The sequence below is a fragment of the Microbacterium sp. CCNWLW41 genome (assembly GCF_037083505.1).
Window position 1 is genome coordinate 1,691,337 of record NZ_JBAOJP010000001.1, and the last position, 46,519, is coordinate 1,737,855.

At 68.8% G+C, this 46,519-nt stretch carries 46 protein-coding genes, 1 tRNA gene, 1 other RNA gene and 2 pseudogenes; 28 read left to right on the top strand and 22 right to left on the bottom strand.

Annotated features, from left to right (window positions below; translation table 11 throughout):
* The first annotated feature begins 200 nt into the window (after window positions 1–200).
* On the top strand, window positions 201–701 hold the full coding sequence (locus V6R91_RS07575; RefSeq protein WP_336394959.1) for a bifunctional nuclease family protein: 501 nt from the start codon (window positions 201–203) through the stop codon (window positions 699–701).
* Window positions 702–723: 22 nt separating this feature from the next.
* On the opposite strand, the gene V6R91_RS07580 is transcribed toward V6R91_RS07575, so the two are convergent.
* Window positions 724–1,437 (bottom strand): MBL fold metallo-hydrolase, encoded by a 714-nt coding sequence (locus V6R91_RS07580; RefSeq protein ID WP_336394960.1) that lies wholly within the window; start codon window positions 1,435–1,437, stop codon window positions 724–726.
* Window positions 1,438–1,524: 87 nt separating this feature from the next.
* Between V6R91_RS07580 and V6R91_RS07585 the strand changes: the two are divergent.
* Window positions 1,525–1,827 (top strand): annotated as a pseudogene (locus V6R91_RS07585) (DUF7882 family protein); the annotation flags it as partial.
* Window positions 1,828–2,028: 201 nt separating this feature from the next.
* On the opposite strand, the gene V6R91_RS07590 reads toward V6R91_RS07585, so the two are convergent.
* Window positions 2,029–2,388, bottom strand: a complete 360-nt coding sequence (locus V6R91_RS07590) for a PRC-barrel domain-containing protein (protein WP_336394961.1) — start codon at window positions 2,386–2,388, stop codon at window positions 2,029–2,031.
* Window positions 2,389–2,610: 222 nt separating this feature from the next.
* Here V6R91_RS07590 and V6R91_RS07595 point away from each other — a divergent pair, with 222 nt between their 5' ends.
* Window positions 2,611–3,858 carry an MFS transporter gene (locus V6R91_RS07595; protein ID WP_336394962.1) on the top strand — a complete coding sequence of 416 codons (1,248 nt, stop codon included), beginning with the start codon at window positions 2,611–2,613 and terminating at the stop codon, window positions 3,856–3,858.
* Between the two features lie 54 nt (window positions 3,859–3,912).
* Here the strand turns inward: V6R91_RS07595 and arsA are convergent, their stop codons facing one another.
* From arsA to V6R91_RS07615, 4 genes are all read right to left on the bottom strand, one after another.
* The gene (arsA, locus tag V6R91_RS07600) at window positions 3,913–5,829 is read right to left on the bottom strand and encodes an arsenical pump-driving ATPase (RefSeq protein WP_336394963.1); all 1,917 of its coding nucleotides are present in this window, start codon (window positions 5,827–5,829) and stop codon (window positions 3,913–3,915) included.
* Between the two features lie 125 nt (window positions 5,830–5,954).
* Window positions 5,955–7,109: an MFS transporter gene (locus tag V6R91_RS07605; RefSeq protein WP_336394964.1), complete on the bottom strand. Its 1,155-nt coding sequence runs from the start codon at window positions 7,107–7,109 to the stop codon at window positions 5,955–5,957.
* Window positions 7,109–7,798 (bottom strand): aquaporin, encoded by a 690-nt coding sequence (locus tag V6R91_RS07610; protein ID WP_336394965.1) that lies wholly within the window; start codon window positions 7,796–7,798, stop codon window positions 7,109–7,111. The genes V6R91_RS07605 and V6R91_RS07610 overlap by 1 nt, the downstream gene beginning before the upstream one ends.
* A complete protein-coding gene (locus tag V6R91_RS07615; protein ID WP_336394966.1) occupies window positions 7,795–8,145 on the bottom strand; it encodes a metalloregulator ArsR/SmtB family transcription factor in 351 nt (116 codons plus the stop codon). The genes V6R91_RS07610 and V6R91_RS07615 overlap by 4 nt, the downstream gene beginning before the upstream one ends.
* On the opposite strand from V6R91_RS07615, the gene V6R91_RS07620 reads away from it, so the two are divergent.
* The 7 genes from V6R91_RS07620 (at window position 8,144) to V6R91_RS07650 (ending at window position 13,106) form a co-directional block, all read left to right on the top strand.
* The gene (locus V6R91_RS07620) at window positions 8,144–9,550 is read left to right on the top strand and encodes an FAD-dependent oxidoreductase (RefSeq protein WP_336394967.1); all 1,407 of its coding nucleotides are present in this window, start codon (window positions 8,144–8,146) and stop codon (window positions 9,548–9,550) included. The two genes, V6R91_RS07615 and V6R91_RS07620, sit on opposite strands and share 2 nt — an antisense overlap.
* A complete protein-coding gene (locus V6R91_RS07625; RefSeq protein WP_336394968.1) occupies window positions 9,547–10,068 on the top strand; it encodes a GNAT family N-acetyltransferase in 522 nt (173 codons plus the stop codon). Before V6R91_RS07620 ends, V6R91_RS07625 begins: the two co-directional genes overlap by 4 nt.
* A gap of 56 nt (window positions 10,069–10,124) precedes the next feature.
* Window positions 10,125–11,024 (top strand): metalloregulator ArsR/SmtB family transcription factor, encoded by a 900-nt coding sequence (locus V6R91_RS07630; RefSeq protein WP_336394969.1) that lies wholly within the window; start codon window positions 10,125–10,127, stop codon window positions 11,022–11,024.
* Between the two features lie 46 nt (window positions 11,025–11,070).
* Window positions 11,071–11,487: an arsenate reductase ArsC gene (locus V6R91_RS07635; protein WP_336394970.1), complete on the top strand. Its 417-nt coding sequence runs from the start codon at window positions 11,071–11,073 to the stop codon at window positions 11,485–11,487.
* Between the two features lie 21 nt (window positions 11,488–11,508).
* Window positions 11,509–11,694 carry a hypothetical protein gene (locus V6R91_RS07640; protein WP_336394971.1) on the top strand — a complete coding sequence of 62 codons (186 nt, stop codon included), beginning with the start codon at window positions 11,509–11,511 and terminating at the stop codon, window positions 11,692–11,694.
* A gap of 366 nt (window positions 11,695–12,060) precedes the next feature.
* The gene (locus V6R91_RS07645) at window positions 12,061–12,636 is read left to right on the top strand and encodes a helix-turn-helix domain-containing protein (protein WP_336394972.1); all 576 of its coding nucleotides are present in this window, start codon (window positions 12,061–12,063) and stop codon (window positions 12,634–12,636) included.
* Between the two features lie 191 nt (window positions 12,637–12,827).
* On the top strand, window positions 12,828–13,106 hold the full coding sequence (locus V6R91_RS07650; RefSeq protein ID WP_336394973.1) for a hypothetical protein: 279 nt from the start codon (window positions 12,828–12,830) through the stop codon (window positions 13,104–13,106).
* Window positions 13,107–13,345: 239 nt separating this feature from the next.
* Here V6R91_RS07650 and V6R91_RS07655 read toward each other — a convergent pair whose 3' ends face one another.
* Entirely contained in the window at window positions 13,346–13,996 is a 651-nt protein-coding gene (locus V6R91_RS07655) for a hypothetical protein (RefSeq protein WP_336394974.1), read from the bottom strand.
* 96 nt (window positions 13,997–14,092) lie between these two features.
* Entirely contained in the window at window positions 14,093–14,359 is a 267-nt protein-coding gene (locus V6R91_RS07660; protein ID WP_336394975.1) for a hypothetical protein, read from the bottom strand.
* 730 nt (window positions 14,360–15,089) lie between these two features.
* On the opposite strand from V6R91_RS07660, the gene V6R91_RS07665 reads away from it, so the two are divergent.
* The 4 genes from V6R91_RS07665 to V6R91_RS07680 all read left to right on the top strand — a co-directional run bounded on the left by V6R91_RS07665 (window position 15,090) and on the right by V6R91_RS07680 (window position 19,367).
* A complete protein-coding gene (locus V6R91_RS07665; protein WP_336394976.1) occupies window positions 15,090–16,394 on the top strand; it encodes a sensor histidine kinase in 1,305 nt (434 codons plus the stop codon).
* A gap of 10 nt (window positions 16,395–16,404) precedes the next feature.
* Window positions 16,405–17,088: a response regulator transcription factor gene (locus V6R91_RS07670; protein ID WP_336394977.1), complete on the top strand. Its 684-nt coding sequence runs from the start codon at window positions 16,405–16,407 to the stop codon at window positions 17,086–17,088.
* A 233-nt stretch (window positions 17,089–17,321) separates the two neighbouring features.
* Window positions 17,322–17,858 carry a hypothetical protein gene (locus tag V6R91_RS07675; RefSeq protein ID WP_336394978.1) on the top strand — a complete coding sequence of 179 codons (537 nt, stop codon included), beginning with the start codon at window positions 17,322–17,324 and terminating at the stop codon, window positions 17,856–17,858.
* Between the two features lie 903 nt (window positions 17,859–18,761).
* Entirely contained in the window at window positions 18,762–19,367 is a 606-nt protein-coding gene (locus V6R91_RS07680; protein WP_336394979.1) for a hypothetical protein, read from the top strand.
* 27 nt (window positions 19,368–19,394) lie between these two features.
* Here V6R91_RS07680 and V6R91_RS07685 read toward each other — a convergent pair whose 3' ends face one another.
* The 3 genes and pseudogenes from V6R91_RS07685 to V6R91_RS07695 all read right to left on the bottom strand — a co-directional run bounded on the left by V6R91_RS07685 (window position 19,395) and on the right by V6R91_RS07695 (window position 21,717).
* Window positions 19,395–19,871 carry an AAA family ATPase gene (locus V6R91_RS07685; RefSeq protein WP_336394980.1) on the bottom strand — a complete coding sequence of 159 codons (477 nt, stop codon included), beginning with the start codon at window positions 19,869–19,871 and terminating at the stop codon, window positions 19,395–19,397.
* Between the two features lie 187 nt (window positions 19,872–20,058).
* Window positions 20,059–21,234: pseudogene (locus V6R91_RS07690) on the bottom strand (IS3 family transposase).
* 114 nt (window positions 21,235–21,348) lie between these two features.
* Entirely contained in the window at window positions 21,349–21,717 is a 369-nt protein-coding gene (locus V6R91_RS07695; RefSeq protein ID WP_336394981.1) for a hypothetical protein, read from the bottom strand.
* Window positions 21,718–22,003: 286 nt separating this feature from the next.
* Between V6R91_RS07695 and V6R91_RS07700 the strand changes: the two genes are divergently transcribed.
* Window positions 22,004–22,528, top strand: a complete 525-nt coding sequence (locus V6R91_RS07700; protein WP_336394982.1) for a hypothetical protein — start codon at window positions 22,004–22,006, stop codon at window positions 22,526–22,528.
* A 151-nt stretch (window positions 22,529–22,679) separates the two neighbouring features.
* Here V6R91_RS07700 and V6R91_RS07705 read toward each other — a convergent pair whose 3' ends face one another.
* Window positions 22,680–23,099 (bottom strand): hypothetical protein, encoded by a 420-nt coding sequence (locus V6R91_RS07705; protein ID WP_336394983.1) that lies wholly within the window; start codon window positions 23,097–23,099, stop codon window positions 22,680–22,682.
* Window positions 23,100–23,556: 457 nt separating this feature from the next.
* Entirely contained in the window at window positions 23,557–24,078 is a 522-nt protein-coding gene (locus tag V6R91_RS07710; RefSeq protein WP_336394984.1) for a hypothetical protein, read from the bottom strand.
* A gap of 211 nt (window positions 24,079–24,289) precedes the next feature.
* Here V6R91_RS07710 and V6R91_RS07715 point away from each other — a divergent pair, with 211 nt between their 5' ends.
* Window positions 24,290–24,790, top strand: coding sequence for a 2'-5' RNA ligase family protein (locus V6R91_RS07715; protein WP_336394985.1), 501 nt, complete (start codon window positions 24,290–24,292; stop codon window positions 24,788–24,790).
* Window positions 24,791–24,807: 17 nt separating this feature from the next.
* Here the strand turns inward: V6R91_RS07715 and V6R91_RS07720 are convergent, their stop codons facing one another.
* Window positions 24,808–25,098: a hypothetical protein gene (locus V6R91_RS07720; RefSeq protein ID WP_336394986.1), complete on the bottom strand. Its 291-nt coding sequence runs from the start codon at window positions 25,096–25,098 to the stop codon at window positions 24,808–24,810.
* Between the two features lie 151 nt (window positions 25,099–25,249).
* Complete coding sequence (locus tag V6R91_RS07725; protein ID WP_336394987.1) at window positions 25,250–25,696, bottom strand: HTH domain-containing protein; 447 nt, start codon at window positions 25,694–25,696, stop codon at window positions 25,250–25,252.
* Window positions 25,697–26,103: 407 nt separating this feature from the next.
* Between V6R91_RS07725 and V6R91_RS07730 the strand changes: the two genes are divergently transcribed.
* Window positions 26,104–26,529, top strand: a complete 426-nt coding sequence (locus V6R91_RS07730; protein ID WP_336394988.1) for a hypothetical protein — start codon at window positions 26,104–26,106, stop codon at window positions 26,527–26,529.
* 102 nt (window positions 26,530–26,631) lie between these two features.
* Complete coding sequence (locus V6R91_RS07735; RefSeq protein WP_336394989.1) at window positions 26,632–27,066, top strand: hypothetical protein; 435 nt, start codon at window positions 26,632–26,634, stop codon at window positions 27,064–27,066.
* 135 nt (window positions 27,067–27,201) lie between these two features.
* On the opposite strand, the gene V6R91_RS07740 is transcribed toward V6R91_RS07735, so the two are convergent.
* Both V6R91_RS07740 and V6R91_RS07745 read right to left on the bottom strand, forming a co-directional pair.
* Window positions 27,202–27,918 (bottom strand): hypothetical protein, encoded by a 717-nt coding sequence (locus V6R91_RS07740; protein WP_336394990.1) that lies wholly within the window; start codon window positions 27,916–27,918, stop codon window positions 27,202–27,204.
* A 22-nt stretch (window positions 27,919–27,940) separates the two neighbouring features.
* The gene (locus V6R91_RS07745; protein ID WP_109212167.1) at window positions 27,941–28,120 is read right to left on the bottom strand and encodes a helix-turn-helix domain-containing protein; all 180 of its coding nucleotides are present in this window, start codon (window positions 28,118–28,120) and stop codon (window positions 27,941–27,943) included.
* 129 nt (window positions 28,121–28,249) lie between these two features.
* On the opposite strand from V6R91_RS07745, the gene V6R91_RS07750 reads away from it, so the two are divergent.
* The gene (locus tag V6R91_RS07750) at window positions 28,250–28,831 is read left to right on the top strand and encodes a hypothetical protein (protein ID WP_336394991.1); all 582 of its coding nucleotides are present in this window, start codon (window positions 28,250–28,252) and stop codon (window positions 28,829–28,831) included.
* Window positions 28,832–28,842: 11 nt separating this feature from the next.
* Window positions 28,843–30,066 carry a tyrosine-type recombinase/integrase gene (locus V6R91_RS07755; RefSeq protein ID WP_336394992.1) on the top strand — a complete coding sequence of 408 codons (1,224 nt, stop codon included), beginning with the start codon at window positions 28,843–28,845 and terminating at the stop codon, window positions 30,064–30,066.
* A gap of 459 nt (window positions 30,067–30,525) precedes the next feature.
* Here the strand turns inward: V6R91_RS07755 and V6R91_RS07760 are convergent.
* From V6R91_RS07760 to V6R91_RS07775, 4 genes are all read right to left on the bottom strand, one after another.
* Window positions 30,526–30,613 (bottom strand) — tRNA-Ser (locus V6R91_RS07760).
* Window positions 30,614–30,654: 41 nt separating this feature from the next.
* Window positions 30,655–32,931, bottom strand: a complete 2,277-nt coding sequence (locus tag V6R91_RS07765) for a transglutaminase TgpA family protein (RefSeq protein WP_336394993.1) — start codon at window positions 32,929–32,931, stop codon at window positions 30,655–30,657.
* Entirely contained in the window at window positions 32,918–34,177 is a 1,260-nt protein-coding gene (locus V6R91_RS07770; RefSeq protein ID WP_336394994.1) for a DUF58 domain-containing protein, read from the bottom strand. The genes V6R91_RS07765 and V6R91_RS07770 overlap by 14 nt, the downstream gene beginning before the upstream one ends.
* Before the next feature lie 8 nt (window positions 34,178–34,185).
* Window positions 34,186–35,205 (bottom strand): AAA family ATPase, encoded by a 1,020-nt coding sequence (locus V6R91_RS07775; protein WP_336394995.1) that lies wholly within the window; start codon window positions 35,203–35,205, stop codon window positions 34,186–34,188.
* Window positions 35,206–35,413: 208 nt separating this feature from the next.
* Between V6R91_RS07775 and V6R91_RS07780 the strand changes: the two genes are divergently transcribed.
* The 3 genes from V6R91_RS07780 to ffs all read left to right on the top strand — a co-directional run bounded on the left by V6R91_RS07780 (window position 35,414) and on the right by ffs (window position 37,645).
* Entirely contained in the window at window positions 35,414–35,869 is a 456-nt protein-coding gene (locus V6R91_RS07780) for a hypothetical protein (protein WP_336394996.1), read from the top strand.
* On the top strand, window positions 35,866–37,500 hold the full coding sequence (locus V6R91_RS07785; RefSeq protein ID WP_336394997.1) for a DUF5671 domain-containing protein: 1,635 nt from the start codon (window positions 35,866–35,868) through the stop codon (window positions 37,498–37,500). Before V6R91_RS07780 ends, V6R91_RS07785 begins: the two co-directional genes overlap by 4 nt.
* A gap of 48 nt (window positions 37,501–37,548) precedes the next feature.
* Window positions 37,549–37,645: signal recognition particle sRNA small type (ffs, locus tag V6R91_RS07790), an RNA gene on the top strand.
* Here ffs and V6R91_RS07795 read toward each other — a convergent pair.
* Window positions 37,640–38,323 (bottom strand): NUDIX domain-containing protein, encoded by a 684-nt coding sequence (locus tag V6R91_RS07795; protein WP_336394998.1) that lies wholly within the window; start codon window positions 38,321–38,323, stop codon window positions 37,640–37,642. The genes ffs and V6R91_RS07795 overlap by 6 nt on opposite strands.
* A gap of 96 nt (window positions 38,324–38,419) precedes the next feature.
* Here V6R91_RS07795 and pta point away from each other — a divergent pair, with 96 nt between their 5' ends.
* From pta to V6R91_RS07820, 5 genes are all read left to right on the top strand, one after another.
* A complete protein-coding gene (gene pta, locus V6R91_RS07800) occupies window positions 38,420–40,570 on the top strand; it encodes a phosphate acetyltransferase (RefSeq protein ID WP_336394999.1) in 2,151 nt (716 codons plus the stop codon).
* Window positions 40,571–40,574: 4 nt separating this feature from the next.
* Window positions 40,575–41,801 (top strand): acetate/propionate family kinase, encoded by a 1,227-nt coding sequence (locus V6R91_RS07805; protein WP_336395000.1) that lies wholly within the window; start codon window positions 40,575–40,577, stop codon window positions 41,799–41,801.
* A gap of 104 nt (window positions 41,802–41,905) precedes the next feature.
* The gene (locus tag V6R91_RS07810; protein ID WP_336395001.1) at window positions 41,906–42,637 is read left to right on the top strand and encodes an HAD family hydrolase; all 732 of its coding nucleotides are present in this window, start codon (window positions 41,906–41,908) and stop codon (window positions 42,635–42,637) included.
* On the top strand, window positions 42,634–45,159 hold the full coding sequence (locus V6R91_RS07815; RefSeq protein WP_336395002.1) for a glycoside hydrolase family 65 protein: 2,526 nt from the start codon (window positions 42,634–42,636) through the stop codon (window positions 45,157–45,159). Before V6R91_RS07810 ends, V6R91_RS07815 begins: the two co-directional genes overlap by 4 nt.
* A 106-nt stretch (window positions 45,160–45,265) precedes the next feature.
* Window positions 45,266–46,519, top strand: a 1,254-nt coding sequence (locus V6R91_RS07820; protein WP_336395003.1) for a DNA polymerase III subunit gamma and tau, incomplete at its 3' end; no start/stop codon positions are given.

Below are 46,519 nucleotides of genomic sequence, written 5' to 3' on the forward strand. Positions count from 1 at the left end.
CGCGCCCGCCCCCCCCCCCCCCGCGCCCGCCCCCCCCCCCCCCCCCCCCGGGGGGGGGCCCCGGCCCCCCCCCCCCCCCCCCCCCCCCCCCCGACCCGTGAGGCGACGAGGAGCCGACCCCCTGTCCTGGGTGTGCGCGCCGTGCTTACGATGGCATCGGATGCCTCGTGAGGGCGTCTGCGGAGACGGTGCGGAGAGGGGTGACGATCGTGGTCCAGGTTCGCGTGGCGGGTGTGGCTCTGGATGCCTCGGGCCAGCACGTTCTCCTTCTCAAGCCGGTCGACCAGCTTCCCGGCGACGGGCTGGTGCTGCCGATCTGGATCGGACAGCTCGAGGCCACCTCCATCCTGGTCGCGGTCGAGAACGCCGACGTGCCGCGCCCCCTCGCGCACGATCTCATGCGACTGATGCTCGAGGCGCTGGACGCATCGACCTCGCGCGTCGAGGTGACGCGCATCGACGACGGGACCTTCTACGCCGCGATCACGCTTTCGACGCCCCTCGGCGATCGGGTGGTCGACGCGCGACCCTCCGATGCGATCGCGCTGGCATCGCGCACCGGGGCCCCGATGTGGGTGGCCGACGAGGTCATGGCGGACGCCGGTGTGCCCGACGTCCTCACCGAGACGGACGCGACCGAACGGCTCGACGAGTTCAAACGCTTCCTCGACGACGTCGAGCCGGAGGATTTCGAGGCCTGACCGGTCCGTCGCCGGCGCGGCGTCAGGCTGCGCCCGCCCGGACCGCAGCGGCCACGTCGGCCGGAGAACCCCGCCAGGGCGCGCCGTGGCCGGGGAGCACCCAGGAGGCCTGCACGCCCGCGAGCCGATCGAGCGACGCGAGGGCGGCGGCCGGGTCGTCGGTGAAGGGCGCGGGCTGCATTCCTTCCCTGCCGGTGAGGACGTGGCGCGTCGTGAGGGCGTCGCCCACGAAGACGGCATCCGCCGATGGAACATGCACAGCGATGCTTCCCGGCGAGTGGCCCGGCAGGCCGATGACGACCGGCGCACCCGGCAGCTCGAGGACGTCGCCGTCGTGCACCTCGACGACCTCCGACACGTAGGTCGTCGGGACGGCGCGCTTGCGCAGGGCGTAGGCGAAGAAGCCCAGCGTCGGCACGAGTCGCATCGGCCCTGCCGCGACCTTCGGCTTGGCGCCGGTGCGGGCCCGCTCTGCGTCGGCCGCGTGGACGAACACCGGCACACCGTGATCGCGGCGGAGGCGCTCCGCGAACCCGATGTGGTCGGCGTCGCCGTGGGTCAGCACGACGCCCTTCACGTCGGCGGGGGAGAGGCCGAGCGATGTGAGCTCGTCGACCAGATCCTTCCAGTGGCCGGGCAGGCCGGCGTCCACGACGGTTACCCCGTCATCCGTGACGACGAGGTAGGCGGCGACGATGTCGTTGCCGATGCGGTGCAGGTGCGGGCCGAGCTTCATGAGGACCTTCGATCGCGTCAGGGGGCTGCTCGGCCAGGATGGGCGCACCGAGACGCCCGCGGATCCGGCAGGTCTATGCTTCGAGCCATGGGGACGATGTTCTACGGCGGCTCGGCGACGCCGATCCACATCGAGGACCGCGCGCTGGCGCACCTGAAGGTCGTGATCGCCACCAAGCTGCGTCGCGGCGAGAGCTTCACGCTGTCGTGGAGGCATCCCGATGACCAGCCGGGCGGACGCAGCACCATCTGGCTGCATCCCTCCATCCCGCTGCGCTTCGTCTTCGAGGACCCCGAGCAGCCCGAGCTGAGTCGCAGGTGGATCGAGGATCTCGCGTCGTCGGCGAACAGCTCCGGCGGGATCACCCTGGTGGAGGAGAACATCGACACGGGGCCGGTCCCCACCAGCCCCGGTGAGGGTGCCGATGTGACGCTCGGCGAGGTGCGGGTCGAGAGCCTGGACGTCGACCGGATCCGCGTCGCCGGAACGGACATCACGCCGAACGACACGCGAAGCTAGCGTCTCGCCGAGCCTCCCGCGAACCGGGCCGACGAAGGGCGCCCGGCCGTCGGCCGGGCGCCCTCATGATCATCAGCGGTAGAAGCCGCCGTAGTAGGTGTCGAGGCGACCGCGGTAGTCGTCATCCGTGCCGGCGGTGCTCTGGTCCCATTCCGGAGAGTTCTTGATCTGGTCCTTGGTGAGGTCGACGTAGACCTTCTCGTCGGCGTCGTCGACACGCTGGACCGTGCCTGCGGGGAGGATCACCTTCCGTCCGAAGATCCACGGGCCGGTGTCCACGACGAGGCGGCTGCTGCCGACGTCGTCGCTCGCCTCGTCGATCTTCCCGATGTCGCCGTCGGTGGCGTGCACGTGATATCCCACGAGGCTGCGCGAACCGGCGTCGCGGTTGACGGATTCTCGGTACTCCCATGCGTCCCAAGCTGAGGACATGATCGCTCCTTCGTCTCATGCGAGGGGTGATGCGGAGGCGATCCGGGTGATCGCTCCGGTTTCCACGTTAGGAAGCCGCTTCTCGTCAGGGGACCCCCTGGAAATTTCGCCCGAAGAGGCGTATTGCGGGGGTGGGCAGGCGGCGCCGACGGACGGCGCGGGCCCTCGAGAGGAGATCATGCAGGCCGAGCACGCCGTCGACGAGGCGCCGCGGCATCACGCATGATCGGCGTGCTGCGCAACAGGACGTATCGGACGCTGTTCGGGGCGCAGGTCGTCGCGCTGCTGGGGACGGGTCTGCTCACGGTCGCGCTCGGCCTTCTCGCGTTCGACCTCGCCGGCGCGGCGGCGGGCTCCGTGCTGGGCACCGCGCTCACCATCAAGATGGTCGCCTACGTCGGTGTCGCACCGCTGGTGGCGGCGCTGGTCGACCGGCTGCCGAAGAAGGCGGTGCTGATCGGCGCGGATGCGATCCGGCTGGTGATCGCGCTGATGCTGCCGTTCGTCTCAGAGGTCTGGCAGATCTACGCGCTGGTGTTCGTGCTGCAGTCGGCCTCGGCGACGTTCACCCCGGCGTTCCAGTCGCTGATCCCGAACGTGCTGCCCGACCCGAATGACTACACCCGCGCACTCGCATTGTCCCGGCTCGCGTACGACCTCGAAGCGCTGCTGAGCCCGGTGATCGCGGCGGCCCTGCTGACGGTCATCGGCTACAACGACCTGTTCGTGGGGACGGCGGCCGGGTTCGCCGGCTCCGCGCTGCTCGTGCTGATCTCGGCGATCCCGCCGCAGCCGGCCGAGGAGTCGACGTCGACGTTCTGGCAGCGGCTGCCGATGGGCGCGAAGGTGTTCGTCGCGACAGCGAGCCTTCGGTTCGTGCTGTTCGCGAATCTGGTCGTGGCCGCGGGCACGGCGCTCGTGCTGGTGAACTCGGTCGTGTACGCCAAGAGCGTGTTCGGGCTCGGAGACTCCGCGCTGGCGGTGACACTGGGTGCGTACGGTGTCGGCTCGCTGCTCGTCGCGCTGAACATCCCCTGGCTCGTGGACCGGTTCGGGGTGACGAGCGTCATGGTCGCAGGCCTCGGCACGGTGGTCGTCGGACTCGCTGTCGCAGTCGGGGTGACGGTCGCCGCCGTCGCGGGCGGAGCGGGATGGTGGATGCTGCTGCTCACGTGGATCGTGCTCGGGGCGGGCATCTCGCTGAGCAACACGCCGTCGTCACGGCTGCTCGCCGACGCGTCGACGCCCGCGAACCGGAACCTCGTCTACACGGCACAGTTCGCCTTCTCGCACGCGTGCTTCCTGATCACCTATCCACTGGCCGGTTGGGTCGGCGCGGTCAGCCTGCCCGGCGCGGTCGGAGTGCTCCTCGCCGTCGCGGTGGTGGGGGCGATCGGCGGCCTGGCCATCCGGAGGCGGGCCATCCGCCATCGGCGGTATTGGGAACCAGAGACCATCCACGTGCGATGACGGAGGCGCCGGAAGTCTGCGCCCTCCGGTGGACGTCGCCGGAGACGCCGGTCTTCAGGACCGCGAGGCGTGTATCTGCTCGCCGGCCGGGTCGCTGAGCGCCGTCAGCCGCGATGGTCCGATCGGCTCCTCGCTCTGCATCGGGATGATGGCCACCCGGGACGAGAGCTCCTTCACGCGGTGGATGTGTTCGAGTTCATTCCGTGCGCGCCGCCGCAGGAAGGGCGACGTCGGGTTCGCGGCCGCGATCGAGCTGTTGACGACCCACGCCCATGGCTCGATGCCTGCTCGGCGGAGGTCGCCGGCGAGTTCCTCGGCCTCGAGGACGGGAGTGGTCTCGGCGAGCGTGACGAGCACAACCTTTGTGAGGCCGGGGTCCTGCAATCGCATGAGAGGCGTCACGATATCGAGTCCGTCGCCCATCTGCCGGGTGATCTCCCGGTGGTAGGAGCCGGTGGCGTCCAGGAGGAGCAGGGTGTGGCCGGTCGGGGCCGTGTCGATGATCACGAAGGTGCGACGCGATTCCGAGATCGCGCGCGAGAACTCATGGAAGACGGCGACTTCGTCGTTGCACGGTGACATCAGATCCTCGGCGAGAGCGGCCCGCGCCTGCTCGTCGAGGTTCTTGCCCTTCGAAGCCATGACCCGGGTGCGGTAGGCCTGGATCGCCGCGTCCGGATCGATGCGCGATACCGTCAGGCGGTCGACCGCGGCGCCGTCCAATGTGTGCATGAGGTGGGCGGCGGGGTCAGTGGTGGTGAGCAGCACGTCGTGGCCGCGCCGGGCAAGGCCGTTCGCGATGGCGGCCGCAATCGTGGTCTTGCCGACGCCCCCCTTGCCCATGCACAGCACGAGGCCGTGACCGTCTGCCTCGATCGCGTCGATGAGCGCCGAGAGCGGTGCGTCCTGGGCCACGGGGTCGCTCTCGCCGACGTCGGTGGATGGGGCGCTGGTCGCGTCGTTCAGCAGCGCCCGGACGGCCTCGATCCCGACCACGTTGTCCGGCCTCAGCTCGATGAAGTCTCGCGGCAGCGCTGCCACACCGGCCGGCATCGCAGCGAGGGCTGACGCCTCCCGGCGCCGCACGGCGCGTGAGAGCGGCTCGTCATCGGCGTGGTCGGGCAGGATCCCGTTGACGACCACGTGTCCGTCCGGGATGCCGATGGCGTGAAGCTCATCGAAGGTGCGCTCGAGTTCCGCCAGGGCCGAACGCTCGGCGCGAGTCACGAGCACGAGCCTGGTGAGGGTCGGGTCGGTGAGGGCGCTCACCGCCTTCGAATACGTCGACTTGTGCCGCGCCAACCCGGAGAGCGGACCTAGGCAGGATGCGTCACCGCCGCGGGTGAGGAACTCGCTCCAGGAGCCCGGCAGTTGCAGCAGGCGGATGGTGTGACCGGTCGGCGCGGTGTCGAAGATGACGTGATCGTAGGCCGCGTACCGCGTGTCATCGGTCAGCAGCTCGGCGAACTCGTCGAAAGAGGCGATCTCAGTCGTGCACGATCCCGACAGGCTCTCGCGGACACCGTCCAGTTCGACGTCCGCAAGGGAGCCGCGCAAGGGCCCGATGATGCGCTCACGGTAGGCGTCCGCGGCGGATTCCGGATCGATTTCCAGCGCTGACAGGCCTGGCGCCGCCGGGATCGGCGTGATGGTGTTACCTACTGCCAGACCGAAGACCTGGCCGATGTTCGATGCGGGGTCGGTGCTGACGAGCAGCACGTCCTTGCCGGCGTCTGCGAGATGGACCGCGCTCGCGCACGCGACCGAGGTCTTGCCCACGCCGCCCTTTCCGGTGAAGAAGAGGAATCGGGGAAGGTGCTCGAGGAATCTCATGTCGCTTCTCATCTCGGGTGAAAGATCACTCCCCCTGACGGAATCAGGACGCCGCGCCGGCTCAGCTCCTCCATGCCCGCTCCGTACCTTCCTGTTCCGGGCCGTGAGCCGAACATAAGCGCCGGCGACGGAACGCACGAGGACCTTCGTCCCCCCTCACAAAGTCGGGGCGCGTCCCGCGGTACCTTCCGCCCGCATCGGTGAGGCCGAGAAGTCGGGCACGACGCTCTTCATCTGAGGCCATGTGCAGGGGATGCGATCCGCTAGCGGCGAATCGTCAGCACGCCGCCCAGCAGGCACACCACCGCCATCGCGAGCGCCATCCACCTGTACGAACCGAGGGACTCGGCCAGCAGCACCGCCGCTCCAGGGGCCAGCGCAGCGACCGCCGTGACCGGTGCCGCGAGCGCGCCGTTGAGTGTGCCGTAGGACTCCGGTCCCCACCGATCCGCGACGGCGGACGCCTGAATGAGTGTGAGCGCGCCGCGGATGGCGCCGGCGACGACCCCGGTGGCGATGATGAGCCCCGGGCCCGAAGCGATCCCGTATGCGGTCAGGGCGGCCGCCCCGAGGGCACCGACCGATGCGGGCGCGATCCACGGCGCGGCGGTGCGGGGGATCGCCAGGTACACGAGTCGGCCGAGCACTTGGCCGGCGCCGATGACTCCCAGCACCCAGGCGGCGGTCTGAAGATCCAGGCCCTTCTCGACCGAGGCGGGGACCGCCGACAGGGTCACCGCATGGAGTGAGAACGACATGAGCGCGAACGAGCCCGCGACGATCCAGAACCGCGGAGTGCGCAGCACTCGTGCCGCGCCGCCGTTGCCGGCAGCTCGCGCATCGAGGTGGTGCCAGCCGCGCTCCACGGTGAGCGCGTACGTGGGAAGCGGCACGAGGATCAGGATCCCGGCGAGGATGACGAACGTCGCCCGCCAGTCGGACTCCACGACGAGCCAGCCGGTGAGTGGAGCGAAGATCGTGGATGCGAGCCCTCCGGCGAGCGTCACCAGGGTGAGGGGCCCGCGTCGAGCGGATCGGTAGCGATGGGTGATCACCGTGAAGGCGGCTTGGTAGAGCACGGCGGATTGAGCAGCGCCGCAGACGATCCACGCCGCGGCGAAGACCTGGATCGTGGGTGCCGCCGCTGCTGCGATCAGTGCCACGGCTCCCATGAGTGCGCCGATCACCATGGTTCGTCTCGGATGACGATCCAGCCAGTGGCCGACCGGGATCGCGCACACGGCGGATGTCAGCAGTCCCAGCGTGATGGCGACGAAGACGGCCTCTTCGTTCCAGCCGGTATCGGCGGCGATCGCGGGTGCGGCCACCAGGACGGCGTAGTAGAGCACGCCCCATGCGACGATCTGTGCGAAAGCGAGCGCCGTCAGCCGGGCGCCGCCGCGCGGAGGTCCTTCCATCAGCCTCGCGAGACAGCGGGCTCAGGCGCCGCTACGGGGAAGAGCACCCGCACCGCCCCGAATCCCAGCGTCGCGCCGACGAGCTGTGCGGCGATGAACGGCAGCGCCGACGCCGGGGCGATTCCTGCGAAGGTGTCGGTGAACATGCGCCCGATCGTGATCGCCGGGTTGGCGAAGCTCGTCGACGACGTGAAGAAGTAGGCCGCACCGATGTAGGCACCGACCGCCGGGGCCGCGAGATGCGAGCGGCCGGTTCGCACGAGCGCGAAGATCAGGAGCACGAGTCCGGCGGTCGCCACCACCTCGGACAGCAGCAGGGGTGATGCCGAGCGGTCGGTCGTGCTCCAGGCGATCGCCGGGGCTGCGAACATGAGGTTGGCGAGCACCGCGCCGGCGATGCATCCGAGCACCTGCACGGGCAGGTAGACCGCGGCGATGGTCCAGCTCCGTCGGTGCAGCGCGATGTCGACGAGCGTGACCACGGGGTTGAAGTGCGATCCGGACACTGTCGCGAAGACGAGGATGAGGACGGCGAGCCCCAGAGCGGTGGCGAAGGCGTTCTCGAAGAGCTGGAGGCCGACGTCGGCGGGGGAGAGGCGCTGGGCGGCGATCCCCGAGCCGATGACGACAGCGGCGAGCCCCGCGCTGCCGAGGAACTCACCGGCAGCGGCGCGAACGGTGTGCGTCACGAGGCGACGAGGAGCTGCGAGACGCGGTCGAGCGCGCCAGGCACGAGCTTGAAGTACGCCCACGTGCCGCGCTTGCTGCGCGTGAGGAATCCGGCGGTGGTGAGGATCTTCAGGTGGTGCGACACCGTGGGCTGGCTGAGGCCGACCGGCTCGATCAGATCGCAGACGCAGGCCTCGGCGTCCTCGGATGCGGCGACGATCGACAGCAGGCGCAGGCGAGTCGGGTCGGCAAGGGCCTTCATGGTGGCGGCGAGCTGATCGGCCTCTTCGGCGGTCAGCGGCTCGCGGACGAGGGGGGCGCAGCACACGCCGGCGGTGATGTCGGTGACGTCGAGCATCGTGGTCATGCATCGAGAGTATTCGATATTGACAGATGTCGATAGATGGGTTCAGAATCAGGGCATCGAAGTTCGTCGATATCTTGTGGAGGATGCTGTGACCCTGCTCGAACTGACACCCCGCGTTGCTGAAGCCGGCCGGCTCTCGACGCTGCCGGTTGCGATCATCGGTGCCGGCCCTATCGGGCTTGCCGCCGCTGCCAATCTGCTGGAGCGCGGTATCGACTTCGTCGTCTTCGAAGCGGGCGATGAGATTGCGGCGAGCGTGCGCTCGTGGGGGCACACCCGCCTCTTCTCCCCGTGGAAGCACCTGGTGGACCCCGCCTCCCGTCGTCTCCTCGAGGAGTCGGGATGGGTGCTGCCCGACCCCGAGCGGGCGCCGACCGGGGCCGAGCTCGTCGAGCGATATGTGGCGCCGCTCGCCGCCCTCGAGGAACTCGCTCCGCGCATCCGGACCGGCGTCGAGGTGATCGGCGTGACGCGCGAGGGGATGGATCGCACCCGCACGGCACGTCGCAGCGCCACCCCGTTCGCCGTGCGCATCCGGACTGCGGGGGGCGGGATCGAGGACGTCCCCGCCCGCGCTGTCATCGACGCGTCGGGAACGTACCGCTCACCGAACTCACTCTCCTCCAGCGGGCTCGAGCTGCTGGGGATGACCGACATCGCCGACCGGGTGACGGCCGCGCTTCCCGATGTCCTCGGCAGGGATCGCGCGCAATTCGCGGGCCGCCGCGTGACGGTCGTGGGCGCCGGCCACTCCGCGGCGAACACACTTCTCGCCCTGGTGCAGCTCGCCCGGGAGGAGGCCGGCACCACGGTGACCTGGCTGATCCGCAACGCCAAGGCCGTGCGGGTCTCGTCCTCGCCCGATGACGAGCTGACCGATCGTGCGAACCTGGGCAGTCGCGTCGACCGAGCCGTCGAACGCGGCGACGTCGCCGTCGTCGACGGCTTCGAGATCATCCGCGCGCGCCGCGCGGGCGAGGCCGTGGAGCTGGTCGGCCTCCGCGGGGGTGAGGTGATGACCCACGAGACCGACATCGTGGTGAACGCCACCGGGTTCCGCCCTGATCTGCAGATGCTGCGCGAGATCCGTCTCGAACTGGACGAGATCGTGGAGGCGCCCAAGCGCCTCGCCCCGCTCATCGACCCGAACGTCCACTCGTGCGGCACGGTCGAGCCTCACGGCTTCCGCGAGCTCACCCACCCCGAGCAGGGGTTCTTCATCGTCGGCATGAAGTCCTACGGGCGCGCGCCGACCTTCCTCCTCGCGACCGGCTACGAGCAGGTGCGCTCGGTGACGGCGTGGCTCGCCGGTGACACGGCATCCGCCTCGCACGTCGAGCTCGTCCTTCCCGCCACCGGCGTGTGCTCGACCGACGCCGGGAAGGGCGGCGGATGCTGCTCATGACGGCTGTACGCGAGATGACGCCCGACGACTGGCCGGCGGTCGAGCGGATCTACGCACAGGGCATCGAGGACGGCGAGGCGACCTTCGAGGCCGCGACGCCGGACTGGTCGGCCTTCGACGCGGGGAGGCTGCCCGGCATGCGCTTCGTGGCCGTCGACTCGGCCGATGTCGTTGTGGGCTGGGTCGCTGGATCTGCCGTGTCCTTGAGACCGGCCTACCGTGGCGTGGTCGAGCACTCCGTCTACATCGACCGTGGCGCCCGCGGGCAGGGGATCGGGCGCGTACTGCTGGACGCGTTCATCCAGGCTGCAGAGCGGTCCGGGATCTGGACGATCCAGTCGAGCATCTTCCCCGAGAATGCCGCGAGCCTTCGGCTGCATGAGGCGGCCGGGTTCCGGGTCGTCGGACGGCGCGAGCGCATCGCGCGATCGACCGTCGGCCCGCACGCCGGTGCCTGGCGCGACACCGTCCTCATCGAGCGCCGCAGCGCCACCGTGGAGCCGGCTGACAGTGCATGAGATCGGGGGGAGCTGGCACGGGCCATCACTCGTCGTCGAGAGATAGACTTCGATCTATGAATCAGGCGGCGGATCTGACGGCGTTGGGTGACCCCACGCGCGCGCGGATCCTCCGGCTGATCCGCGGGGCGGAGGACGGGCGCGAGCTGGTCGGCCGCCTGGCTGCGACCCTCGACCTGCGGCAGCCCACGGTCAGCCATCACATGAAGGCCCTGCATGACGAGGGGATCGTCCTTCGCCAGCCCGAGGGGCGCCGGGTCTGGTACTCCATCGCACCCGACCATGCTGCGCGAGTCGATGCTCTGCTGGGCGGGACGGACTCGCCCTCCCCGGAGCCGGACCTCGAGCGCATCACGAGGGATCTCGCCGTCCGATTCGCCGGCGTGTTCAGTCCCGAGAGCGTGCGCGCCTATGTCGAGGAGAGCCACCTCCTCCTCGCGAGCCGCTCCCGCTCGCCGATGCTCGCCAGTCGCACGGCGACGTTCGCCGCGGCGCGCCTGGAGGCGCTGCAGCGCGCCGATGCCGCTCCGTCCGGTGTCCCGAATGTGCTCTTCGTCTGCGTCCAGAACGCTGGGCGCTCGCAGATGGCCGCGGGGATCCTGCGGCAACTGGCGGGCGGGAAGGTGAGCGTGCGGACGGCGGGCTCCGAGCCGGCAAGCGATGTGCGCCACAGCATCCTCGCGACTCTGGATGAGATCGGGGTCTCGATCGGGGGTGAGTTCCCGAAGCCGCTCACCGACGACGTGGTGCGAGCGGCCGATGTCGTCGTCACGATGGGCTGCGGCGACGCCTGTCCGATCTATCCCGGCCGCCGCTACCTCGACTGGGATCTGGAGGATCCCGTCGGAAAGTCGCCCGAGGAGATCCGCGCGATTCGCGATGACATCGAAGCGCACGTCCGCCGACTTCTCGGAGAACTGTTGGCCGACAGTTCACCTGGTGAGGTTCCCGATTAGATAGATCACGGTCTATGCTTTCTGTGAAGAGAAAGCGAGGCCGCACATGGCTGACAAGCCCACCGTCCTGTTCGTCTGCGTGCACAACGCGGGTCGCTCCCAGATGGCCGCCGGCTACCTCCGTGCACTCGGCGGGGACGACGTCGAGGTGCTCTCGGCGGGTTCGGCGCCGAAGGACACCATCAACCCGGTCGCCGTCGCAGCGATGGCGGAGGAGGGTATCGACATCGCCGGGAACACGCCGAAGGTGCTGACGGTCGATGCGGTCCGCGAATCCGACGTGGTCATCACCATGGGCTGCGGTGACGCGTGCCCGATCTTCCCCGGCAAGCGCTACGAGGACTGGGAGCTGGACGACCCCGCCGGCCAGGGCATCGACGCGGTGCGTCCGATCAGAGACGAGATCCGCGCTCGCGTGGAGTCGCTGATCTCCGAGATCCTCCCGGCGCGCGGGGCGGCATGATCACCCCTGACCGATGACGTCGTGCGGGCAGCGGACGCGGTCGTCACCATGGGCTGCGGCGACGCCTGCCCGCTGTATCCCGGCAAGCGGTACCTGGACTGGCAGCTCGATGACCCTGCGGGCCTCGACATCGATGGTGTGCGGCGCATCCGGGACGACATCCGCGACCGCGTGGAGCACCTCCTCTCGGAGCTGAGCCACGACTGACGGAAAAGTCCTGAGCCGCGGCTCGTTCGTAAACGATGTCGCGACTCAGGACAGGTGCGGAGGATGGGGGATTCGAACTCTCATGCTGTTGAATACAAGTCGGCCATTTTGCCGCGGAATTACGCGGTTTTCGGGATACTCGGCTGAGGTTCGCCGACGTTCTCCGGCATCGATCTGCGCGGCGTGTCGCCGGTTACTGTGCCTTAACTGTGCCGCGAGGTCCGATCGGGTGGGCCAAGCGTGCAGATCAGGCTCAGTCAGCGCTGGCGGCCGACGGGCTGTGCGGTCGAATTCTGGGCGCTGGCGGACGGGCCTTGGCTCTGTTGAGTAGAATATGTTCACAACGACATAATCCGGGAGGTGCTCATGACCGCTGCTTCGACTCTCGTGCGCGCTGCCCGAAAGAGCCGCAGGCTCACCCAACAGCAACTCGCCGAGCGCACCCACCTCGATCAGAGCAGCGTTTCTCGCTCTGAGGGTGGCCGCGATGCGGAGTTCAGCACCATCCAGCGCTTGCTCGCCGGTGCAGGGCACCGCTTGTATTCGGCACCCACCCAGCGCGACGACGCTGCGACCGTCGCCGTCGAGATCCGCGAGCAACTCAGCGTCGACAATAAGGACCGAGCTTTGCGCGCGCTCCTTCAGCTCGACGACAACCTGGTCGCCGAACGAGGGCTCGTCCGCGGCGTGCTCGGGCTGGCTGAGCCGGAGTCCACGAAGGATCCGGTGTGGGATGCGGCGATCGCCGGCCTCGTGGCATGGCGATTGCGCGAGGAGGGTCTTCCCGCGCCCGATTGGGTGAACGCGCCGAGTCGGCACCTCCGCACCCCTCGCACACTCGACGTCGATCCGGCAGACCCGATCCCACCAGAGTCAGAGGTGCCGGAGGAGTTCGCGGAACGAGGTGTGCGCGTGTGGCGTGACACCTTCGCGAGCGTCTGATCGTGGCGACCTCGCTGAACCGCGACGACATCATCGGCGGCCTTCGCGAGCTCCTTGCGTAGTTGCGTGAGGCGGGCCAGGTCGCCGGCATCCGACTGGTCGGTGGGGCCGCATTGGCACTCCGCTACTTTGACCGAGGCACGACGCAAGACCTAGATTCGCTGCACATCCAGCCAGGTAGCGATGACGCCGTGGCCGCGGCAGCGGCGCGTGTGGCGTCCCGCCGTGGCTGGGATCCGGAATGGCTGAACTTCAGAGTCGAGCAAGCCGATGCGTTGCCGACGTTCGGGCGCCAGGTCGAGTGGGAGACGATCTACAACCAGGCCGGCATCGTGATCGAGATCGCCTCCAAAGAGGCGTTGCTCGCCATGAAGCTGCGCGCGAACCGACCCGGCCGTGACACCAACGACATCCGCCAATTGCTGCGTCTATGCGAGATCACCACGCTCGAAGGGGCCGAGGAGCTTTAGAGGACTACTACCCGGGTGACGGGCTCAGTGACCGAGCTCACGGGATGCTCCAGCGCATTTTCGAGGGAGTCTGCCGCAGCAGGTCTCGTCTCCGGGGCCGGTGGTCCTTAAGCGGTGGGTCGCCCTCCGCGCCTGGCGCTATGGCACGAGGCGGGCGGCCGCCGGCCCGCCGCGGCTTCGGTGGGCGCGCTTACGGGCGCATCGGGAATACCTGGTGAGTTTGGAATTCGTGCCGCACCTCAACCGCCAGGGCAATCGCAGGATCCGCCACTGTGGCACTGACATGGCAGTGGCGTGAAGTCTGCATCCGTTACGGTCCGGCGAACGGTCAGATCACCAAGCGGAATCGGCGCTCCGTGTTGCTTTAAGAGCTGCAACTCGAGTCCCTGGCCGTTGGCGTTCGTGCAGTCCGACTCTTCTACGTGTAGCGCGGCTTCTGCTGCCGGGAATTGCAGGTCGAAGCAGACCGCCCCGCTTCTCTGCGAATAGAACCACCCGGCACCGGCCTCAACGCTGGCTGAGGTGGCCAGTGTGAGGGTGACTCCTTCGGCTGTTGTCTCGGAGTCCACAAGGGTGTAGGTGCCGGCGCCGATGTCTATCGAGGGGTCGTCGAAATAGGGTCTGGCGTCGGAGATGGACCAGATTTGCGGAATCGTCGCCTCCGCATCAGCGAGGAGCGGCTCGCGGAACTCCCACAAGTCTTCTTGGGCTCCTTCCACCATGTGCGCGAGCGCGTCGTACAACTCGTCGTCGCGACGGGGTGCCTGAGAGTCGTCTGCAGCGTCAGCAGTCGACTTTGGGGAGGCCACGATCGGTACCACCGCTAGAGCTACCAGCCCTGCGATGACCAGCGCGGACGCGCCGTAGGCGACCAGGGGCAGACGTTTCATTGCCGGTAGCCTCACATGCTTCGAGCATTCTAGGAGGGAGCATTCGTTTCCATCAGTCTTGAACCCCCGTGGTGCGCGTTTCGGCCAGCACTGGGCTCACATCTCCGCGGAGGACGGTGATTGCCGACCCCGCCGGAGATTGAACGCGGCGACCATCAGACCGAGACCGATCAGCGCGATGACCCCGCCGCCGAACAGCCAGGCGATCGGGACCAGCAGCGTGTCGAAGAACTCGACGCCGCCGACCGGCAGGAGCAACCAGGAGAGCGCACCTGCGGCGAAGAGCGTTGCGGCAGCGTTGGCGGCGATGACAGCACCGACGGATGCCAGCGCAAGGCCGCCTATCATCAGCGTGAGCTTCATTGCCATCTCATCTCCGTGCTTCACATTGGCTCGCGGGGCGGGGGCCGATTTCTCCGCACAGCCCGTGACCGCTGCAACCAATGAGGGCAAGCGTTCGCCGATCGTGACGGTCTGATTGGGGAATGTCAGTATCGCGCAGGTCGCCGCCCGGTGGTCGTTCTTACCCCGTCGGTTCGGACATGGGATCCGGTAAGTACGCCGAGATTTCGATCGAGAAGGTTGCCGGGAGCTCGATGCCGGCAGGGTCGATGGACGGGGTGCTCATTCGGTGCTCCATTCCTCATCCTGTTGCTCACCAGCCGAGTGCGCAGCCGGCACGAGCGGGACCTCGTCGTAGGCCCCGACCGAGGCCCCGCTCCAGCTGCCGCCTACCTCGAGTCAAGAATCCCGAACTCTTGTACCCGGGCGAAGACGCCGCGTCAGCCGCCGCAACTCTCTCACCGCGCCCGCCCCGCTCCACCAAGCCGGTGCTGGTGCCCCGAAGTGGCTTGCGAGATCCTCGCGGCTGATTCAGCCAGGCATTGCAACACCTTCGGTGAGCGCCAGGCGCCAGATCCTGCGGATTCAGGACAGGCCGCTAGCCGTATCAGGCGACTCGACGACGTGGACGTCGGTTCGCAAGCAGCCCGAAAACAGTCCACGAACTTCACCCGAAAGGACGAATGGCGACGCCCTGGGCGGGGTGCTACCGGCGAGCTCGGTCTGCCAGGCAACAAGTAGGGTCGTGGGCGTGATCGCTCCTGCACCCGCCACCGCGTCCCCCGACGTGAACTCACCGGCCGGACCTCTCGCACCGGGTGCGGCGGCGGACCGGATCCTGGCCACGCGACGGTCCGCGTTGATACTCGCGCTCACCGTCTTCGTGACGACGACGATCCAGGTTCTTGTGCAGCCTATCGCGGCGCTCATCCAGGGCGGGGTGGAGTGGACGCTTATCTTCTCTCCGGCGGTGCTGCTGTCGCTGCTCGTGCTCGGGTGCGCTGTCCAGGCGGCCTCGTTCCTGTGGAGTGACCGATCGCCCGAGGCCACGCTCCTGATGGTCACGGTTGTCTACATCGGTCTCATGGTGGGGTTGGCGGTGCCGACGTGGCTGATCGGGATGTACCTCGTGATCGCGTTGGCGTTGTTCCTGCTCGCCACACGGAGGCCGCTCGTCGTCTCGATCGTGTGGCTGGTGGGTGTGGTGGTGGTCACTGTCGGTTCGATGTTCCTCTGGATCTTGACGACGGGGCTGGCGCCGACCATTGCGGTCGGCTTCGTGACGGCCGAAGCGGTGCGGATCGCGGCCCCCGCGTTCGCCGGGACCGCGCTCGGTGCGTGGTGGGGTGTGCAGACACGCCGTGTCGCCGTCGCGCGCGCAGAGGCGGAGTCCGCCAAGCGGGAGCACGACAAGCGGGTCGAGGAGGCGGAGCAGCGGGAGCGTGCCCGGATCGCGCAGGAGTTGCATGATGTCGCCGGCCAGCACCTCGCCGGATTGATCACGCTGGCCGACGCGGCGTTGGCGATCGCTCCCGACCGACCCGGCGACGCGTTGCACCTCGTCGAGGAGGTCCGCAATGAGGGCCGCTTCGCTGCCGCGAGCCTCGCGGGAGCACTCACCGACCTGCGAGCCGTCGGGACGGAGCCGCGGGAGATGACCCGCGACCTGCGGCAGGCGGGCGAGCTCTTTGAGTACTGGCGGAGACGCGGGATGAACATCCGGCTCGCGGCGACGGGCCCCGTCGAGGATCTTCCCACCGTCGTCTCCGCGACCGCGTACCGGTGCACCCAGGAAGCGATCACCAACGCGGCCAAGCATGCGCCGGGCACCGAGGTCGATGTCGAGATCACGGTAGGGTCCGACCGTGTCGGGGTGCTGATCGTCAACGGCTCCGCACCCTCGCGGACTCAGCCCGTCTCGGGTCTCGGGCTGGGCTGGGGGCTCAGCGGGATCCGCGAACGCATCGATCTGCTGCGCGGCACACTCGTGTTCGGAGCGACACCCGAGGGCGGTTGGATGGTGCGGTTCGGCATCCCCGTCGCCACCGCCGGCTGAGAGTGCACTCATGACCGACGGCTACACCTCGATCCGCGTGCTGATCGCCGACGACAACCGTTCTGTGCGTAAAGGGCTGCGCCTGCAGCTCGAGGCCGCGCGCGGCATCCAGGTCCTCGGCGAGGTCTCCAATGGAGCAGACGCTGTCACGGTCGCGCGCCGCGAACGCGCAGACGTGGTGCTCATGGATCTTCAGATGCCGGGGATGAGCGGGGTCGAGGCCACGCGCGAACTCACGCGGTCGACCACCGAGCCGCCTGTCGCGGTCATCGTGATGACCAGCTACGCGATGGACGCCTACGTGACGGATGCGCTGGACGCCGGCGCGATCGGCTACCTCCTCAAGAGCCACGACTCCGACCAGCTGCTCACGGCGATTCATGCCGCGATGCGCGGGGAGGCACTCATCTCGCATCGCGTGACCACGCCAGTGGTCCGCGAATTCGCACGCCGCGGCGCAGCCGACCCCGAGATGGTCGCCCGCCTCTCGGCCGCCGAGCGACGCGTGGTCGCCGTGCTCTCCAGCGGCACCACCAGCAACGAGCACATCGCCGAACGCATCGGCGTGTCCGTACACACCGTGCGCTCGCAGATGCAGTCCGCATTGAAGAAGCTCGACATGGACGACCGCACCCAACTCGCCCTATGGGGCGCCCGCAATCACCTGGACCGAGACGCCGACTCACTCAATTGAGTGAACTTTCACGAGATAGGAAGCGTCGGCGCGGCTGCCCCGCTCACCGAAGGACGGCCACAGGTGCGGGCTCGGCGAGCACTGGGCCACACCAGGGCGCCGCACACGTGCGATCCGACTACCGGCGAGGCAGGCGCATGCCTCGCTGCGGTCGGGCCCGTGCCGGCCGTTACGGTGGCCCTATGCGCTATCGCCCAGCCCTGGCAGTCGGTTCATTGTTCCTCGCCTTCGCCATGACCAGCTGTGCCACTCCCGGGCCCGGCTCGGGGCTCGCCACGCCGGTGGCGATCAGCGAGCCCACCGAGACGCCAGAGCCCACCGCCCCTTCCGACAGCGAGGTCGCTGCGGCACGCGAGCAAGCCCAAGCCTGGCTCGAGGCGGCCAACCTCCCGCCGGGAGCCGTCCGCTCCGACGAGCCCATCGCGGGCTTTAACTCCTACACCGGGTGGCCGTGCGGCCCCGTCGAGGAGCTCGAAGCGTTCTGGACCATCCCCGGCGCGACCGTCGCCGACACGGCCAACTGGCTGAGGGAGCACCCGACCGCGGACCTCATCACAACGGCCTTCGCGCCCGTGACAGACGACCCGGCTATCGATTCCGCGATCGTCGGCTACATCCCTGCACCCGACTCGCAGGAAGGAATCGTCTACACCGTCGCCCGGAAGGGGGATGGCGTTGCCGTGAGAGCCGAGATCGCTGCGCAGACCGAGTCCGCCGCCTGCCCGCCCCTGCCTGACGGCGCGATGTACGGAGCACCCGGGCAGGGCTAACGTGCCCAGGCCGGCGTTGATGCCGCTTCCGCGTCATCCGTGGTCGCACCATCGGCCCGACAGCTTCTGACCAAGGGTCGCGTGCACCGGGCTTCATTCAGTGTTTGCGCGCGGATCCGCGCATCGTCGGAGCGACTACTTTTGCGGTGATCGAGCGGCGCGGCCCCGCTTCATGAGCGCTTGTCTGCTGAGTTGCGTTCGCGCGCTCAGCGAAGTCCAGCTTTGGCCGCTTCCACGTAACCAACCAACCAACTCATCGCGTTCCCTCAGGAGACGAGTCTCCTCTCGATGCAGCTTCTCGAGCTCCTTCGACAGGGCACCAAGGCGGTCGAGGCCCGAACGCGGGCTGCCCCACTTTCGAGCTAGTCGCCTTTCCGAAGCCGCGCGTTCGTGGGCTTCCATCCGCGCGCGCTCGGCCTCGTCATGCGCCTCGATCTCCCGCTCTTGAGCGACTTGGCGCTTGGCGTTTCGGCGTCCGCGGGTCATGTAACCAGGTTGTCATTCGAGCCCAGTTTTTTCAAGGGATCCCAGCGTGCCACTAGTTAGTGCCTGCGTGCATTGCCCTTTTCACTCGTCGTTTGTTCGCTGGTCCTCGTTCGTTGTTCGTTGGGTAGTCGTGGAGGTCGTTGATTCGCGAGCTGTTGTGCGTTCGTTCTCGTGAGGCGGCGTCCTCCCGGGCGAATCGGTAGTGCGCCCCGGGACGAATCAACTGTTCGTTCAGCCCACGGTTATCGGTCAAGTCATCCGGCGGGTTATCTGCAACATCGGCAGGACGGCTCGCACCGACCGGCGTCGAAGGTTTGACTCGCGACGCCACCCGGTTACGCCTTCAACCGCGCACATCGGATGTTGATGTTCCGGTAGCTTGCGATCTGTGAATGCGCTTATTCGGAATGCGGGACAATGCTGGATCAGCTAATCGCACGTGTTGGGTCCGATCGCCCTATCGAGGCGGTCGAGTTCGAAGGTGTCGATGCATTGCTCCGCACTGGGGGCGGGATCTCCATCGGCAACGGGCTGCTGCGGATCCACAGCGCGCACTCCGCACGGGTGGCGAACGAGTTCGTGAGTGAGGCGTTCCCCGATTTCGATGGTCGGGTGCGGTGCGTCGCGTTTGACTGGTTAGGCCGCCAGTTCTCTCTCGACCTTCAATCAGCTGCAGACCCGCGGCCGGCGACGATTCTGCTTTTCGAGCCTGGGACGGGCGAAGCACTGGAGGTCCCGGTGGGGCTCAGCGATTTCTTCCACCACGAGCTCGTCGACTACTCGGACGCTGCCCTGGCCGAGTCGTTCTTCACCGAGTGGCTAGCATCCGGTGGTCACGCGCCAGCCTTCACCGAAAGCGTCGGATACCGGCAACCGCTGTTCTTGGGCGGCGCTGACGACATCTCCAACCTCGAGCTGACCGACACGGCCGTCTACTGGAACGTCGTCGGACAGCTCAGGATGCGTGCAATCGGACTACCACCCGGAACCCGCATCGACTCCGTGACGATCGACGACGACTAGCTTCGCGATCGTACGGTCAAGGACCGCTCATTGCAACGCGGCGGCACCGAGGACCGTGAGAGGACCTTCGTCGGCTGTCGGGGGCTGGAAGTGGTCGAAGTACTCGGCCGCTACGTCGTTGGGAAGCGCGTAATCGTCGGCGTGCTCGTGGCCGCGCGCAGACATTCGCTCCAGCGCGACCGCTCGTGGCGTCGCGAGATAGATCGTCTCCGGCACAACTCCGAGCGGGCGCAAAAGGTCCCGATACGCGAGGCGGGCGCGCTTCGACCAGAACGAAAAGTCGAGCACCACATCCGCGCCAGCCACGACAAGCGTGATGAGGCGAGCGCGGAGTTCCTGCTCGATGTCTTCGTGCACGTCCGTTGGTAGGGGCATCGTCTGGATCCCGCGTCGCCAGGCTTCCTGGTCGAACGAAAGGCGAACCATACCCTCGGATTCGAGCCGCCTCGCGACGGTCGACTTTCCGGATCCCGCTGGCCCGCACATCAGAACGACTCTGCTCATCGCTCCGACGATAGCCCGCGATCAGTGGTGTTCCCTGCCGTGCCTCCGCACGAAAGCGGACCGTTTAGGGGCCGGAGCGGTAGCTGGTCTCCCAGTAGTGGAACGTGATGGTGGCGTCGGGTAGCGCTCGTTGAACCTCGCCGTACAAGCGTTCGGGCGTGAGGAACGAATCGGTGACAGTTTCGGTTTAGGCCGCGAGTGTGAGCGGCTCGGTTAGCTTGGCCTCGAACTCGATCGGCGTCAAGCCGCCGAGAGCGTCCTGAGCTCGCTGTCGGTGATACTTCCGCTCGATCCAGACCACGATGGCCAGGCGCAGCTCCTGCCGTGTCGTCCACCGCTGCTGGTTGAGCACGTTCGTCTGCAGCAGCGACCAGAAGCTTTCCATGGCGGCGTTGTCCCCGGCGGCGCCGACGCGGCCCATCGATCCGACCATGTCGTGACGGCGCAGCTCACGGGCCATCGCCCGGCTCCGAAACTGGCTGCCCCTGTCGGCGTGCAGGATGCAGCCGGCGACCTCACCGCGGCGGGCGACAGCGTTGCGCACGGCGTCGACGGCGAGCTTGGCGGTCATCCGGTCCGAGATGGAGTATCCGACGATCCGGTTCGAGAACACGTCCTTGATTGCGCAGCAGTAGACCTTGCCTTCGCTCGTGCGATGCTCCGTGATGTCCGTGAGCCAGAGTCGGTTCGGGGCGTCCGCACGGAACACGCGTTGAACGTGATCGTCGAACACTGGCGGGCCGACCTTCTTCCCCTTCCCACGCCGTCTGCGCTGCGCGGACGAGAGGATCCCGGCCTGCGAGCACAGCTTCCATGCCGTCCGCCGGCTCATCCGCCATCCCGCGCGGCGCGCCTCGTCGGCCAAGTCGGTACCCGAACGTGGGGTCATCGCCGTGGGCGTCGTGGAGCGCGTTGATCCGATACGCGCGAACAACGTCCGCGTCGCGGACCGGGGCGTTGCGCCATCGGTAGTAGGGCTGGCGGGCGAGCTTGAGGACCCGGCACGACACCGTCACGGGGATCCCCGCATCGGCGAGCTCAGTTACGAGCGGGTACGTCATTTTGGGGAGCCACCGAGTCTCAGGTTCGCCTGCGACAGATACGCCGCCGCGCGGCGGAGGACCTCGTTCTCCTGCTCGAGCAGGCGGATCCGCTTCTTCAACTCCCGAGCTTCGGCCGCATCCGCCGCGGTCTGACCCGGACGGTTGCCTTCCTCAACGTCGGCTTGGCGGAGCCAGTTCTGCAGGGTCGCTTCGCTGATACCGAAGTCGGTGGCGATCTGTTTGATGGTGACGCCGCTCTCACGGCTACGAGCGACCGCGACAACGTCTTCGCGGAACTCTCTGGGATAGGGGCCAGGCATGATGACATCCTCCCCGCCAGCGCCTCCCGACACTAACGATCAGTTGTCACCAGTTCGTTCCTCACGCCCGATCTCGGAAGGCAACTGGATGGAGCCGCGCAGCCGAGACCGAGGCTAGGCGCGGTTCCACGGCGGCGACGGGTGCTCGCTCGGTGGTTCCGGCCAACCGATGGTCGTGACGCACAGCACGAGGACGACGGCGACACTGATCCCAGCCAGGACCGTCGACGTCGTGCGGGCGCTTCGGGAGTCCGCGAGCGAACCGCCTCGCAGCACGAACACCGACCACACTAGGACAGCGACCCAGACCGCAAGCGAGATCACGGCGAAGCCGATGCCGATCTCACTCTCGCCCTCTTCCCAGTAGTACTTCTGGGTGAAACCTCCGGACCACCCCACACCGGCCAGTGCGAACCAAGCGGCACCGACGATTCCGATGATCGTCGCAATCAACCACAGCAGGACACCGCTGACAGCACGCATGACAACGAGACTACGGCGCAGCGAGACGGGGTTGGGAGCCCGTCAGGTCTCGGGCGTTCGCGGCGGAAGTCGCCCAATGACAGCGTCGACCCGCACGCACAGGGACCGTCTTACGCACGAGTGTGGCGAGCGACGCCCAACACCGGACGCCCCGATCGCCGCTCCGCCCGCTGTGGGCCGCCGTGTGGCGAGCAAGGCAAAGCGACCACTGTGTGCTTAGCGACGATAATGTGAACGCGTGGCGAGATTCGGGAGCTGGATCGGGCTGATGTCGGTGAGTGCTGACATGGCAGAGGTCACGGCCCAAGCCAAGCTTCCAGACGATCTCGCTTTCGATGAGTACGCGCAAATCATCGGGGACCTTCAGCTCGCACTCTCCTTTGCTGCATATCTCGATGCAGCAGATCACACTTGGGATGACAGGACTCTTGCGGATTCCGTTGTGACACGTGTCCAATACGGAAGCGACTTCGTCGTGGTCATGGGCATCGCAGCTACAGCTCTCGGAGGCCTCTACACCGTTTCGAAGATCCTGAAGAACCTCGCCGACGCTGCCCATGTAAATGAGCAGAGGTTAGGACTGCGTGAAGAACGTCGCCGAAAGAACCGCGAAGAAAAGCCTACGGACATCGATGACGCGTACTCAGCGCTCAACTCTGGCCTTCGTGGAAGCGGCAAGAATCTCGACGGCATGACATTCGGTCAGATGACTAAGCTGCTCCACGCGATTCGCCGTCTATCCGACTACCGGGTAACCGTCACCATCGTCACACTCACGCAGGGCAACCCTGACGCGGACGCCGGTCCCTGACCGCCGTCGGGCGAGGCGTAGACGACGCGGTCCGGCGACGAGGACGCGGCGCGGCCATGTGCATGGCTAGGCCAGCACTGCGCAACAGGGGACCGTTTGCGGGCAGCTCGCGCAGCAGTGTCGCAGGTCGAGCAGTGCTGCGGTGGCTGCGTTAGAGCGCGTCTACCTCGTAGACGTTCTCGGTGAGCTGAGTCGCACCGTCCTCGTCCAATGGCATGCCGTCCGGCGCGACCTTGTATGACTTCCCGCCGGGGCCCGCTGCACCCAGTACGCCCCCTTCGCCTCCGCAGGAGACTGACCAATCGTCCTCGGCAGCCATCGCTCCCAGACAGATCAAGTCGGAGTTTTCCACTCCGCGAATCAGCCATAAGGTGACCCCGTCGTACTCGCCCAGGAGCCTGGCGGTCTCCGGCTCTATCTGGTCGTTGCCCTCGGCGATCACCGCTGGCAGTGCGTCGGATGACTCCGGTTCACGATCTAGATCCGAGTACGAAGAACCGCCCGATGCACAACCTGCGAGCACGATCGTTGCGCCGGTGAGTATCAGGAATGCGATTGGATTGCGATACACCTGGCCACCTTTGGGGTTCTACGTATCCGACGAGTAGCTCCTGTCTACAGGTAATTTGCACATCTTCAGAGGCAAGCGTGCCGGGCGGGGAGCGGCCGCCCTGGCGTTTGCCGGTGCGGTGGAGGACCGTCTCTCGTTCCCCGATTGATGGCCGCACAGTCGTGAGTCAGGGGTGCATCCGTTTCTCAATAGCTACGCCGGCATGAGGGACAACCAAGGCTTAGGTCATCCGAGCGCGGCTGCCGCAGCCCGGCGGAAGGATCGCAACGCGGAACCCCAATACGAGCGTGGCGCGAGACCACAAGCGTGCAACGCCGCCCGATGGTCGATTGCCAGCACGGTTGCGGCCCCAACCGCTACGCACCACCACACGGCAAACACCAGTGCGCGCCCAGCGGGTGGGGTCGCGGCGAACCCGAGTCTCGGCTGGTCGATCTGGAACGCGAGGTGGTGCTCCTCATCCAACGCGATCCGCGTACCAACCGCTCGGATCACATCGTCGGGGCCTGAACGGTACGACGAAGTACGGCATAGCGACGGCTTCTGCGGCCAGGAACAGCGCCAGCTCCGTGCGTAGACCGAGTATGCGCCGCAAACGCGTAAACACCCGGTCCGACCAGTGACCAGGCAGCGTGGATGCACCCAGGTGCTGCAGCCCGCGCGCGAACAGCTCGGAATGCTGCTGTTCCTCAACGACGAGCAACCGAAGCGCTTCTTGCTGAGCGGGACTGCAGCGCGCCGCTTTGCGCAACAGGTGTTCGCCGTCTCCTCCCTCTCCGAGCTCGAATCGCTGGAACGAGTGAGTGATCGCATTTCGAACGCCTTTAGGGAGGGCGGCTGGAGAGTCCCAGTCGACGCCCGCCTCGGTCGCCTCGTGGCGCGCACGATTGTTTGCGAAATGAATGATCCAGCGCGCGAACTGATCGTCCGCGGCCACGGCCGCACGGCCGGCCCGCATCTCCCTCTGAAGGGGCGTCACAGCCCGCACCTTCGCCAGGGTGCAATGGAACGCGTCAAGCCGCACGTTAACAGCGGCGGTTCGATTGCTCTCACCTGCCCAATGTGCCAGAAGACCGGACCCCGCGCCCTCCCCACCGCCTTCGTTCAGCGCCCGCACACGGACCGGCGCCAGCACGCTGGCGGACCGGCAAACGCACGACATTCCGAGGCCGGTCGGGAACACTGGGTACGTGGAGAAGATTGCAGCGCAGCAACTCTTCGTCGTGGTCGCACTTTTTCGCCCAGTCGACGTCGGAGCGAGCTTTGACCGTCGCGAGTGGCCAGCGCACGTCACGCTGGCATCAAACTTCGCAGTCGCGGATTACGGCGACAGACTCGCCCGCGCGGTGAGTGAAGCGTGCGCTGACTACGAACCGCTGTCGGTTCGCTTCGCAGCTCCTGCGATGTTCGGTCGCGATCAGACCGTCCCTGTTCAGCTCGTGGATTCCGCCGATATTCACGAGATGCATGAGCGCCTCGCCGATCTCCTGGAAGTCCTGCCCGGTTTTGCGGCGGCCGACCCCGACTACTGGCGTGCGGGCTACCGGCCGCACATGACGCACGTGCCGACCGTCACCGTCCGCGACGGCGACATCAAGCAGATCGCGCACGTCGCTGTCGCCGCGCTGACCGAGAACACCGCAACCGTCATCTCAGCTCTCGCCCTCTCCCACGAGCCTCACGGCGTGTGAGCCCGCGCGCGGACCGCTCAAGGAGCGGCGCGGTAACTGATCTCCCAATAGTGGAACGTGATGGTGGCGTCGGGTAGCGCGCGTTGAACCTCGCCGTACAAGCGCTCTCCTTCAGCCCGATGTCCGTCAGCGGTGGCCTGGTCCGGCCAGCCCTGCTGCCAATCGAAGAGCTGCTCGAACCGGTCCGCCCAATCCCTAACCTCGCGCTCAAGCTGTGGCGGAAGCGCGGGGTCCCCGTCCGCGCACAGCCCATCGGCAGCCCAGAACGGCCAGCGAGCACCGTAGTCGTTGGCGAATCGGTAATGCATCTGGTGATTCTCCCCGGTGGAGCCGTTTGACGCGCGGACAACGACCCACAATTGAACGCGTTCCGGCCGGCACGCCACGCGCCTCAAGCGCCCACTGCCCTCGCGCCGACCCTCCTCTTCAGTCCTTCGCCGATCTCCTACGCATCGGCATTCAGTGGGGACGCGCTTGATTGACCGCGTTGACGATATAAGAGGTCCGGAGCGCGAGGCGGTACCTGGCGTCGAGCGGCACCGCCGATGGGTCAAGTAGTGCGCGTTGGACGTGTTCAACATCGACGTCGACGAGCTGCGCGATGTTCTCCGGTGTGAGATGGCATTCGATAGTGAGCGACTCGAGGATGCCCTGGAGTCTTTCGTTGTCGTCGATCGACAGCCCTTCAGAGAGGTGCGCCGATAGAAGTGAGACCCGACGGCTCTCCTCGCTAGTCAGAAGCGGAGGCCACGCGCCGGGTTGTGAGTTCGAAACGTCTCCGCGAAGGAAGCGAGCCATCGACTCGGCGGAGATCCGGGTGATCGCCTGCAGCGCATCCTCAGAGAGTCCGCCGGCGGCGATGACTGCCTGCAGGTCTTTGCTGGGAATTTGAGCTTCGATCGTCATGAAGTTCATCCTGCCCAATGCGCACCGTCGCTGCCTGTATCGCTCGTTGCTCCGGTGCGCACCCCAGCCGCACGCGCTCCGGCTGGCACGCACCTGCCCCAACCGCGCATCGCCCTCGAGCGGACCGTCGTGCGTGTGGTGGCCGAGCATGCGAGGTCGTGTCGACTCATGCTCGAGGATGGAGTCGTCGCGGCGGACAGGCATGAAGGGGAGTGGCAAATCGCTCAGTGGTGTCAACACTCATATGCTCGTGCGGTGACGCTAACCCTGAGTAGCCGGACTGGCGAGTGGCCGATCGCTCTGTCTGCAGGTTGTGGTTGAGTCTGCGACGCGATAGTCCCAGGCCACGCGGACCGCGGTGGCATCGGCCGTTTCGCAGGCTGGGCTACGCGGCCTTCCTCGCGGTAATGACCGCTGCCCTTGCCATGGCCGTCGTGTTGGGAATTGGCGGGGTGGTCAGCGCAAACGACCCTGTGCTGTGGGGGACATACACGGAGCGGGACTGCGAACCGAAACCAAGCGGCGGATGCCGCAGCATCGGCGTCTGGATCAGTGACGACAGCAACGTTCGCAAGGACGGCATCTACCTGGACGGGTTTCCCGACCAGGACGGTACCGTTCGGGCTGCGTATAGGCCGAGTGGGTTCAACAACGACGATGAGAACAACATCGTCCACGTTGAGACTCTTGCCTACGCATGGATCTGGGCCCCGTGGCTTCTGGCGGCAGCCATCTCCGGCGTCACCTTCTACTACCTGCGAAAGTGGCGACTGCTTCCGCGCAGACCAAGAACCTCGGCCACGACCCGCGGTGCACCCGACCGCGGGCACTGACCACATCGGCGTCGGAGTTCCGTCCGCTCAGCCACCGGTTGTCGGGCAGACCTACGCCAGGCTGCCCGGCAGGTCCGGGGCGGGGTCGCTACAGTCAGCGTCGTGGAACTCTCAGACCTGATTGCGCTCGTGGGAATAGTTGCTTCTGCTGGGATTGCGGTTTGGGCGGTTATCGTCGCCCATCTCGCGAACGGGCGCGCACGAGAAGCCAACCGAATCGCCCAGGAGTCTCTTGATCTCGCGAAGCGCTACGCTCCTGCGCCTTGGGAGGTGAATCTCACTCCCGGTCCGAAAGAGTACCTCGGTCGCCTTACGAACACGTCAGGGCGAGACATTGCTGTCCTAGGTCTACGGGTCCTCACTCCCGGGTGGGAGAACCATGTCGACCTCAAGAGTTCCAACTCCGTCCGCTACGGCCAGCAACTCGAGTACACGGTCGACCGTCGACTAAGCATGCCGAAGATCGAGATTGAGCTCGAGTACGCGTTCGAGGATGACAGGTCGGCGACGCCCAAATTTGATCGCTGGACCGTCTGAGGCAAAGAGACGTCGTGGGTACACGGGGCGCGCGTTGCCTGCAGATGGACGGATCCGCGCCCGGTGCAGGACCCCTCTACGTCCGGCCGACCGTTGCACACGAGAGGACAACCCTGCATGACGGCCTGAGGGGTACTACGCGACAGAGCGACCTGGGCGGAACGCGCACACTGCACACGTGCCGTCGGTGACGAGCTTGTGACCGTCGACCGTGCAGTCCCAGCCGCCGATCGACAGTCGGTTCTGGCGGGCCTCCAGCGCCGTCCTGGCGCGAGCGCACGCACCGCAGGGCTCTGAAGTACCCTCCGGGTGTTTCGCGCAGAATGGCGAGTCCGCGTTATGCGTGACGTGGGCCGTCGTGTCACGCGGCGCGTAGGCTCTCGTCTTCTTCCTGGATTCGATCAAGGAGCCTGAGCCTACGTTCGCCGTCACGTCACGCGCTCCGTTATGCGTCACGTCCCCGGCATGCAGCGCGCCGATCGCTCGCGGCGGGGGAGTGGCAGCGGTCATTGCCCGCTGCCGGTCGCGATACTCCTTCTGCCGCCGTCGGGCGCCCTCGCGGTAGCGCTCGACTTCCTCTGCGGTCCACTGCCGGAGAGCAGTCGTCCAGCCGACGAGGCGGTAGCCGTCGTCCACGTGCTCCCAGAGGCCGGCGCGCTCGAGCTCGTCGAATGCGGCGGGGTCGTCACCGTCGGGATGGAGATACTTCGTGTACCGGTCCGGCACTGCGCCGTCCGTCCCCTGTCCGTTGCACCACATCAGTGCCCCGGCGAGCACTCGGAAGGCTCGGTCGCTGAGATTGTCGATGCGGATGCTCCCTAGCCACTCGGCGGGGAGGCGTGCGTCGACCATGACGATCAGATGGGGCCGTGGCTCAGGGCTCGACGCCGAAGACTCGGAGCAGTGCCGCGCGGGGAATCATCCGTCGCGGCCCGAGCTGCACCGTTGGGATCGTGCCCCGCTCGACCCCGAGCTTGATCGTGCGGTACTCCACGCCGACCAACTCGGCAGCGTCTTTGTACGTGAGAGCGAGTGAATTCGGTGAGCGGTTCATTTGCATCTCCTTCGTGAGCCACCAATGTCATCACACGCGCACACCGTAGCACCTCCCTGAGCCAGTTACGACATGATTGCGTCATGTCGTACCTTGTTCAGCGAATTCCTGCCTGCGATACTGGCGGGCATGGTGGACCTCGAGAACGTGGATGTCAGCGAGGAGCGCGTCGCGGTGGGCAACGGCGTCAGCGTCCCTGCGAGCTGGACCGTTGTCTTGAGGAGTGAGCCCGACGTCCCCGGCGAGATTCGCGTCCGTGCCGCGTACGACCCCCGCCTCAGTCGCGTCGTGGCGGCCGAGGTCAGCGTGACCCGGAGCGGGGAGGGCGACGAAGTGACGAGCCTCACCTTGCGGGAGGTCCGCGTGCAGACGGCCCTTCAGGTCAGCGGTTTGAGAGTCTCCACAGTTGAAGAGCCCGACCAACCGATCTGCTCCGGCGGGGACTACATTCGGCGCATGCGCACACGCGAGGGGCGCGACCTCACGGCGAGCGTCGTGGACGCGTCGACGACGTACCGACTCGCGGCCGCCGTCAATCTGCCCCCGTTGAGGGCCGTCGCCGACTGCCTCGGGGTCAGTCAGAGCACCGCGACTCGTCTGATGAACCGAGCCCGTCTTGCGGGTCTCGCGCCGGGAGTGGATCTCCCTGACCCGTCGGCGACAGGTCCGGTGATCAACACGCCGGCTCCCGGTGGCCCGACGATCGGCTGAAAGGAAGACGGATGCCGCGGCGACCCAATCAGGACGGCACAGTCTCGTCGTACACCACACCGTCGGGGGAGACGCGATACCGAGTCGCCTACTGGATCGAGCGTCCCGATGGCGACTCTGTCCGCAGATTCCGGCGCGGATTCGCTACCGAGCGAGACGCGCTCAACGCACTCGTCGAGGTGCAGGTCGACATCCGCCGCGGCGTCCACGTCGATGAGACGCGCGAGACCTTCAACGCGTATGCCGACAAGTACTTCGATTCGCTGCGCGTGCGTCCGACGACCCTCGCCGGCTACCGCAAGCATTTCCGTGTCCATGTGCTTCCGTCGTCGGTCGGGCGGGCGCCCATCGCCGACATCACCAAGGACCAGCTCAACCGCTTCTATCGGCAGCTCGAGCAGACCGGCCGGAAGGATCGCGGTCACGTAGGGGAACCGCTCGGCGCCGCAACGGTGAGGCATGTTCATGTCCTGATCTCGCAGGTGCTGCAGCACGCGCTCGAGGATGGGCTGATCCGTTTCAACCCCGCGAAACGCGCCTCACCGCCGACGAAGCTCGAAGCCGCGCCACCGGAGATGACGACGTGGTCGGCGGAGGACGCTCGGCTCTTCCTCGACTGGTCCGAGTCCTCGGGGGACTACCTGTGGCTGGCCTGGCTGACGCTTCTCGGCACCGGGATGCGACGTGGCGAGATCCTCGGCCTCCGATGGAAGGACCTCGATCTCGACAACAACGTGATCACGATCGCCCGCGCCATGTCCTATGTGAAGGAAGCGGGCAGCACGCCGGTCATCGACTTCCGCGCCACCAAGAGCGGCCGTGTTCGCAACGTCGACATCGACGTCCGCCTCGCGGAAGCGTTCCGCGCGAAGCACGAGATGCTCCGCGCGGTCTCGCCGGAGCATGCTCGAGGTGAGCACCTGATCTTCTGCAACCGTTACGGGGAACCACACAACCCGACCCAGTTCTCCCGTCAGTGGCGGGAGCGGGTCGCCAAGGCGGTCGCGGCGCATCCGGATCTCGATGCTCTGCACCTGCACGAGCTGCGGCATACGCATGCGACGCTTCTGCTGCGGGCCGGCGTGCATCCCAAGATCGTCTCCGAGCGACTGGGTCACGCCGACATCCAGACGACTCTCAACACCTACTCGCACGCGGTGAAGACTCTGCAACGCGGAGCTGCGGATCTCGTGGGTGCGCTCCTCGCTCCGGTGGCGGTCGAACAGCAGGTCTGAGCAAGCTCAGCCCCTGGCGCCGCTCCGGCATCCAGCTGAGCCAGCGGGCGGGGGCGATGGAGTGTCCGTTGTGAGCGGTTGATAAGCGGCGCTCGGAGCGCAGCGGAGAGCGGAGTCTGCAAAGAGCGAGCGGCGGACACGCAACCGCGCCCGTCCGCTACGCTCTCGCGGTCGGAGGTCGCAACCGCCCGGGTTTGTCGTAGCACTTCGTGCTGCCTTCACGTGAGAGTTCACGCGCCTCGGGCGTGTCGGATGCCGCGCCACGATCGGTTGGATGTCCGAAAACCGCTAGCGCCGGTTGCGACATGAGGCAGTCATGTCGCAACCGGCGCATCAACGTGGTCGAGATCCGCGGAATTCCGGGCCTCTAGGAGTCCAAATGTGAACGATAACTGTGCCACGAACTGTGCCACGAGATTTCGAACGGGTCGCGATCCCTTGAAAACACTGGGATCACAGTGGCGGAGGATGGGGGATTCGAACCCCCGAGGGCTTGCACCCAACACGCTTTCCAAGCGTGCGCCATAGGCCACTAGGCGAATCCTCCAGGAGGCCCCGAAGGGCCGCCGACCATCCTACCCTGCTCGGCTACCGCACCCGAACCGGAGCCGCTCCGGCATAGACGCTGCCGGGACGGATGATGAGGGATCGGGGGGCCGCGAGCGCCAGGATCCGCCGCGACGCCGGCACCGACGTCAGCAGCGATGCGCGCACCGCGGCGGCCGCGTCGGCCGCGGCATCCCCCATCCAGTACGAGCGGGTCCCCGCACGCGAGTAGCTGACGCGCTCGATCGCGGTGAGGACGGTATCGATGTCGGATGCCGCCACCCCGTGCTCTTCGACCAGGCGCCGGGCGAAGGCGCGCGGCGTTTCGCTGGCCGGCACGGGGATGGCCACGTCGATGGCTGCCTCCTGCACCGACTGCCAGGCCGCGGCGGCGTCACCGGCGCGGGCCGCGGCATCCAGCCGGCGCCGGCGGACCTCCTTCGCCAGGAGCGGAAGGGAGAGGAGCACGATGACAGCGGTCACGATGCCGAGCAGGGGGAGCGGGTCGACGGTGTCGCGCGCCGCACCGGTCCCATTCGCCGACTGCTGCTCCTCCGCATCGATCTCGGCGCGGTCCCCAGGGGAGGTGGGCGTCGCCGTCGGCTGCGAGCCCACGCTCCCGGGGTCGGTCGTCTCGCCCGGCGCGGTCGCCGCGGACGAGAACATCGTCGGCGTGCCCAGACCCGTGGTCGGCTCGAACGGGATCCAGCCGATGCCCTCGAAGTACACCTCGGGCCAGGCGTGCAGCTGCGAGCTCGACACCGTGAACACCGGCTGCCCGTCGACGCTGTCCGTCGTCGGCGTGCCCGGGAGGTAGCCCACGACGATGCGCGACGGCATGTTGAGGGTGCGCGCCATGAGTGCGAAGGCGGAGGCGAAGTGCACGCAGTAGCCCTGGCGCACCTCCAGGAACCGTGCCACCGCTTCGGCGCCGCTGCCGTCGAAGCCCTCCTCGACCGGTGCGTCGAGGGAGTACGCGAAGTCGCCGCCCCGGAACCACCGCTGCAGAGCCGTGAGGCGGTCGTAGTCGTTGGTCGCGGCGGCGGTGACCTCCACGGCGAGCTCGGCGATCTGCGGGGGGATGTCGGCGGGGATCTCGGTCGTCTCGTCGCGGACCTGCGAGCCGACGGCCGTCGCCGCCCGCACCTGTTCCAGTGATGGGCGGGGGAGGGTCCACTGCACCTCGTACGACTGGCCCATCGTCGAGTCGCTCGTCGTCGCCACCGTGTGGTTGTAGGGCACCGCCCCCCACAGTCCCCTGAGCCCGGCGACCCCGACCGCCGGATACGGCACCGGCGCCCACGGCGAGTCCAGGTTCACCACGTCGACCTTGGTGGTGTACTCCGAGATCCGGATCTCGTCCGTGTTGTCGATCTCGCCGAACGCCCGGTCGCTCTCGAGCGAGACGGTCTGCGCCCGGTCGGGCTCCCAGATGCCGCCCTCGAACCGGCTCAGCGTCGTCGCGCGCAGGTACGGCACCGACGGCGAGTCGGTACGGACGCGGATGACCTCCACCTCCTGCGGCCGGCGCAGGTCGTCGCCGAGCTGCAGGGTGGCATCGATCCCCGGCCCTGGTCCGAGTCCCGTGCCCGCGCGGGCCCCCGGCTGCGGCAGCGCCGGCGCGACCACGACGGCGACCACGATGGCGATCGCGCCGATGCCGAGCGCCGTGGCCGGCACGCCGGCGGTGCGCTCCTCCTCACGCTCCATCGGCTTCTCGCGCGAACGGGTCTCGGAGCGGATCAGGAACAGGATCGTCACGGCGAGGAAGACGAACCCGATCACGTCGACGGCAGCGGGCGCCGCGATCGCCGGGATCAGCGACACCGTGACGATGCCGACCGACGCCAGCAGCGGCATCCGTGCCGTCACCACGACGTGGTCGACGATGATCGTCAGCAGTCCCATCGCTCCGACCACCACGAAGGCCAGCGGAAGAGAGCCCTCGAGGGGCGCCGCGCCGAGCCTGATCTCCTCCATCGCCGCTTCCACGAGCAGCGGCACGCTGCGGATCGTGTCGAGGGTCGGGATGACCCACAGCAGCGCGGTGTCCCTGAGGAACACCAGCGTCAGGAACACGGCCCACAGGGTGGCCTCGATGAGGGTCACGGCGACCGCCGGGAGGCGGTAGAGGCGCGCGGTGTAGCCTGCGCCGAGGATGAGCGCGGCCAGCAGCAGCGCCGCCAGCAGCCACCAGCCGGAGTCGATGACGCGCACGACCGGGAGCAGGGCCGCGAGCAGCGCCGCGAAGATCGAGAAGGTCAGCAGCTTCTCTCCGCCGCGTGCGCGCGTCGCGCGGCCCGCGTCAGCCGACGACATGGTGCGCCCCCCGCCCGATCGCGTTCGCCCACGCGGGCGCCAGGTCGCGTTCGGCGTCGATGGCCGCCACGTGCCAGCCGTGGTCGGCGGCGAGGTCCAATGCGCCGGCGGCCGGGGCGGCGGCGAGGAGGACCGGCAGCGTGCTGTGATGGGCGACAGGTCCGACCGCCGCCGCGTCAGAGGGATCGAAGCGGCCGACGATGAGGACGATCGGTCCGGTCGAGATGCCCGCGAACAGCCGGGGCAGCCGGGGGAGATCATCGTCGCGTCGGGCCGTCATCGTCGCGAATTGCACGAGCAGCCCGTCGACGGACATCATGTCGCCGCCGTCGATGCGATCGATGAGCACCGTACCCTCGGTGTCGAGCACCTCCACCGCGTAGCCGTCGTGGACGAGGCGGGCGACGGCGGACACGCACGCGGAGACGGCGGCCTCGAAGCCGGGGTCGGCGCCGGGCGCCTGCAGCGCATCGGGCGACCACCGACGTGCCGCCCGGTCGATCACGACCGCCGCCTCGGGCGTGGACTCCTGCTCCTCCTGGCGCACCATGAGCTCGTCACGGTGAGCGGTGGCGCGCCAGTGGATGCGGCGCATGGAGTCGCCCGAGGCGTAGGGGCGGGCGACGAGGTTGTCGGCGCCCTGACCCAGCTGGTCCGTCGTCGTATGGAGCAGGCCGCCCGTCGCGCCGGCGTAGTCGATCAGCGGGGCGAGGTCGACGACCGCCGGGGCGACCGTCACCGGGGTGCGCTGGCTGAACACCACCGTGCGCCGCGCGAGCCCGAACGGGTCGGACGACTGCACCGTGAGCGGACCCAGCGAGTGCACCCCGCGCCTGGCGCCGGTGACGGTGTAGACGAGGTCGATGCTCCTGGCGCCGCCGCGCTCGCCGCCGAGGAACCCCGACCCGAGCGCGGGGAAGGCGCCGGCGGCCTTGCCGCGAAGTCCCTTCGGAAGCGCGTCACGCCACGTCCCCGGCGCGGTGGGCAGCGCCGTGCGCACGCCGACGCGCACGGCCACACGGGCCTCCGACCCCACCGAGACGACGTCGGGCGAGAGCGAGCGGGTCACCGACTCGGTGCGGCGGCCGGCATAGAGCGACGCGACGCTCGCCGCGACGACGGCAAGCAGCAGGATGCCGAAGTACATCAGCTCGGCCAGGCTCGCCTCCTGCGCGACGACGAGGCAGACGATCGCCAGGACGAGCGCGCCGGTGCCCCGGACTGTCAGCGGCCACACTCGTCTCATCGGCGGACTCACTGACGTGAGGCGATCGGCACTCGCACGCTCGCCGCGATGCGCTCCAGGATCGTGGCGATCGCGTCGGCCGCATTGCCGCCGCGCGCGCCGCCGGCGGCACGGGTGGGGATGAGGCGGTGCGCGAACACGGGCGCGAGGAGCGCCGTGATGTCGTCCGGGATGACGAACGCCCGCCCGTCGAGGGCGGCCCACACCTTGGCGGCCCGGACGAGCTGCAGCGTCGCGCGCGGGCTGGCGCCCAGACGCAGGTCGCTGTGACTGCGGGTCGCCTGAGCGAGTCCGACGGCGTAGTCCTCGATGGCGGGCGCCACGTGCACCGCGCGCGCCCATCCGATGAGGCCCGAGACCTCGTCGGCCGAGACCACGGCGGCGAGCTGGTCGAGCGGGTTGACGGTGTCGCGCTGGCGGAGCATGAGCGCCTCCGAGCGGGGGTCGGGGTATCCCATGGAGATGCGCATCATGAAGCGGTCGCGCTGGGCCTCGGGAAGGGCGTACGTCCCCTCCATCTCCAGCGGGTTCTGCGTCGCGACCACCAGGAACGGCTCGGGGACGAAGTGCGTGCGCCCGTCGACGGTGACCTGCCGCTCCTCCATCGCCTCGAGCAGGGCCGACTGCGTCTTGGGGGAGGAACGGTTGATCTCGTCCGCGATCACGATGTTGGCGAAGATCGCACCCGGCTTGAACTCGAATTCCCGGTCGACCGGGTTGTAGACGCTCACCCCCGTGACGTCACCCGGCAGGAGGTCGGGGGTGAACTGGATCCGCCGCACGGTCGCATCCACCGACGTCGCGAGCGCCCGGGCGAGCATCGTCTTGCCCACGCCCGGCACGTCCTCGATGAGCAGGTGGCCTTCTGCGAGGAGGCAGACCAGCGCGCTGCGCACCGCCTCGGGCTTTCCGTCGATGACGCTGCCGACCGCGTCGAGGATCGCGTCCGTGATGCGCGCGAACCCGTCCGCCGTCAGCCCGGCCCCGTGCGCGCCGGGTCCGGCATCCGTCATGGCGGTATCGACCATCGCGGCCTCCTGGTCCGCTCGTCCGAGCGGTTCGGCGGGTGAGAGCGGGCTCCCTCGCCCACGGCTCGATCCTATCCGCGCGCAGGCGGGGCGGCACTGGGAGGATGCCGTGGGCTCGAGGAGCCACGCCGCGCGCCCGGCGATACCGTCCCGCGCGCCGGATCCCGCGCAGGTGCGGCACGACCGCCGGGGGGAGCATGATGTGAGCATGAGCGAAGACGCCCCTCGCCGCCGCTGGGCGCTCCCGGCACTCCTGATCGGCATCGGCCTGGTGGTCGTGATCGCCGTCGTGGTCATCGTCGCGCGCGGCGGCCCGCAGGAGTACCCGGCCGATACGCCGGAAGGCGTCGTCCAGCGCTACTCGCAGGCCCTGATCGACGGGGACTTCGAGGGTGCGCTCGAGTATGTCGTACCCGAGATCGCCGACGACTGCGAGCGGGACTGGTTCGCTGCCGAGGATTACCGGGTGGCGCTCGTCCGCACGACCGAGCGCGAGTCGGGCACGACGGTCGACGTGCTCATCACCGCCGTATACGGGTCGGGCCTGCTCGGCCCGGGGGAGTCGGAGTCCGAGGGCAGCTTCCTGCTGGTGCAGGAGGACGGCGAGTGGCTCATCGAGCGCGCGCCGTGGCAGCTGTCGCTGTGCGGGGAGCTCGGACTGTGACCGGCGCACCCGCACCGGCACCTGCACCCGCGCCCGCGCGCGCCGGCGGCGGCGCCGGGGCCGTCGTGCGGCGGATCATCCTCCTGTCGCTCCTGTTCGCCCTCATCACGGTGGCGGCGATCGGGATCTCGGGTCTGCTGGCGCGGGCGATCGGCTTCGAGCAGGTGATCGCGGAGGGGGAGGCATCCCTCGCCCGTTCGCTCGCCTTCGCCGTCATCGGCACCCCCCTCGCCGCAGCGCTGTGGTGGTGGCAGCGTCGGCGCCTCGCGGATCCGGCGGAGCGGGCGTCCCTGGTGTGGACGCTGTACCTGACGGCGATGACGCTGACGGCGCTCGTGACCGCGACCGTGTCGCTCGCGCTGACGGCGAACGGGGGGATCGACGGCGAATGGCGGCCCGACGACGCCGCTGCGGCGCTGGTGTGGGCCGGCGTGTGGGTGTGGCACCGGCGGATGCGCCGGCACGCCCGCACGGCGCCGACACGGCTCGCCGACCTCCCCGTGCAGCTCAGCGCGGTCTGGGGACTCGTGATCGGCGCCCTGGGGGCCGTCGCCGCGATCGCGGCCCTGATCGCTCGGGCGCTCACCGGCGGAGCCGGCCTGCTCGCGAGCGGCGGACTCTGGTGGCAGACCGTCCTGCAGTCGCTCGTCTGGCTCGCACTCGGCGCGGGGATCTGGTGGTGGCACTGGCACCGCGAGGGCGCGCGCGGTGCGCCCGGGCTGTTCGCCGCCGTGCTCCTGGTGATCGTGGTGGGCGCCGCGGCGGCCACCACGCTCATCGCGCTGGCGAACACCCTCCACACCGTGTCGAGGATGCTCGTCTCCGGCGCCACCGCGGACGTGCTCGCCCCGCTGGACATGGCCGTCGCGGCTGCCGCGGTCGGAGCCGTCCTGTGGGTGTACCACGCGGGCGTCCTCGGCTCCCGCCCCGACGGCGCACGTCAGGCCGGGCGTCTCGTGGTCTCGGCGATCGCGCTCATCCAGGCCGCGAGCGGTTTCGGCGTGATCGTCAACGCGCTGCTGGCGAGCGTCGCCTCGTCGCTCGTCGACGACGAGAGCCTGAACCTTCTGCTCGGGGGCATCAGCGCCCTCCTCGTGGGCGGAGCGGCGTGGTGGGCGGCATGGCGGCCCGACCGCGGCGGGGCTGCGGATGCCGCCGACGCCGGCCGGCGCGTCTATCTCGTGGTGATCTTCGGTGCCAGCGCCATCGCGGCCGTGGTGACGCTCCTGCTCATCGGCTACCGCCTCTTCGAGTTCGCGCTGGGGGAGGGGGAGCCCGGCGGCCTGCTGGAGTACATCCGGGCGCCCCTCGGCGTGCTGAGTGCGACCGCCGTCGTCTTCGCGTACCACTTCGCCATCTGGCGACGCGACCGTGCCGCGGCGCCCCGGGCGGCGCGGCGCCGGATCGGGCGGGTGATCCTCGTCTCGGGCGGCGACGTGTCGTCGCTGGGCGCCGCGGTCCGCTCGGCGACGGGGGCCGCGGTGTCGGTGTGGCCGGCGGCGGACGGGGAGGCGACCCTGGGAGCGGACCCCGCGCCGGTGCTCGCCGCGCTGGAGCAGGTCTCCGCGCCGCGGGTGCTCGTCCTGGCCGAGTCCGCCGGCGGCGTGCGGGTGGTGCCGCTCGCCGACTGAGCGGCCGTGCGCGTGGCTCGCGTCGTGCTGCGAGCGGGTTAGACTGTAGGCAGCTCTCCGCGAGGCGGCATCCAGGCCAACTCCCCCAGGACGGAAACGTAGCAAGGGTAACCAGGCTCTGCCGGGTTCGCGGAGAGTCTTAATTTTTCCGGGCGCCTGCGGCGGCGAAGGGGCCGTCGAGCACCGCCCACTGCAGCAGCATGATGGTCTTCGCGTCCTGGATCCGCCCGTCGCGCACCATCGCGAGCGCCTCGTCGATGTGCGGCTCGAGCAGCTCGATGTGCTCGCCGTCCTCCTCGACGCCGCCGCGGTCGCCCGTCCGCGTCGAGGCGTCGTACGGCGCGGCGAAGAAATGCAGGCGCTCGGTGACCGACCCGGGGCTCATGTACACGTCCCACACGTGCTCGAGCTCGCCGATGTCGACACCGGTCTCCTCGGCGGTCTCGCGCCGGATGGCCGTCACGGCGTCGTCCTCGTCGAGGAGGCCGGCGGCCGTCTCGATCAGCATCCCGTCCGGGTGGTCGTTGACGTACACGGGGTAGCGGAACTGCCGCGTCAGCAGCACGGTGCGGCGGGCGGGGTCGTAGAGCAGCACGGTCGCGCCGTTGCCGCGATCGTACGTCTCGCGCTGCTGCGTCTCCCAGCGGCCCGACGGGGTGCGGTAGTCCAGGGTCGTGCGCCGCAGCACGTGCCACGCGGACGCCAGGACCTCCACCTCGGTCACCCGCACGTCCGGGTTGCGGTCGAGGTCGCGCCCCGTGCGGTCGAGCCCTGTCCTGCCGCGGTGGTCGGGGACGTCGATACCGGGCCGGGGCGCATCCATGACCCGAGGGTAGCCGAGCGCGCCCACGCCGCGCCCCGGCGCGTGATGCGGCCCCCTGCCTGGCCGAGCACTCCGGCCCGCCCGTAGGCTGGACCGGTGGCGCAGAGCATCTACATCACGTCGGCCGAAGGCCACTCCGGGAAGTCCACGGTCGCGCTCGGCGTGCTCGACGCGCTGAGCCACGCGACACCGCGTGTGGGGGTGTTCCGGGCCATCGCGCGCTCGACGATCGAGCGCGACTACGTGCTCGAGATGCTCCTGGACCACGATGGGGTGGATCTCGCGTACGACGACTGCTTCGGCGTCACCTATGACGACGTCCGCCATGATCCGGATGCCGCACTAGCGACGATCGTCGAGCGCTACAAGGCCGTCGAGGCCCAGTGCGACGCGGTGGTGATCCTCGGCAGCGACTACACCGACGTCGGCAGCCCTGCCGAGCTGGCGTACAACGCGCGCATCGCGGCGAACCTCGGCGCCCCTGTGCTGCTCGTGCTGGGCGGTCGGTCGGCTCAGAACCAGACCCAGCCGGAGCAGCTGGGGTCGTCGCTGCCGCGCACGCCGGAGGAGGTCGGGCAGATCGCCGATCTGGCGCTCGCCGAGCTCCAGCACGGCCGCGCGAAGCTCTTCGCCGTCGTGGCGAACCGCGCCGATCCGGAGCGGCTCGACGAGACCATCGCCGCGCTGCGCCGCTCGGTCCAGGCACACTCCCACGAGACCTCCGCCGGCGCCTCGGGCGAGACGGTGCCGGTGTGGGCCCTCCCCGAGGACCGCTTTCTCGTCGCGCCGTCGATCCGCGGCATCATGCGCTCGGTCGACGGCGAGCTGATCGGCGGGGACCCCGACCGGCTGACCCGCGAGGCGCTGGCCGTCGTGGTCGCGGGCATGTCCATGGTCAACGTGCTGCCGCGTCTGCTCGAGGGCGCGGTGGTCGTCATCCCGGCCGACCGCTCCGAGGTCCTGCTCGCCACGCTGCTGGCCAACGCCTCGGGCACCTTCCCGTCCATCTCCGGCATCGTCCTCAACGGCGGCTTCGAGATCCCCGAGCCGGTGACGCGGCTCCTGGAGGGCCTGGGCTCGAGCGTCCCCATCATCACCACCGAGCTCGGCACGTACGAGACGTCGGTGCGGATCATGGGCACGCGCGGCCGCCTGGCCGCCGACTCGCAGCGCCGCTACGACACCGCCCTCGCGCTGTTCGAGCAGAGCGTCGACACCGACGAGCTGCTCACGGCGTTCGGCGTCGCCCGTGCGACCGTGGTGACACCGCTCATGTTCGAGTTCCAGCTCATCGAGCGGGCGCGCGCGCAGCGCAAGAGGATCGTCCTGCCCGAGGGCGACGACGACCGCGTGCTCCGCGCCGCCGCGACGGTCCTCAAGCGCGGCATCGCGGACCTCGTGATCCTCGGCGAGCCGTTCGAGGTGCGCGCCCGCGCGATCGAGCTCGGCATCGACATCAAGGCCGCCGAGGTGCTCTCGCCGCTGGACGCCGTTCACGTGCACAAGTTCGCCGAGGAGTACGCCCGGCTGCGGGCCCACAAGGGCGTCACCGTGAGCCAGGCGGCCGACACCGTCACCGATGTCTCGTACTTCGGCACGATGATGGTGCACCTCGGGCTCGCCGACGGCATGGTCTCGGGGGCGGCGCACACCACCGCCCACACCATCCGGCCGGCGTTCGAGGTGATCAAGACGAAGCCGGGTGTCTCGGTCGTGTCGAGCGTCTTCCTCATGGCCCTCGCCGACCGCGTGCTCGTCTACGGCGACTGCGCGGTCATCCCCGACCCCACCAGCGAGCAGCTCGCCGACATCGCGATCTCGTCCGCCGCGACGGCGGCGCAGTTCGGGATCGAGCCCCGCGTCGCGATGCTGTCGTACTCGACGGGGGAATCCGGGTCCGGTGCGGACGTCGAGAAGGTGCGGGATGCCACGGCCCTGGTCCGCTCCCGCGCCCCCGAGCTGCTCGTGGAAGGCCCCATCCAGTACGACGCCGCCGCCGACGCCGCCGTGGCCGCGGCGAAGATGCCGGACTCGGAGGTCGCCGGCCGCGCGACGGTCTTCGTCTTCCCCGACCTCAACACCGGCAACAACACCTACAAGGCCGTGCAGCGATCGGCCGGCGCGGTCGCGATCGGACCGGTGCTGCAGGGGCTGAACAAGCCGATCAACGACCTGTCGCGCGGGGCGCTCGTCGACGACATCGTCAACACGATCGCCATCACGGCGATCCAGGCGCAGGGGGAGTGAACGCATGACACCGGTGCTCGTCATCAACAGCGGGTCGTCGTCGTTCAAGTACCAGCTGCTGGACATGGACACCGAGCGGACGCTGGCGTCCGGCCTCGTCGAGCGGATCGGCGAGTCTGTCGGCGTCGCGCGGCACACGGTGTACGCCGCGCCGACGGACGGCGCCTCGCCGACCTTCCTCGACGCCACCCGCACGCGCGAGCTGCCGATCCCCGATCACACCGCGGGCTTCGCCGTCATGCTCGACGCGTTCGCCTCCGACGGTCCCTCGCTGACCGACACGCCGCCCGTCGCGGTCGGCCACCGGGTCGTCCACGGCGGGGCGCGGTTCTTCGAGCCCACCCTCATCACGCCGCTCGTCGAGATCAACATCGACGAGCTCGCCGTGCTCGCCCCGCTGCACAACCCCGCGAACCTCGCGGGCATCGTGGCAGCGCGCGACGCGTTCCCCGACGTCCCGCACGTGGCGGTGTTCGACACCGCGTTCCACCAGACGCTGGCTCCCGCCGCCTACACGTACGCGATCGACACCGAGGTCGCGGCATCCCACCGCATCCGGCGCTACGGCTTCCACGGCACCTCGCACAAGTTCGTCAGCGAGGCGGCGGCGGCCTTCCTCGGGCGCCCGCTGGGCGAGCTCAAGCAGATCGTGTTCCACCTGGGCAACGGGGCGTCGGTCACCGCGATCGACGGCGGACGCTCCATCGACACCTCGATGGGCTTCACGCCTCTCGAGGGGCTGGTCATGGGCACTCGGTCGGGCGACATCGACCCCGCCGTGCTGTTCCAGCTCGCCCGTCGCGCCGGCCTGTCGATCGACGAGCTGGACGACCTGCTGAACAAGCGCAGCGGGCTGCTCGGGCTCGCCGGCTCCAACGACCTGCGCGACATCCGCGCCGCCGTCGCACGCGGCGACGAGCGGGCGATCCTCGCCTTCGAGGTGTACGTGCACAGGCTGCGCGCCTATGCCGGCGCCTACCTGGCGCAGCTCGGCGGCGCCGACGTCATCTCGTTCACGGCGGGCGTCGGCGAGAACGCGCCGCACGTGCGCGCGGGCGCGCTGGAGACCCTCGGCTTCGCCGGAGTCGAGATCGATCCGGTCCGCAATGAGGAGCAGGAGCGCGGCATCCGGATCATCTCGACGGATGCCTCGGCCGTGACCGTCCTCGTCGTGCCGACCGACGAAGAGCTCGAGATCGCCCGGCAGACGCTGGGCGTCGCCCGTCCCTGAACGTCACGGGGTGTCGGCTGGGCTCCCGCCCGCATTACGCTTTGCTGAGCGGCGCGACGGAGTGCCGACGCATCCACCCGCTCCCCTCGCTCCCCGGAGGTCCTGTGGCTCCCGACGCCCTGCCCGATCTGACCGCCTTCGACGCCGTGCTGTTCGATCTGGACGGCGTGCTGACGCCCACCGCCGAAGTGCACATGCACGCGTGGCAGACGATGTTCGAGGAGCTGTTCGCGGCCTGGGACATCACGCCGGCGTACACGGAGCGCGACTACTTCGACTACCTGGACGGGAAGAAGCGGTACGACGGGGTGGCGAGCCTGCTGCGCTCCCGCGACGTCGAGGTGCCGTGGGGCGATCCGTCCGACGATCCCTCCGCCGACACGGTGTGCGGCATCGGCAACCGCAAGAACGCGGTCTTCGAACGCGTGCTGCGCGCCGAGGGGATCGCCCCGTACCCCGGGTCGCTGCGGGTGCTGGACCTGCTGGCGGATGCCGGGACTCCGGTCGCGGTCGTCTCGAGCTCGAAGAACGCCGAGGAGGTGCTCGCCGCCGCCGGCATCCGCGACCGATTCACCGTCGTGATGGACGGCGTCATCGCCGAGCGCGACCACCTGTCGTCCAAGCCCGCGCCCGACGTCTTCGTCGAGGCCGCCAAGATGCTGGGCGTCGAGCCAGCCCGAAGCGCCGCGGTCGAGGACGCCATCAGCGGCGTGCGCTCGGCCGCATCCGGCGGATTCGGGCTCGTCGTCGGCGTCGATCGCGGTGTCGGGGAGGACGACCTCCTGGACGCCGGCGCCCATGTGGTGGTGCACGACCTGGAGGAGTTCGCGCGATGATCAACCGCGATCGGTTCCCCGTCGACCCCTGGCGGTTCGTCGAGAAGTCGTTCGACATCGACGACGCGGGCGTCACCGAGACGCTCTTCGCCGTCGGCAACGGCTACCTCGGCATGCGCGGCAACCACCCCGAGGGTCGCTTCGCCCACGAGCACGGCACGTTCATCAACGGCTTCCACGAGACGTTCCCGATCCGCCACGCCGAGCAGGCATACGGCTTCGCCGAGGTGGGGCAGACGATCATCAACGCGCCCGACGCGAAGATCATGCGCGTCTACGTCGACGACGAGCCGCTGTCGCTCGACGTGGCCGACCTGCGCGAGTACGAGCGCGTCCTCGACATGCGCGACGGCGTGCTGCGTCGCCATCTCATCTGGGTGACCCCGTCCGGCAAGGAGGTGCAGATCGAGTTCGAGCGGATGGTGCCCTTCGAGGAGAAGCACCTCGCCGTCATGACGATCGACGTCACCGTCCTCAACGCCGACGCTCCGGTGACCGTGAGCTGCCAGATGATCAACCGTCAGGACGGCGAGGACGTCTACGGCGGCACGCCCTCGGCGCCCAAGCGCGCCGGGTTCGATCCGCGCAAGACGGAGCGGTTCCACGAGCGCGTGCTGCAGCCGCAGGAGTACTGGCAGGACCGGCTGCGCTCCGCGCTGTCGTACCGCGCGACGGAGTCCGGCATGACGATCGCGATCGTCGCCGATCACCTGGTCGAGACCGCCAACGAGCACACCTCGCGCACCCTCATCGAGCCCGACATCGCCAAGAACGTCTTCCGCGTGCAGGCGAAGGCGGGCGTGCCGATCCGCGTCACCAAGCTCGTCAGCTATCACACGTCGCGCGGCGTGCCGTCGCGCGAGCTCGTCGACCGCTGCCGTCGCACCCTCGACCGCGCGCTGGCCGAGGGCGTGGACGCGATCCGCGCGCAGCAGCGGTCGTGGCTCGACGCGTTCTGGGAGCGGTCGGACGTGCGCATCGGCGGACACGACGACCTGCAGCAGGCGACCCGCTGGTGCCTGTTCCAGCTCGCGCAGGCGTCGGCCCGCGCCGACGGTCAGGGCGTGCCGGCGAAGGGCATGACGGGGTCGGGGTACTCGGGCCACTACTTCTGGGACACCGAGATCTACGTGCTCCCCTTCCTCGCCTACACGACCCCGCTGTGGGCGCGCAACGCACTGCGCATGCGCTACCTCATGCTCCCCGCCGCGCGTCGGCGCGCCTTCCAGCTGAACGAGGCGGGGGCGCTCTTCCCGTGGCGGACGATCAACGGGGAAGAGGCATCCGCCTACTACGCCGCCGGCACGGCGCAGTACCACATCAACGCCGACGTCAGCTATGCGCTGGCGAAGTACGTGCGCGCCACGGGAGACGAGGAGTTCCTCTTCCGCGAGGGAGTCGACATCGCCGTCGAGACGGCGAGGCTGTGGGCGACGCTCGGGTTCTGGCGCTCGAACGACGGCGTCATCGACGGCGAGGGCGACTCGTTCCACATCCACGGCGTCACCGGCCCCGACGAGTACACGACGGTCGTCAACGACAACCTCTTCACGAACGTCATGGCGCGGTTCAATCTCCGATTCGCGGCCCGCACCGTGCGCGAGATGGCAGAGATCGACGGCGAGGTGTACCGCCAGATGGTCGACCGCCTGTCGCTGGAGCCCGGCGAGCCCGACGCCTGGGAGCGGGCCGCAGAGGCGATGCACATCCCGTTCAGCCCGACTCTCGGCATCCACCCGCAGGACCATGTGTTCCTCGAGCGCGAGATCTGGGACCTCGAGAACACCCCTCCCGACAAGCGGCCGCTGCTGCTGCACTTCCACCCGCTCGTCATCTACCGGTACCAGGTGCTCAAGCAGGCCGACGTCGTGCTCGCGCTGTTCCTGCAGGGGAACCACTTCTCGGCGGAGGACAAGCTCGCCGACTTCGAGTACTACGACCCGCTGACCACGGGCGACTCGACGCTGTCGGCGGTCGTGCAGGCGATCCTCGCTGCGGAGGTCGGCTACCAGGACCTCGCGCTGGAGTACTTCCGCGAGTCGATCTTCGTCGACCTCGGGGATCTGCACCACAACGCCGCCGACGGTGTGCACGTGGCGTCGGCGGGCGGCGTGTGGACGGCGCTCGTCTCGGGCTTCGGCGGCATGCGCGACCACTTCGGCGAGTTGTCGTTCGACCCGCGTCTGCCCGCGGCGTGGCCGTCGCTGGAATTCGTGGTGCACTGGCACGGCACGCCGCTGACCGTGACGGTCACGCGCGACGAGCTGCGGGTGCGCGCGGGGGCCGGCGACCCGGTGGGCTTCAGCGTGCGCGGCGTCGGCTACGTGGTCGGCGCCGGCGAGCAGGTCGTGGTGGCGCTGGAGGGGCAGGGCCCGGTGATCTCGGGACGCCCGACGCTGCGCGAGCTGGGCGACGCACGTCGCGAGGACGGCTCGCTGCTGTCGGCGTCGGTGCCTACCGTGACCTCGTCCATCCCGATCGTGGTGGGGGCGGCGGATATCGAGCAGGGGGTCGACGTCTGAGCCCGCGCCGAAACGCGTCGTGCCGGCGCGGCGAGATCCCGCGTGCCGGCGGGACCGCCCCCGATCCGGCCGCCGGGATGTCGGACGCACGCCGTAGGCTGGGGGAGTGACCACCGCCCTCTACCGCCGCTACCGGCCCGAGTCGTTCGGCGAGATGATCGGGCAGTCGCAGGTCACCGAACCCCTCATGACCGCCCTGCGCAGCGACAGGGTCGGCCACGCGTACCTGTTCTCGGGCCCGCGCGGCTGCGGCAAGACGACGTCGGCCCGCATCCTCGCCCGCTGCCTCAACTGCGCTCAGGGGCCGACCGACACCCCGTGCGGCACGTGCGACAGCTGCGTCGAGCTGGGGCGCGGCGGCGGCGGATCGCTCGACGTGGTCGAGATCGACGCGGCGAGTCACAACGGCGTGGACGACGCGCGCGATCTGCGCGAGCGTGCCGTGTTCGCGCCCGCCCGCGACCGGTTCAAGATCTTCATCCTCGACGAGGCGCACATGGTGACGCCGCAGGGCTTCAACGCCCTGCTCAAGCTCGTCGAAGAGCCGCCCGATCACGTCAAGTTCATCTTCGCCACGACCGAGCCCGAGAAGGTCATCGGCACGATCCGCTCGCGCACGCACCACTACCCGTTCCGGCTCGTGCCTCCCGCGGCGATGCTCGAGTACGTCGAGCAGCTGTGCGCGCAGGAGGGCGTCGAGGTCGAGCAGGGCGTTCTGCCGCTCGTGGTCCGCGCGGGCGGCGGCTCCCCGCGAGACACGCTGTCGCTCCTGGATCAGCTCATCGCCGGTTCCGACCCCGGCACCGGGTCCGAGGCGATGACCGTGCGGTACGCACGGGCCGTCGCCCTGCTCGGGTACACGCACGCCGAGCTGCTCGACGAGGTCGTCGACGCGTTCGCCGCATCCGACGCCTCGGCGGCGTTCGCCGCCGTCGACCGGGTCGTGCAGACAGGTCAGGACCCCCGCCGCTTCGTCGACGACCTGCTGGAACGCCTGCGCGACCTGATCGTCGTCGCCGCGACCGGCCAGGACGCCGCCGCCGTCCTGCGGGGCGTCTCGGCCGACGACCTCACCCGCATGCGACGACAGGCCGACGCCTTCGGCTCGTCGCGGCTGTCGCGCATCGCCGACCTCGTCGTGGGCACGCTCGACGACATGACCGGCGCCACCTCGCCGCGCCTGCAGCTCGAGCTCATGGTCGCCCGCGTGCTCGCCAGAGGGGCGGATGCCGCGCCCGCCGAGCTCCCGGCCCGCGCCGCCGCTCCCGTCCCGGCCGTCGCTCCCGCTCCCGCTGCCCCGGCGGCTCCCTCGGCCGCCCCGGCCGAGCAGCACCCGACGGCGCCGGCGGACGCGCCGACG

Coding starts and splice junctions, on each gene's coding strand:
- V6R91_RS07595 (WP_336394962.1), top strand. CDS start 2,611: ATGATCGGCGTGCTGCGCAACAGGACGTATCGGACGCTGTTCGGGGCG.
- V6R91_RS07635 (WP_336394970.1), top strand. CDS start 11,071: ATGGCTGACAAGCCCACCGTCCTGTTCGTCTGCGTGCACAACGCGGGT.
- V6R91_RS07755 (WP_336394992.1), top strand. CDS start 28,843: ATGCCGCGGCGACCCAATCAGGACGGCACAGTCTCGTCGTACACCACA.
- V6R91_RS07745 (WP_109212167.1), bottom strand. CDS start 28,120: ATGAACCGCTCACCGAATTCACTCGCTCTCACGTACAAAGACGCTGCC.
- V6R91_RS07670 (WP_336394977.1), top strand. CDS start 16,405: ATGACCGACGGCTACACCTCGATCCGCGTGCTGATCGCCGACGACAAC.
- V6R91_RS07655 (WP_336394974.1), bottom strand. CDS start 13,996: ATGAAACGTCTGCCCCTGGTCGCCTACGGCGCGTCCGCGCTGGTCATC.
- V6R91_RS07680 (WP_336394979.1), top strand. CDS start 18,762: ATGCTGGATCAGCTAATCGCACGTGTTGGGTCCGATCGCCCTATCGAG.
- V6R91_RS07685 (WP_336394980.1), bottom strand. CDS start 19,871: ATGAGCAGAGTCGTTCTGATGTGCGGGCCAGCGGGATCCGGAAAGTCG.
- V6R91_RS07620 (WP_336394967.1), top strand. CDS start 8,144: ATGCATCGAGAGTATTCGATATTGACAGATGTCGATAGATGGGTTCAG.
- V6R91_RS07770 (WP_336394994.1), bottom strand. CDS start 34,177: ATGAGACGAGTGTGGCCGCTGACAGTCCGGGGCACCGGCGCGCTCGTC.
- V6R91_RS07605 (WP_336394964.1), bottom strand. CDS start 7,109: ATGGAAGGACCTCCGCGCGGCGGCGCCCGGCTGACGGCGCTCGCTTTC.
- V6R91_RS07725 (WP_336394987.1), bottom strand. CDS start 25,696: ATGACGATCGAAGCTCAAATTCCCAGCAAAGACCTGCAGGCAGTCATC.
- V6R91_RS07795 (WP_336394998.1), bottom strand. CDS start 38,323: ATGGATGCGCCCCGGCCCGGTATCGACGTCCCCGACCACCGCGGCAGG.
- V6R91_RS07750 (WP_336394991.1), top strand. CDS start 28,250: ATGGTGGACCTCGAGAACGTGGATGTCAGCGAGGAGCGCGTCGCGGTG.
- V6R91_RS07765 (WP_336394993.1), bottom strand. CDS start 32,931: ATGTCGTCGGCTGACGCGGGCCGCGCGACGCGCGCACGCGGCGGAGAG.
- V6R91_RS07630 (WP_336394969.1), top strand. CDS start 10,125: ATGAATCAGGCGGCGGATCTGACGGCGTTGGGTGACCCCACGCGCGCG.
- V6R91_RS07660 (WP_336394975.1), bottom strand. CDS start 14,359: ATGAAGCTCACGCTGATGATAGGCGGCCTTGCGCTGGCATCCGTCGGT.
- V6R91_RS07780 (WP_336394996.1), top strand. CDS start 35,414: ATGAGCGAAGACGCCCCTCGCCGCCGCTGGGCGCTCCCGGCACTCCTG.
- V6R91_RS07645 (WP_336394972.1), top strand. CDS start 12,061: ATGACCGCTGCTTCGACTCTCGTGCGCGCTGCCCGAAAGAGCCGCAGG.
- V6R91_RS07700 (WP_336394982.1), top strand. CDS start 22,004: ATGGCAGAGGTCACGGCCCAAGCCAAGCTTCCAGACGATCTCGCTTTC.
- V6R91_RS07625 (WP_336394968.1), top strand. CDS start 9,547: ATGACGGCTGTACGCGAGATGACGCCCGACGACTGGCCGGCGGTCGAG.
- V6R91_RS07775 (WP_336394995.1), bottom strand. CDS start 35,205: ATGGTCGATACCGCCATGACGGATGCCGGACCCGGCGCGCACGGGGCC.
- V6R91_RS07590 (WP_336394961.1), bottom strand. CDS start 2,388: ATGTCCTCAGCTTGGGACGCATGGGAGTACCGAGAATCCGTCAACCGC.
- V6R91_RS07805 (WP_336395000.1), top strand. CDS start 40,575: ATGACACCGGTGCTCGTCATCAACAGCGGGTCGTCGTCGTTCAAGTAC.
- V6R91_RS07675 (WP_336394978.1), top strand. CDS start 17,322: ATGACCAGCTGTGCCACTCCCGGGCCCGGCTCGGGGCTCGCCACGCCG.
- V6R91_RS07740 (WP_336394990.1), bottom strand. CDS start 27,918: ATGGTCGACGCACGCCTCCCCGCCGAGTGGCTAGGGAGCATCCGCATC.
- V6R91_RS07720 (WP_336394986.1), bottom strand. CDS start 25,098: ATGCATTACCGATTCGCCAACGACTACGGTGCTCGCTGGCCGTTCTGG.
- V6R91_RS07730 (WP_336394988.1), top strand. CDS start 26,104: ATGACCGCTGCCCTTGCCATGGCCGTCGTGTTGGGAATTGGCGGGGTG.
- V6R91_RS07815 (WP_336395002.1), top strand. CDS start 42,634: ATGATCAACCGCGATCGGTTCCCCGTCGACCCCTGGCGGTTCGTCGAG.
- V6R91_RS07615 (WP_336394966.1), bottom strand. CDS start 8,145: ATGACCACGATGCTCGACGTCACCGACATCACCGCCGGCGTGTGCTGC.
- V6R91_RS07695 (WP_336394981.1), bottom strand. CDS start 21,717: ATGCGTGCTGTCAGCGGTGTCCTGCTGTGGTTGATTGCGACGATCATC.
- V6R91_RS07580 (WP_336394960.1), bottom strand. CDS start 1,437: ATGAAGCTCGGCCCGCACCTGCACCGCATCGGCAACGACATCGTCGCC.